The organism is Prosthecobacter sp., from assembly GCF_044222345.1.
GTDB lineage: Bacteria > Verrucomicrobiota > Verrucomicrobiia > Verrucomicrobiales > Verrucomicrobiaceae > Prosthecobacter.
Genome location: NZ_JBGANL010000012.1, coordinates 1 through 57,671 on the forward strand (window position 1 = coordinate 1; position 57,671 = coordinate 57,671).

General features: G+C 60.1%; 46 protein-coding genes (1 of these 46 running past the window's edge). 13 read left to right on the forward strand and 33 right to left on the reverse strand.

Annotation, left to right across the window (positions count from 1 at the left end; genetic code table 11):
• Window positions 1-144 precede the first annotated feature (144 nt).
• Window positions 145-2,241 (reverse strand): prolyl oligopeptidase family protein, encoded by a 2,097-nt coding sequence (locus ACILSL_RS08765; protein WP_395731631.1) that lies wholly within the window; start codon window positions 2,239-2,241, stop codon window positions 145-147.
• A gap of 101 nt (window positions 2,242-2,342) precedes the next feature.
• On the opposite strand from ACILSL_RS08765, the gene ACILSL_RS08770 reads away from it, so the two are divergent.
• Window positions 2,343-4,754 carry a helicase HerA domain-containing protein gene (locus tag ACILSL_RS08770; RefSeq protein ID WP_395731632.1) on the forward strand — a complete coding sequence of 804 codons (2,412 nt, stop codon included), beginning with the start codon at window positions 2,343-2,345 and terminating at the stop codon, window positions 4,752-4,754.
• A gap of 49 nt (window positions 4,755-4,803) precedes the next feature.
• On the opposite strand, the gene ACILSL_RS08775 is transcribed toward ACILSL_RS08770, so the two are convergent.
• The 6 genes from ACILSL_RS08775 to ACILSL_RS08800 all read right to left on the reverse strand — a co-directional run bounded on the left by ACILSL_RS08775 (window position 4,804) and on the right by ACILSL_RS08800 (window position 11,006).
• On the reverse strand, window positions 4,804-5,205 hold the full coding sequence (locus ACILSL_RS08775) for a hypothetical protein (protein ID WP_395731633.1): 402 nt from the start codon (window positions 5,203-5,205) through the stop codon (window positions 4,804-4,806).
• A gap of 26 nt (window positions 5,206-5,231) precedes the next feature.
• A complete protein-coding gene (locus ACILSL_RS08780; RefSeq protein WP_395731634.1) occupies window positions 5,232-6,395 on the reverse strand; it encodes a sulfite reductase flavoprotein subunit alpha in 1,164 nt (387 codons plus the stop codon).
• Window positions 6,396-6,441: 46 nt separating this feature from the next.
• Window positions 6,442-7,869 (reverse strand): two-component system sensor histidine kinase CreC, encoded by a 1,428-nt coding sequence (gene creC, locus ACILSL_RS08785; protein WP_395731635.1) that lies wholly within the window; start codon window positions 7,867-7,869, stop codon window positions 6,442-6,444.
• Window positions 7,866-8,564 carry a two-component system response regulator CreB gene (gene creB, locus ACILSL_RS08790; protein WP_395731636.1) on the reverse strand — a complete coding sequence of 233 codons (699 nt, stop codon included), beginning with the start codon at window positions 8,562-8,564 and terminating at the stop codon, window positions 7,866-7,868. Before creB ends, creC begins: the two co-directional genes overlap by 4 nt.
• A gap of 84 nt (window positions 8,565-8,648) precedes the next feature.
• Window positions 8,649-9,833, reverse strand: a complete 1,185-nt coding sequence (locus ACILSL_RS08795; protein WP_395731637.1) for an inner membrane CreD family protein — start codon at window positions 9,831-9,833, stop codon at window positions 8,649-8,651.
• Between the two features lie 30 nt (window positions 9,834-9,863).
• Window positions 9,864-11,006 (reverse strand): hypothetical protein, encoded by a 1,143-nt coding sequence (locus tag ACILSL_RS08800; protein WP_395731638.1) that lies wholly within the window; start codon window positions 11,004-11,006, stop codon window positions 9,864-9,866.
• 137 nt (window positions 11,007-11,143) lie between these two features.
• On the opposite strand from ACILSL_RS08800, the gene ACILSL_RS08805 reads away from it, so the two are divergent.
• On the forward strand, window positions 11,144-13,591 hold the full coding sequence (locus tag ACILSL_RS08805; protein WP_395731639.1) for a PVC-type heme-binding CxxCH protein: 2,448 nt from the start codon (window positions 11,144-11,146) through the stop codon (window positions 13,589-13,591).
• 41 nt (window positions 13,592-13,632) lie between these two features.
• Here the strand turns inward: ACILSL_RS08805 and ACILSL_RS08810 are convergent, their stop codons facing one another.
• The 3 genes from ACILSL_RS08810 to ACILSL_RS08820 all read right to left on the reverse strand — a co-directional run bounded on the left by ACILSL_RS08810 (window position 13,633) and on the right by ACILSL_RS08820 (window position 17,226).
• Window positions 13,633-14,853, reverse strand: coding sequence for an alpha/beta hydrolase (locus ACILSL_RS08810; RefSeq protein ID WP_395731640.1), 1,221 nt, complete (start codon window positions 14,851-14,853; stop codon window positions 13,633-13,635).
• 115 nt (window positions 14,854-14,968) lie between these two features.
• Window positions 14,969-15,577: a 3D domain-containing protein gene (locus tag ACILSL_RS08815; RefSeq protein WP_395731641.1), complete on the reverse strand. Its 609-nt coding sequence runs from the start codon at window positions 15,575-15,577 to the stop codon at window positions 14,969-14,971.
• Between the two features lie 290 nt (window positions 15,578-15,867).
• On the reverse strand, window positions 15,868-17,226 hold the full coding sequence (locus tag ACILSL_RS08820) for a replication-associated recombination protein A (protein ID WP_395731642.1): 1,359 nt from the start codon (window positions 17,224-17,226) through the stop codon (window positions 15,868-15,870).
• A 92-nt stretch (window positions 17,227-17,318) separates the two neighbouring features.
• Here ACILSL_RS08820 and ACILSL_RS08825 point away from each other — a divergent pair, with 92 nt between their 5' ends.
• Window positions 17,319-17,726, forward strand: coding sequence for an RrF2 family transcriptional regulator (locus tag ACILSL_RS08825; protein WP_395731643.1), 408 nt, complete (start codon window positions 17,319-17,321; stop codon window positions 17,724-17,726).
• Here ACILSL_RS08825 and ACILSL_RS08830 read toward each other — a convergent pair whose 3' ends face one another.
• Window positions 17,727-19,031: a YeiH family protein gene (locus ACILSL_RS08830; protein WP_395731644.1), complete on the reverse strand. Its 1,305-nt coding sequence runs from the start codon at window positions 19,029-19,031 to the stop codon at window positions 17,727-17,729.
• Between the two features lie 69 nt (window positions 19,032-19,100).
• Complete coding sequence (locus ACILSL_RS08835) at window positions 19,101-19,598, reverse strand: hypothetical protein (protein ID WP_395731645.1); 498 nt, start codon at window positions 19,596-19,598, stop codon at window positions 19,101-19,103.
• Window positions 19,599-19,732: 134 nt separating this feature from the next.
• On the opposite strand from ACILSL_RS08835, the gene ACILSL_RS08840 reads away from it, so the two are divergent.
• On the forward strand, window positions 19,733-21,814 hold the full coding sequence (locus tag ACILSL_RS08840) for an FAD-dependent oxidoreductase (protein ID WP_395731646.1): 2,082 nt from the start codon (window positions 19,733-19,735) through the stop codon (window positions 21,812-21,814).
• Window positions 21,815-21,892: 78 nt separating this feature from the next.
• Here ACILSL_RS08840 and ACILSL_RS08845 read toward each other — a convergent pair whose 3' ends face one another.
• Genes ACILSL_RS08845 through ACILSL_RS08855 form a run of 3 tightly spaced genes read right to left on the reverse strand, consistent with a single transcriptional unit; the run spans window position 21,893 to window position 25,222 of the window.
• Window positions 21,893-22,495, reverse strand: a complete 603-nt coding sequence (locus ACILSL_RS08845) for a flavin reductase family protein (RefSeq protein ID WP_395731647.1) — start codon at window positions 22,493-22,495, stop codon at window positions 21,893-21,895.
• 10 nt (window positions 22,496-22,505) lie between these two features.
• Complete coding sequence (locus ACILSL_RS08850; protein WP_395731648.1) at window positions 22,506-23,816, reverse strand: (Fe-S)-binding protein; 1,311 nt, start codon at window positions 23,814-23,816, stop codon at window positions 22,506-22,508.
• A gap of 2 nt (window positions 23,817-23,818) precedes the next feature.
• Window positions 23,819-25,222 (reverse strand): FAD-binding oxidoreductase, encoded by a 1,404-nt coding sequence (locus tag ACILSL_RS08855; protein ID WP_395731649.1) that lies wholly within the window; start codon window positions 25,220-25,222, stop codon window positions 23,819-23,821.
• A 53-nt stretch (window positions 25,223-25,275) separates the two neighbouring features.
• Between ACILSL_RS08855 and ACILSL_RS08860 the strand changes: the two genes are divergently transcribed.
• Window positions 25,276-26,220 (forward strand): type I phosphomannose isomerase catalytic subunit, encoded by a 945-nt coding sequence (locus ACILSL_RS08860; protein ID WP_395731650.1) that lies wholly within the window; start codon window positions 25,276-25,278, stop codon window positions 26,218-26,220.
• 20 nt (window positions 26,221-26,240) lie between these two features.
• Here ACILSL_RS08860 and ACILSL_RS08865 read toward each other — a convergent pair whose 3' ends face one another.
• The 3 genes from ACILSL_RS08865 to ACILSL_RS08875 all read right to left on the reverse strand — a co-directional run bounded on the left by ACILSL_RS08865 (window position 26,241) and on the right by ACILSL_RS08875 (window position 29,208).
• On the reverse strand, window positions 26,241-26,636 hold the full coding sequence (locus ACILSL_RS08865) for a hypothetical protein (protein ID WP_395731651.1): 396 nt from the start codon (window positions 26,634-26,636) through the stop codon (window positions 26,241-26,243).
• Entirely contained in the window at window positions 26,633-27,919 is a 1,287-nt protein-coding gene (hisD, locus tag ACILSL_RS08870) for a histidinol dehydrogenase (protein ID WP_395731652.1), read from the reverse strand. Before hisD ends, ACILSL_RS08865 begins: the two co-directional genes overlap by 4 nt.
• Before the next feature lie 332 nt (window positions 27,920-28,251).
• The gene (locus ACILSL_RS08875; protein ID WP_395731653.1) at window positions 28,252-29,208 is read right to left on the reverse strand and encodes a hypothetical protein; all 957 of its coding nucleotides are present in this window, start codon (window positions 29,206-29,208) and stop codon (window positions 28,252-28,254) included.
• Between the two features lie 126 nt (window positions 29,209-29,334).
• Here ACILSL_RS08875 and uvrA point away from each other — a divergent pair, with 126 nt between their 5' ends.
• Both uvrA and ACILSL_RS08885 read left to right on the forward strand, forming a co-directional pair.
• On the forward strand, window positions 29,335-32,244 hold the full coding sequence (gene uvrA / locus ACILSL_RS08880) for an excinuclease ABC subunit UvrA (RefSeq protein ID WP_395731654.1): 2,910 nt from the start codon (window positions 29,335-29,337) through the stop codon (window positions 32,242-32,244).
• Window positions 32,245-32,320: 76 nt separating this feature from the next.
• Window positions 32,321-32,761 (forward strand): hypothetical protein, encoded by a 441-nt coding sequence (locus tag ACILSL_RS08885; protein WP_395731655.1) that lies wholly within the window; start codon window positions 32,321-32,323, stop codon window positions 32,759-32,761.
• A 55-nt stretch (window positions 32,762-32,816) separates the two neighbouring features.
• On the opposite strand, the gene ACILSL_RS08890 is transcribed toward ACILSL_RS08885, so the two are convergent.
• A complete protein-coding gene (locus ACILSL_RS08890; RefSeq protein WP_395731656.1) occupies window positions 32,817-34,469 on the reverse strand; it encodes an alkaline phosphatase family protein in 1,653 nt (550 codons plus the stop codon).
• Between the two features lie 182 nt (window positions 34,470-34,651).
• On the opposite strand from ACILSL_RS08890, the gene ACILSL_RS08895 reads away from it, so the two are divergent.
• Window positions 34,652-35,404: an ABC transporter ATP-binding protein gene (locus ACILSL_RS08895; RefSeq protein ID WP_395731657.1), complete on the forward strand. Its 753-nt coding sequence runs from the start codon at window positions 34,652-34,654 to the stop codon at window positions 35,402-35,404.
• Between the two features lie 36 nt (window positions 35,405-35,440).
• Here ACILSL_RS08895 and ACILSL_RS08900 read toward each other — a convergent pair whose 3' ends face one another.
• From ACILSL_RS08900 to ACILSL_RS08910, 3 genes are all read right to left on the reverse strand, one after another.
• On the reverse strand, window positions 35,441-35,716 hold the full coding sequence (locus ACILSL_RS08900) for a VF530 family DNA-binding protein (RefSeq protein WP_395731658.1): 276 nt from the start codon (window positions 35,714-35,716) through the stop codon (window positions 35,441-35,443).
• A 20-nt stretch (window positions 35,717-35,736) separates the two neighbouring features.
• Window positions 35,737-36,480 (reverse strand): lysozyme inhibitor LprI family protein, encoded by a 744-nt coding sequence (locus ACILSL_RS08905; protein ID WP_395731659.1) that lies wholly within the window; start codon window positions 36,478-36,480, stop codon window positions 35,737-35,739.
• A gap of 210 nt (window positions 36,481-36,690) precedes the next feature.
• A complete protein-coding gene (locus ACILSL_RS08910; protein WP_395731660.1) occupies window positions 36,691-37,650 on the reverse strand; it encodes a hypothetical protein in 960 nt (319 codons plus the stop codon).
• Window positions 37,651-37,714: 64 nt separating this feature from the next.
• On the opposite strand from ACILSL_RS08910, the gene ACILSL_RS08915 reads away from it, so the two are divergent.
• Together ACILSL_RS08915 and ACILSL_RS08920 are read left to right on the forward strand one after the other, a co-directional pair.
• Window positions 37,715-41,701 (forward strand): PQQ-binding-like beta-propeller repeat protein, encoded by a 3,987-nt coding sequence (locus ACILSL_RS08915; RefSeq protein ID WP_395731661.1) that lies wholly within the window; start codon window positions 37,715-37,717, stop codon window positions 41,699-41,701.
• A 21-nt stretch (window positions 41,702-41,722) separates the two neighbouring features.
• Window positions 41,723-43,027: a M20 family metallopeptidase gene (locus tag ACILSL_RS08920; protein WP_395731662.1), complete on the forward strand. Its 1,305-nt coding sequence runs from the start codon at window positions 41,723-41,725 to the stop codon at window positions 43,025-43,027.
• A gap of 27 nt (window positions 43,028-43,054) precedes the next feature.
• Here the strand turns inward: ACILSL_RS08920 and polX are convergent, their stop codons facing one another.
• The 7 genes from polX to ACILSL_RS08955 all read right to left on the reverse strand — a co-directional run bounded on the left by polX (window position 43,055) and on the right by ACILSL_RS08955 (window position 49,661).
• Window positions 43,055-44,797 carry a DNA polymerase/3'-5' exonuclease PolX gene (gene polX, locus ACILSL_RS08925; RefSeq protein WP_395731663.1) on the reverse strand — a complete coding sequence of 581 codons (1,743 nt, stop codon included), beginning with the start codon at window positions 44,795-44,797 and terminating at the stop codon, window positions 43,055-43,057.
• A gap of 49 nt (window positions 44,798-44,846) precedes the next feature.
• On the reverse strand, window positions 44,847-45,041 hold the full coding sequence (locus ACILSL_RS08930; protein WP_395731664.1) for a hypothetical protein: 195 nt from the start codon (window positions 45,039-45,041) through the stop codon (window positions 44,847-44,849).
• Between the two features lie 8 nt (window positions 45,042-45,049).
• Window positions 45,050-46,075, reverse strand: a complete 1,026-nt coding sequence (locus tag ACILSL_RS08935; protein WP_395731665.1) for a fatty acid desaturase family protein — start codon at window positions 46,073-46,075, stop codon at window positions 45,050-45,052.
• Between the two features lie 85 nt (window positions 46,076-46,160).
• Window positions 46,161-46,853: a YdcF family protein gene (locus ACILSL_RS08940; protein WP_395731666.1), complete on the reverse strand. Its 693-nt coding sequence runs from the start codon at window positions 46,851-46,853 to the stop codon at window positions 46,161-46,163.
• An 80-nt stretch (window positions 46,854-46,933) separates the two neighbouring features.
• The gene (locus ACILSL_RS08945; RefSeq protein WP_395731667.1) at window positions 46,934-47,704 is read right to left on the reverse strand and encodes an ABC transporter permease; all 771 of its coding nucleotides are present in this window, start codon (window positions 47,702-47,704) and stop codon (window positions 46,934-46,936) included.
• The gene (locus ACILSL_RS08950; protein WP_395731668.1) at window positions 47,701-48,558 is read right to left on the reverse strand and encodes an ABC transporter permease; all 858 of its coding nucleotides are present in this window, start codon (window positions 48,556-48,558) and stop codon (window positions 47,701-47,703) included. Before ACILSL_RS08950 ends, ACILSL_RS08945 begins: the two co-directional genes overlap by 4 nt.
• Window positions 48,555-49,661 carry an ABC transporter ATP-binding protein gene (locus tag ACILSL_RS08955; RefSeq protein WP_395731669.1) on the reverse strand — a complete coding sequence of 369 codons (1,107 nt, stop codon included), beginning with the start codon at window positions 49,659-49,661 and terminating at the stop codon, window positions 48,555-48,557. Before ACILSL_RS08955 ends, ACILSL_RS08950 begins: the two co-directional genes overlap by 4 nt.
• Before the next feature lie 86 nt (window positions 49,662-49,747).
• Here ACILSL_RS08955 and ACILSL_RS08960 point away from each other — a divergent pair, with 86 nt between their 5' ends.
• A complete protein-coding gene (locus ACILSL_RS08960; protein ID WP_395731670.1) occupies window positions 49,748-50,974 on the forward strand; it encodes a serine/threonine protein kinase in 1,227 nt (408 codons plus the stop codon).
• Window positions 50,975-51,117: 143 nt separating this feature from the next.
• On the opposite strand, the gene ACILSL_RS08965 is transcribed toward ACILSL_RS08960, so the two are convergent.
• Window positions 51,118-52,362, reverse strand: coding sequence for a di-heme oxidoredictase family protein (locus tag ACILSL_RS08965; protein WP_395731671.1), 1,245 nt, complete (start codon window positions 52,360-52,362; stop codon window positions 51,118-51,120).
• Between the two features lie 105 nt (window positions 52,363-52,467).
• On the opposite strand from ACILSL_RS08965, the gene ACILSL_RS08970 reads away from it, so the two are divergent.
• The gene (locus ACILSL_RS08970) at window positions 52,468-52,827 is read left to right on the forward strand and encodes a DUF3147 family protein (RefSeq protein ID WP_395731672.1); all 360 of its coding nucleotides are present in this window, start codon (window positions 52,468-52,470) and stop codon (window positions 52,825-52,827) included.
• A gap of 44 nt (window positions 52,828-52,871) precedes the next feature.
• Window positions 52,872-53,978, forward strand: a complete 1,107-nt coding sequence (locus tag ACILSL_RS08975) for a Gfo/Idh/MocA family protein (protein WP_395731673.1) — start codon at window positions 52,872-52,874, stop codon at window positions 53,976-53,978.
• 67 nt (window positions 53,979-54,045) lie between these two features.
• On the opposite strand, the gene ACILSL_RS08980 is transcribed toward ACILSL_RS08975, so the two are convergent.
• The 3 genes from ACILSL_RS08980 to ACILSL_RS08990 form a co-directional block, all read right to left on the reverse strand.
• Window positions 54,046-54,612 carry a hypothetical protein gene (locus ACILSL_RS08980; protein WP_395731674.1) on the reverse strand — a complete coding sequence of 189 codons (567 nt, stop codon included), beginning with the start codon at window positions 54,610-54,612 and terminating at the stop codon, window positions 54,046-54,048.
• On the reverse strand, window positions 54,609-56,915 hold the full coding sequence (locus ACILSL_RS08985; protein WP_395731675.1) for a hypothetical protein: 2,307 nt from the start codon (window positions 56,913-56,915) through the stop codon (window positions 54,609-54,611). The genes ACILSL_RS08980 and ACILSL_RS08985 overlap by 4 nt, the downstream gene beginning before the upstream one ends.
• Before the next feature lie 97 nt (window positions 56,916-57,012).
• On the reverse strand, window positions 57,013-57,671 hold the end of the coding sequence (locus tag ACILSL_RS08990) for a hypothetical protein (protein ID WP_395731676.1). It continues 1,642 nt past the right edge of the window; the window shows 659 of its 2,301 coding nt (coding positions 1,643-2,301); its start codon lies beyond the right edge, outside the window; it ends in the stop codon at window positions 57,013-57,015.

Below are 57,671 nucleotides of genomic sequence, written 5' to 3' on the forward strand. Positions count from 1 at the left end.
GTGCCCGGATGCCTCGCTGCCAGTTATCTGACCACCTCGCTCCATCTCACAACTGCCTGAAAGCAAGGTGCATGGATCATTCCCCATCGCTCAATAGAACGGTGCGTGCCGAACAGTACTGGCAGGAGTGCCCATCGTACTTTTTCACATGCCCAGCATCTTCACCAGAAAGGCCCACTCGTCCGCAGTCCTCTCGATGGTCTTGCTCAGCGCCGTCCCGGCTCCATGCCCCGCACTGGTTTCGATGCGGATGAGGACCGGCGGACCGTCCTTGGCCTGGCATTCCTGCAGGCGTGAGCCGAACTTGAAGCTGTGCGCGGGGACGACACGATCGTCGTGGTCGCTGGTGAGCACAAGTGTGGCGGGGTAGCGGGCACCGGATTTCAGATTGTGATAAGGCGAGTATTTGAGCAGCGCTCCGAATTCCGCCGGGTTTTCCACGCTGCCGTAATCGCTTTTCCAGCCCCAGCCGATGGTGAATTTCTCGAAGCGGAGCATGTCCAGCACACCCACGGCGGGCAAAGCAGCAGCGTAGAGCTCAGGGCGTTGCGTCATGCACGCACCCACAAGAAGACCGCCGTTGCTGCCGCCCTGGATCGCGAGCCTGGCGCTGGTGGTGTATTTGTGCGCGATGAGCCATTCTGCTGCAGCGATGAAGTCGTCGAACACGTTTTGTTTGCCCAGTTTGATGCCGGCCTGATGCCACTGGCGGCCATACTCACCACCGCCGCGCAGGTTGGGCATGGCAAAGACGCCGCCCATCTCCAGCCACACGGCGCGTGAGATGGAGAAACCGGGAGTGAGGTTGATGTTGAAGCCACCGTAGCCGTAGAGCAGCGTGGGATTCGAGCCGTCGAGCTTCAGCCCCTTTTTGTGCACGATGAACATGGGCACCCGCGTGCCGTCCTTGCTGTGGTAAAAGACCTGCTGTGTCTCATAGGCGGAGCCGTCAAAGTCCACCTGCGGCTTCTTCCACAGACGGCTCTCTCCGGTTTTGAGATCCATGCGGTAGATGGCCCCGGGCTCGGTGAAGCCGGTGAAGCTGTAGAAGGTCTCCGTATCGTGCCGATGACCGCCAAAGCCACCCGCGCTGCCGATGCCTGGCAGCTTGACCTCTCGGATGAGTTTGCCATCGAGATCGAGACACTTTACCTCGGTTTTCGCATCGCGCAGGTATTCGCAGAACATGTAGCCACCTGCAGTGCTCACGCCTTCCAGCAGCACCTTTGGCACCTCGGGTACCACGATGCGCCAGTTGCCACGCTCCGGCTTGCGCACGTCGATGGCGATGACTTGGTAGCACGGCGCATTCAGGTCCGTGCGGAAGTAGAAGACGGGGCCGTCGTTGTCGATGAACTCATAGCGTGCGTCGTTGTCATCGAGCAGCTCCACCACCGGGCCACCTGCGATCTTCTGGTAAAAGACGCGGTTCTTGGGCTCCGTGCCCAGCCACACCTGGATGATGAGGTACTGCCCGTCCTCCGTTACGCCGCCACCGAAGCCCCATTTCGGCTCGTCCTTGCGTTCGTAGATGAGCTGATCTTCGCTCTGTGGTTTTCCCAGCGGGTGGAAGTAGAGCTTGTGAAATTCGTTCTTCGCCGTCAATGCCCCGCCGGTCTTAGGTTCATCGTAGCGGGAGTAGTAGAAGCCGCTGCCGTCCTTGCGCCAAGACAAGCCGCTAAACTTCACCCAGCGCACCACGTCATCGAGATCTCGTCCGCTGGCGATGTCGCGCACGCGGATCGTGTTCCAGTCGCTGCCGGCCTCGGAAACACCGTAGGCCATGAATTTGCCGTCCTCGCTAGGCGCGTAGTCAGAGAGGGAGGTGGTGCCGTCCTTTGACATCGCATTGGGGTCCAGCAGCACCTTCGCCTCCCCTCCTAGCGATTCGGCGGTCATGAGCACCGCCTGGTTTTGCAGGCCGGAGTTGTAGGTGTAAAACCAGCGCCCGCCCTGCTCAAAGGGCCGTCCCACGCGCTCATAGTTCCACAGCTTTTGCAGCCGTGCTTTGATCTCCTCACGGCGCGGCAGCTTTTCCAGATACCCAAAGGTCACCGCGTTCTGCGCCTTCACCCACGCCTTCGTCTCCTCCGAGTTGTCATCCTCGAGCCAGCGATAAGGGTCGGAAACCGTCACGCCATGATGAGCGTCCACCACGTCCTCCTTGCGTGTCTGGGGATAGGTCAAAACTTCGGCGGTGAGAGTGGCGGTGGTCATGAGGAGCAGATATGCGGCACGCATGGCGGCATCCTGCCAGTCATTTCAAACTTTGCATTTTCCAATTCTCATTTTGCAATCCTACCCGCCCCCGCCACGCTCATTACACACCCTTTCCAGCCATCATGCCCATCTCTCCTGACCAATACGAAAAGCTCGGCACTTTCTACCTCGGTCGTGAATACGATCTCGCGGCAAAGCAGGTCAAAGACGACCTCATTCTCTACGACTCCAAGGATCTGGTGACGCACGGCGTCGTCCTCGGCATGACGGGCAGCGGCAAGACCGGGCTGTGCCTGTCCCTGCTCGAAGAAGCGGCGATGGATGGCGTGCCTGTCATCGCGATTGATCCGAAAGGCGACATTGGCAATGCGCTGCTCACTTTTCCCAATCTCACGCCGGAGGAGTTTCGCCCGTGGATCAATGAGGACGAAGCGCGGCGCAAAGGACAGTCGCCTGAGGATTACGCAGCGGCACAATCGTCACTGTGGCAGAAGGGTCTCGGTGAGTGGGGCCAAAGCGCAGACCGCATCAAGAAACTGCGCGCGACGGTGGACATGGCGATCTACACACCGGGTAGCAATGCAGGACTGCCTGTGTCCATTCTCAGCTCGCTGAACTGCCCTCCCGCCGAGGTGATGGACGACGCCGAAGCTCTCGGCGATCGCATCGAAAGCACCGTGTCCTCCATGCTGGGCCTGCTGAACGTCAATGCTGACCCCATCCAATCGCCGGAGCACATCCTGCTGAGCAACATTGTCGCTTTTTGCTGGAAGAAGGGGCAAGACATCACACTGGAAAATCTGGTGCGCCAGATCCAGCAGCCGCCGATTCACAAGGTCGGGGTGGTGGATCTCGACAGCTTCATGCCTGAGGCCAAGCGCACCGCGCTGGCGATGAAACTGAACAACCTCCTCGCGTCTCCTGGCTTCAGCACCTGGCTCGAAGGCGAGGCTCTCGACATTCAGCGCATGTACTACACGCCTGAGGGCAAGCCGCGCATCACGATCTTCTGCATCGCGCATCTGAGCGATACAGAGCGCATGTTCTTCGTCTCGCTGCTGATGAACCAGCTTCTCGGCTGGATGCGCACGCAGCAGGGCACCACATCCCTGCGCGCCATTTTCTACATGGATGAGATCTACGGCTACCTGCCGCCGACGGCGACGCCGCCTTCGAAGAAGCCGCTCATGATTCTGCTCAAACAAGCTCGCGCGTTTGGCCTCGGCATTCTGCTGGCCACGCAGAACCCGGCAGACCTTGACTACAAGGCGCTGGCAAACATCGGCACCTGGTGGCTGGGCCGCCTGCAAACGGAGCGCGACAAGATGCGTGTGCTCGAAGGGCTCGAAGGAGCAGCCAACACGGCGGGAGGCAAGTTTGACCGCCAGCTCATGGAGCAGACGCTGGCAGGACTCGGCAACCGCGTCTTCCTCATGAACAACGTGCATGAAGACCATCCCGTGGTCTTCACCGTGCGCTGGCTGATGAGCTACCTCAGCGGACCGCTCTCCCGCCCGCAGATCAAGGCGCTCATGGACCCGTTGCGCCCCAAGGCTGGAGCCAAGGCAGCGACCGCAGCCGAGGATGATGGCTTTGCTCCGCCCGGAGCAAGCGGCGAGGCAGTCGCCGACCGTAACACCCTGCGCCCGAAGCTGCCCGAAGGAGCCACCGAGCTTTTTGAGCCCAGCGATGAAGACGGCGAGCGCATCACCTACACGCCCGCCATTTTACGCAGTGCGACGGTCATGTTTGATGATGCGAAGCGGAAGATCAGCGGACGCAGCATCATCACCCTAGTGAATGAAATCGACATCGAAAAGCAGAAGGTGCTGTGGGACAAGTTTGTCGATGTGCCGAAAGACGACGATCTCTCAAAATACGAAAGCGAGCCGAAGGAGAACGCCGCCTACGCTGATCTACCGGGCCCCGCGCTGAAAACAACGACCTACGCCAGCATCAAGAAAGACTTCGCAGACTGGGTGTTTGCCAACCACAACCTTGAACTCTTCTTCTCACCGTTGCTGGAGGTGTATTCGAATCCTGGGGAGAAGCAGGACGAGTTCAAGGTGCGCATCACGCAAACGACGCGCGAGCAACGTGACGCTGCGATTGAAGAACTGCGTGCAAAAACAGCCAAGACGATGAAATCGCTGCAAGACAAGGCGGAGAAAGCCGCCAGCAAGGTGGATGTGCAGCAGGCACAATCCAGCAGTGCGAAAATGAGCACCCTCGTGGAAATCGGCGGCAGCCTTCTGGGCATGTTCATGGGCCGCAAGACCAGCCTCGTCAAAGCCAGCACCGTCAACAGCGCCTCGCGTGTGTGGAAAGAAGGAGCGGATGTCAAAGCCGCCCAGAGCGAACTGGAGTCCCTCAAAGCCGAGATGGCGGAAATGGAAAAGCAGATCGCCGATGACACCCAGAAAATCCGCGATCAATACGATCCTGCCACTCTGGTGTTTGAGACGTTCAAACTGAGTCCGGTGAAGAAAAACATCCAGGTAACTGCGACGGGAATTTTGTGGCTGGCAAAGTAGGGATTTGAAACACCAGCCTTAATTCATTCGGCATGTTTTTTTTGCGGCATCAAACAGCACACGCCGCATCCAACAACAGACGCAACTCATCCTCGATATTCACAGATCTCAATCGATAAACAAAAGACGTCCCGAGGTGAAAATCGTAACCGAGTTGATCACTGACAATCATTTTAAACTCCTGAATGGAACCATCAAACATGACCTTACCGTCGCTGAAGATTTTGGCCCTATTTGCATCCCATTGAAGCTCGTGAACACCAGCAGACGCTTTCCAGCAGCGAACTAACAGCGACAGTCCACATAGCAACCACAGGCCGCCAATCCAATCATTCACTTGGCCAGACACCGCCCCCTTAAGTGTCCAGCACCCGAAGACGATGAAGAACAATCCGCCCACAATCGCATACTCCCTGTCCTTTCCACGGCGATTCAGGGACACGGTCTTCATGAGATGATCTAATTTGTGGCAACAGATCAATACACGTCCCGGCGATACCTCTTCGCCTCCTTCATCGCGTGCACATAGGCGGCGGCCTCCTCAGCCGTTTTGCCGCCTTCCTGCTCAATGATGGTGTGAAGCGCCTTGTCCACATCGCTGGCCATGCGTGAAGCATCGCCACAGACATAAAAGATTGCTCCCTGCTCCAGCCAGGCCCAGAACTCGGCGCTGTTTTCCAGCATTTTGTGCTGAACGTAGATCTTCTCAGCCTGATCGCGGCTCCAGGCGGTGCTGAACTTGGTCAGCGTGCCGTCGGCAAGATAGGACTCGAATTCATTCTTGTAGAAAAAGCAGGACTTGGAACTGACTTCGCCAAAGAAGAGCCAGGCCTTGCCCTTGGCGCTGGTAGCCTTGCGCTCTTCAAGGAAGGCACGGAAGGGCGCGATGCCGGTGCCTGGGCCGCACATGATGATTGGAGTCTCCTCCTGCGGCTCCGGCAGGCGGAAGCCTTTGCCGTGATTCACAAAACACGGAATGAGCGTTTCGTTTGGCGTCACGCGTTCAGCCAGAAAGGTAGAGCACACACCGCCACGCGCGCGGTTGTGGCTGGTGTAGCGCACCGTGGCGACGGTGAGATGCACTTCATCCGGATGCGCCTTCTGGCTGCTGCTGATGGAGTAGAGGCGGATATTCAGCTTCTTCTGCGTGGCCATGAACTCCTCGGGCGTGAACTTGGCGATGGGATTTTCAAGCAGCAGGTCGATCACAAATCGGCCCCAGAGGTATTCTTTGAGCGCTTCTTTCTTCTCCGGCACGCTGAGGTCAGCCAGCAAGGTGTCACCTTCCGTCTTTTCGATGATGGCCTTGATGAGCTTGTTGTCGATCTCGGTGATGAGCGCGCCTTCGACCAAGGCCTGGCGAATGGGAACTTCGGCGGCAGTCTTCGGGTGCCTGACGATTTCAGCGCCGGAGAAACCCAGTGCAGCGAGAGTATCATCCACCAGCGCCGGATCATTCGTGGGCTGCACAGCCAGCGAGTCCCCGGGCGTGTACTCCAAACCTGAACCGGCAAGGTCGATCTCATAATGCGCGGTGTGCTTGGGCGCATCGGGGCCGGAGAGATTGAACATCCGCTTCACCTTGGCGACGCAGGGGTTCTTGACGTTGTAAACGGGCTTGCCGGCTTCAGGAGTGCTCATGGGCGGAGCGTATAAAGGCAGGCCGGAGTTGTCAAACCTGCCCGCCTCAGGCCGGAAGAATCAACATCGCCTTCGCTCCAGCGATGCCTTCCCTGTTCGTCAGTTCCACGCTGCCACCATGCAGTTGCGCCACTTCTTTGACAAAACAGAGCCCGAGACCGGTGCTCTTTTTTCCGCTGTCCGGGCGGGGCAATGAATAGAATCGTTCGAAGACGCGGGTCCGGGCATAGTCCGGAATGCCGGGGCCGCAGTCTTCGATTTCGAGCACCACCTTTCCACCAAAACGATAACCGTGTGCAGTGATGGCGCTGCCTTTTGGAGCAAAGTCGATGGCGTTTTGCAGCAGATTGCCCACGGCGATTTCCAGCAGCCATGGATCTCCTTTCGCCACAAGCTCCCCGCTCATGTCACGCTCCAACCTCACATCCTTCGCCAGGGCGATGAGCGCCAGATGATCCCAGGCACGGTCCAGCACACCCGTAAGATCGACGGCCTCGTTCGTTTCGAGCTTCTTCTGCTTTTCGATGGCCGCGAGGTGCAGCAGGCGTTCGAGGAGATCGCGTAGCCTGCCCGCCTCCGTGTGGATGTTTTGCAAGAAGCGTACCCGCTTGGGCTCCGGCACATCTCCCTGCAAGATTTCACCAGCGCCGAGAATGGCGGCCACGGGACTCTTCAATTCATGCGTGAGGCTCTGCACGTAATGCTCCACGTATTCGCGGCCTTCGAGTGCATCGCGCATGTCTTCGAGTGCTTTGGCGAGAGTTTTCATCTGATGCCCCGGCATGCGCGGCGAGGTGGAGCGCTCCCCGCGGCTCACGGCCAGCGCATGCTGCGTGAGCACCTCCAGCGGGCGTGTGGCCCAGCGTGCCGCGAGATAGATGCCCAGCAGCATGAGCAGCACGGTGGTGATGATGGACCACTTCAGCCAGCGCTCCGTCTCCCACACAAAAGCCAGCACGCCACGCTGGGGCTTGGCCACGCTGAGCATGCCAATGGTTTTGCCTTCATGCAGGATGGGTGCACCCACATACATGACGATGGAAAGCGGATCGTATTCGCTCATGCGGGAGGAGCGCGCGCCGTACTGCCCCATGAGGGTGAGGTTCACATCACGGTGATTGGAGATCGTGCCTGGCTTCTCGATACCTGCGGAGTCAAAGATCACACGCCCCTGCGCATCGGTGACATAGACCTGCATGTCCACGTGGGTTTTGCTGAGGTTGTAGATCTGCGCCTTGAGCTGGCGCTGCTGGGCGGCATGCACCGCCTTCTCGACGGCCTGCGGTTTGAGCACGCCGTCATCCGCATCCGCGCCGACGACTTCGGCGAGGATGTTTGCCACATCGACCATTGGTTCCTCGATGGCCTCAAAGTACTGCCGCTCCACGCGGTGGATGAGCTGGGTAAAAAGCACAAACAAGCCCACCGTCGCCACCACGGCGAAGCCCAGCAGAAAACGTGCAGTGAGGCTCATGCGGCGGGCCAGGTTTCGAGCAGTGAGTAGCCCATGCCGCGATGCGTGACGATAGGATCGAGTCCCTCCCGCACGCCGCGCATGCGGGCGCGCAGCGTTTTGACATGCGTGTCCACCGTGCGCTCCATGGAGGCGTCCGGCTCTTCGGAGGCGTGATCCATGAGCTGCTCACGACTAAACACGCGCCCCGGATGAGCCGCGAAGGCTTTGAGCATGCGGAATTCGTAACGCGACAGATTCAAGGCGGTGCCGAAGTAAATGGCCTGGCAGCGCGTGTCGTCGATGACAAGCGGGATGGAGGTGTCCGAGCCGTGTACAGGCAGCGGAATGGCCGAAACACGTCGCAGGATGGCACGCACGCGGGCCACGAGTTCGCGCGGGCTGAAGGGTTTCACGACGTAGTCATCCCCGCCGATCTCCAGGCCCACCACGCGGTCCACTTCACTGGAGCGCGCGGTGAGAAAGAGAATCGGCAGCGACTGCGTCTTGCGGATCGTCTTGCAGACCTCAAAGCCGGTGATGTCGGGCAGGCCGACATCGAGAATGATGAGGCTGAAGTCCTGCGACTTCATCTGCTCCAGAGCAGCATGCCCGGTGGCGGCACTCGTCACAGCAAAGCCGTCGGCTTCGAGCGCATAGACAACGTTTTCGCAGATGGAGGGCTCGTCTTCGACGATGAGGATTTTGGCAGGCATTTCGGCTGGGGTGAATGTTTGAACCGCTGATGGGAGGCTGACAAGACGCTTGTTTGGAATCTATCAGCGGCTCGAATCTTGGAATCATGCGAGACGCGGTGAAACGGCGCCGAGCTTCTGGCTCCAGTCCACCCTGGCGGTCAGGGCCATCAAGACGCCCAGGGTGACAATGCCCCCCACAGTGAGTGTTAGCCCGGTGAGCCCCTTGAAGAAAAAGCTGTAGCTGAAGAGCACCATGTAGGCGGCCTGTGCGACGATGGCGACGCGGAACAGAAAATCTCCAGCGGCGGCGCGCAGATAGCCGCACACCAGCAGCAGTGAAGCCCCTGCGGCGATGACGAAGCTGAAATGCACGGGAACCACATCCAGCATGTAGGAAAACAGGAGGGGAAAGGCAAAGAAACCTGCGGCGAGGAAAAAATAATTCACCGGATGCAGCGCCACCCCACGTGAAGTGGCGGCAATAATGATCACGACAAAGAAAAGCAGCAGAGACAGCGGCGCATAGAAGGAGATCTGGGCGGCCACGGGGCCGGCGTTGAGCTCGCGCGGCATTTCCAGGCTGATGCCCGGCGCTGAAATGGCGTCTTCGTATTTCCAGACGAGTTCCATGCCTTTCTCAGTGGCTTTGCGATCAGTGGGTGAACTGATGGGGAAATTCACATCGGTAAAATTGGTGCTCATTGAGAGGGCGAAGTCACGAATGCGGCTGGCATCGGCAAAGACGTAACCCCAGGAATTCATGCCGCGGCATTCGTAGCTGACGCTGATTGAAATGCTTTCACCCGGAGCAAGCTGAACACTGTCCGAAATGACACCTTCCTGCGGTGCCGCCATGGAGCGGCGCATGGAAGCGCCTTCACCGAGAGTGAAACGAATTTTGTCGAGCAGTGTCTTTCCAGCGGGAAGATCGAATCCCACGTTCAGCGTCTGCGTGATGGCCGTGCTGTTGGTGAAAGAGTAGGCGCCCTCAAACTTCACACTGTAGGTGCGGTGCCAGAGCAGCCCCATTTTGACAGGTTGATAGACCAGCTGGACTTTGACATCGCTCTTTGACGGCTGGAGCACCACGGTGGAGCCGCTGGATGAAGTGTACCGTGCGCCAGGATGCTTTTGCATCAACTGAGGGCCCCAGCGTCCGCTGACATCGTCCCCTGTTTGATAGCCGACCTGGGCGGTGCGTTGTGTGATAACACCGCCCAGCAGCCACCAGGCGATGGTGGTGCAGACGAAGATGACGGCGATGGAGGCGAGATGGGTGAGTTTCATAGCAGTGATGAGATGAGGGTGACGTGGGGATCAGTTGGTGGTGCGCTTGCGGTAGGTGATTCGGGCCTGGGGTTGTTGATCACGACAAAGCGCCTTGCGCAGGTGGAGACCGGGTGCGGCGGGCTTGTCGGTGATGGGATCAACGTTGCCCGCGAAGCTGAGGTCGTAGGCGGCGGGGAGCTGGACGTTCCAGTCGATCTGCCTGGCAAAGAGCGGTGTCTGCGGCAGCGCGAGATCGAGTTCACCTTCGGCAAGTTGCAAGGGAGAGAGCACGGCGGTGAAGGAGATCTTCACTTCTGACTCTGCCCCGTCGGTGGCGGGATCATCGAGGGGAATCACCACGCGGTTCGCTTCTTCGAGCAAAGGACGCACGGCTTCGCCATTCACATGGCATTGGAGCAGCTTGGCGGACTCTGGAAGCTGCAGCATAAACCTGGCCGGATGATCGTGGCGCACAGTGACCGCGCCCTCTGTAAGCGCTGAACCATCGCGAACGACCTGCGTGGTGTAGGATGCCATGGAGACGATGGCGTCATCCGTGAGAGTGGCGACAGACGTCGGCGCGGACTTACGTGCATCTTCGAATGTGAAGGAGACATCGCCACCCGGCGCCGGAAGGGAAACGAGGCCCGCACTGCTGAGAGTTTGCGTAACCGCCCCGTGTTGAAGAAGCAGCATTTTGCCCTCGGGCAGTTCTTTGACTTCGAGCGATGCAATGGGTGATGCGGCAAGATGCAGCGTGGTCCCCTGCCCTGTTTTGGCAAGCGCGAAGGTCAGCTTCACATTTTGTGCGCCCACTTTGTCTGTAATGAGGCAGAGATGGTCGTCATTGACAATGAGGCGCGCATCCTTGGGCTCCACGGTGAGCACTCCCGCGGCAGCACCCGTCAGGGGGACCGCGTGCCACTCGCCATCGAAGTTCTCGACCTGCATCTCGGCGGTGATCGTGGCGGCCTGGGAGTCGAGATGGTACAGCGCGGAAAGCAGCGCCGCCGTGACCGGAGGCGGTGGCTTGACTGCGGGAGGTGGCGGCTCCTTTGGCAGCGTGGCAGCAACGAGACGCTTGAGTTCGCCGTAGGTGATGCGCACCTCGCTCTCATCAAGTGTGGCGTTGGTGACGGGTTGAGCCAGCAGAGCGCTGGCTCCCAGCAGAAGGAGAATGAGTGGTTTCATCGACGCCCAAAATCAAAAGGGGCGTGAAACCTTGATGAAACCAGAATGAAATGGACGTGAAAACACACAGCACAAAATTGCCTTCCTCCAAAGGAAAGCGGCTGGCAGCAGCGTTGGTTTATGCTCCATCCGCCGTCATGCCAAGACTCATCCTTTCCCTTCTGATCTGCAGCAGCATTCTCAATGCGGCCGAGGTGCCGCCGGCCCAGCGCGACTATCCGCTGCCCGACGCCGCCAAACTCCAGGATAATCAAGGCCGCGACAACGGCGTTCGGTTTGTGGATCTGAACGGCGACGGCCATGAGGACATCGTGCTTTCCAATGCGCGTGAGTATGGCGTGTTTCTCTTCGTGCCGAAGGAACGTGCCAAGAAGGGCCTGCAGTGGGATGAAGGCTGGTCGCAGGTGATGCGCGAAGGCAAGACGGGAGATGCGAACAGCCTGCCGCTGATCGTTCGCGCGGATGGCAGCGACACCGGCGTCTCCTTTCACGATGGTGCGATGTGGAGCGGAACCAAGCAGCGTATTCCCTTTACCGAACTGCTCAAGGTGCCCGGCCCCGCGCCGAAGTCGCCACAGGAGTCTCTGAAGGCACTGCACGTGAAGCCGGGATTTGAGGCGAGACTGGTGGCTGCCGAGCCATTGGTGCAGGATCCGGTGTTCATCGACTGGGATGCGAAAGGCCGCATGTGGGTCGTTGAAATGGGAGACTACCCCTTTGCCCCCGGTGAAAAAACGAAGGATGGCAGTGTGGGGCAGGAAAAAGTTTCTGACCTGCAAACGGGGCGTGTGAAAATCCTCGAAGACACGAATGGCGACGGTGTGTACGACAAGTCCACGCTGTTTCTTGACGGGCTGAAGCATCCCACGGGTCTCGCACATTGGAAGAACGGCGTCTTCATTGCCAACATCCCGGACATCTTCTACGCCGAGGACACGGATGGCGATGGGAAATGCGACAAGCGCGAGACTTGGTACACAGGTTTCACCGCCGGCAATCCGCAGCACTTGGTGAATGGTTTTTGCTGGGGGCTGGATGGCTGGTTCTACGGTGCCAATGGCGACAGCGGCGGCGACATCACCTGTGTGAAGACGGGCAAAAAAATCGCCCTCGGCACCAACGATTTTCGCTTTGATCCGCGCAGCGGCGAATTCGCTCTGGAAGGCGGACGCAGCCAATATGGGAAGTGGCGTGATGATTTTGGCAACTGGTTCGGCAACAACAACAGCACCATCGGCTGGCACTACTGGCTGCCGTTCCGTTATCTCGAACGCCATCCTGAGGTGGTGGTGAAGTCCATCCGCAGCGACATGAATGACGAAAAGCGCGTCTTCCCCGCGAGCCCGCCGGTGCGGCGCTTCAATCAGGGCAGCGCGGTCAACACGCTGACCTCCGGCTGCTCGCCAATCCCCTTTCGTGACAGCACCTTCGGCACCGACGGCGCGCAAGTGATGTTCATCTGCGAACCAGCCAACAATCTGGTGCATCGTGAAGTGCTGAACTACGACGGCGGCACCATCACCTGCAGACGCAACCCCGATGATGTGGGCAGCGAGTTCCTCGCCAGTGAGGACAACTGGTTCCGCCCCAGCATGGCACGCACAGGGCCGGATGGAGCGCTGTATGTGGTGGACATGTACCGGCTCGTGCTGGAGCACCCGGAGTGGATTCCGGCGGAGATCGCGCGTGGTCTGGAGCTGCGCGGCGGGGAGGATCGGGGAAGAATTTATCGGATCAGCAAAAGCGGAGCACCTCAAGGCAGGACGACAATGCACGATCCCATTGCAGCGATGGGTTCTGCCAATGGGTGGATGCGGGATACGGCGCAGCGGCTGCTCATTGAGCGAAATGAGACGTCTGCCATTCCTGCGCTGAAGCCTTTGCTAGGTGCTGCCCCGGCAGTGCGCATCCAGGCGGCGTTCACGCTGATGCAACTCGGCGGCATGAGTGCAGATGAAGTTTTTGCCTTGATCCATCCGCTGACGCCGCAGGTCCGTGCCGGAGCTTTGACGGCCACCGGCACGCAGTCAGATGCAGTCTTCAGTGAGCATGAAAAAGCGCTGCTCAAACAAGTGCCGCAGAAAGCGCCCAGCAAGGCGGTGATGCCGGTGATCACCAACCAGAATCCGAACAGGCAGAAGGTGGTGGCCAAGTATGTGACGGAGACAGCCAGCCTCAGTGGCGATGCAAAACGCGGAGCAGCGGTGTTTCAGAAGGTGTGCATGGTATGTCACAAGGTGCGTGAGCTGGGCGTGGAAGTGGGGCCAGACCTGACCACGGTGGCCACCAAGCCGCGTGAGCAGCTCATCGAGGCCATTTTTGACCCAAACCGTGCGGTGGAGCAACGCAACGCGGCCACGCAGGTGACGAAAAAGGACAAGAGCATGATCGTGGGCCAGCTGGCCTCTGAGACACCGGGCAACATCACGATTCGCCTGCCAGGTGGCGCGGACATCGTCGTGCTGCGCACGGAGATTCAGACCCTGAAAACGCTGACGTCTTCGATCATGCCTGAAGGCCTGGAAAGTGTGCTCACCGCCCAGGATGTGGTGGATGTGCTGGCTTACATCGGCAGCAAGCCGTGAAATAACACCGTGCGATCACCGCCCCATATGGTGATCGGAATTTATTTCACATCACGCCAGAGCCAGCGCAGGGCTTCGGGCAGCATGGGCGCCATGCCTTTGCTGCCGTGAAAGCATTGGGTCCAGTCGATGCGAAAATCGTAGTTCACATACTTCAGTGCGGCAGCCATCTGCTTGTTGGCGATGGGCCAGTTGCCAAATTTGTTGTCGAGATCGTTTTCGCCATCAAGCAGGTAGATGCGGATGGGTTTGCGCTCCGAGGCGCGGATCAGCGAGGGATAAACATCCCCCCCTTTCAGATCCACGAAGGAGCCCACCCAGGAAAGGACTTTGCGGAATTTGTCAGGCCGCTCCCAGGCGACGGTGAAGGAGCAGATGCCGCCGGAGGAACCTCCTGCGATGGCCCAGGCTTCAGGCTGCGGCCGAAACTTGGTTTGATAGCGCTTCTCGACCTCGGGCAGGATTTCGTCGATCAAAAAACTCGCATAGGCAGGGCCAAGCGAATCGTACTCAAAACCGCGATTGGCAGCCTTCTCACCGGGCTTTTGCTTTATCATGCGCCCCGGATCAATGAAGACGCCAACCGTGCGTGGCATCTCTTTTTTATGGATGAGGTTGTCAAAGACCACTGAGGCGCGCATGGAGCCGTTGGGATCGACATGGCGTGAGCCATCCTGCCAGACCATGAGGCAGGTTTCCTCGCCGGGCTTGAAGCCTGCGGGCAGGTAGACCGTCACCGTGCGAACGGTGTCTGGAAAGACCTCGCTGGTGTTCCATTCAAACTTCTCCAGCCTGCCCTGCGGCACCTCTTTGTGAGGCAGGCTGTCAGCAGTGTACTCGAAATATTCGACGTGCACCGTGCCTGCGAGGTGGGGCATGCCGTCGGACTCCACGCGGTAGCCGGTTTCGGTGAAATTGGGCATTTCGGTGACGAGCACCTGCAGGCCGTCCTCCCCCAGCGCTGTCATCTCGCCGATCAGAGTGCCGTCCTGCTGCACGACTCGTGCGGGTTTCGGATCAATGATGGCCCAGGCAACGGTGGTCGCTTCGATTTTTGCCGCCGCCCTGCCCTGTGTCAGATTTTGCCGGCCAAAGAGACGCACGACCTGATCATGCAGCATCTGTTGTGTCTCGGCAGTCGATGTTTTTCCCAAGGCGGCCGCGATCTGCCGCGGTGTGATCGAAGGCAGCGCACCCGGTTTGTTTTGAGCAAAACTGAAAGTGACTGCGAAGAGGAACAACGAAAGAAGGGCGAAACGCATGTGTGAGGTTTCTAACGCCACATCGTGCGGTGGAATATCGCCGATTTCCCTGGATGCAGTGTTAGCAATCGAGGAGAGGCGAAAAATGAGGCTCTCAGGAGTCCCCGGTTCTTGTTTATAAAGATGCCGTGAAAGGTGACTTTGCATGCGGCAAAGCAGCCGTGCGCAGGCGCGCCTCAATGCCTTCCATCATGGCGCGCACGTGGCGCCATTTGGTGCGGTCGCGCATGAAGTCCATGCTCTTTTCATACGATCCCCACTGAATCACTTCAATATCCACATGGCGCACGCCCCAGTTGTCCATCATGGAACGGTTCGGTTTATACAAATCGATGGTGCCTGTGCCGACGAGGGCGCTGCCGTAATCATCCACCACATAGGTGACGCCGGGCTGGCCGGCGATACGGAAGAGTGTGCCGACAGGAAAACGCGACCAGTCTGCGGCAGCACTGCGAACGCTGCCAAATCTCAAATTGGTGCCGATCGCATTCTTCACCCCATAGATGATGTGATCGCTTTCATCGTGCGTGTAGGCGGTGGTGCGCACTCGCATCTGAGAATTGCGATACAAATTTGAGGCAGCCAGCAGCGGCGGTTTCGGGTCATCCAGCACAAAGGTGTAGCGCTTGATCGCGCTGGGACGGAACGGGACATTGGTGGCCAAGGCCTTGCGCACTTCGTATTTGACCCCGGTTTGCAAGGGAGCGGACGATTTGTGCCGCATTTCTCTCCATGTTGAGAGCAGGGATTGCCTAGGCAGAGCACAGCTAGAAATCATGGCCATCAAGACACTACATAGGCCAGCGGTCATCAAATGTGAGTTGTACATGGCTGGATAGTTTTGGAATTACGAAAAACGTACCGTAATTTTCATATACCTTCAATATAAAAAGAATATTTTCCATATGTTTAACATTCAACAAATGTTAATTTGCGTAACTCTTGGATAGTTACACTCCTCGCCTTCAAGCCGTCCGAGCTATGTGGTTTTGCCTCCGCCGTCTCTTTGCCCTTTTATTCTGCCTGCTCTTCCCAGAGCTTTCGCCAGTGGTCGAGGCGCTCTTTGATGCGAGCTTCCAATCCATTGGCTGTGGGATCGTAGTACTGGCGGCCCCCTTCCAGGCAGCGCTGGGGCACGAAACCACCCTCGTAATTGTGCGGATAGAGATATCCTTCGCCGTGGCCAAACTCTTTGGCGGCTTTTTTGTGATGGGCATCCCGCAGATGCTTCGGCACCGGCAGGGTGCGGCCGTTTTTCACATCCTCCAAAGCGGCATCAATGGCGGTGTAGGAGCGGTTGCTCTTCGGTGCGGTGGCATTGTAAATGGTGGCATGCGCCAGGATGATGCGTGCCTCCGGCATGCCGATGAATTCGACGGCCTGCTGAGCTGCCACCGCAACGCGAAGAGCGTTACTATCAGCCATGCCAATGTCTTCACTGGCAGCGATGACAATGCGCCGGGCGATGAAGCGGATGTCCTCCCCGGCGTAGAGCATTTTGGCCAGCCAGTAGAGCGCCGCGTCAGGATCTGAGGCTCGCATGCTTTTGATGAAGGCGCTGATGGTGTCGTAGTGCGCATCCCCGTCCCCATCATACACCACGGTCTTTTGCTGCACGGATTCCTCCGCAGCGGCCAGCGTGATGACGATCTCTCCTGCCTCATCTGGCTGCGTGGAGAGCACAGCAAGCTCCAGCGCATTGAGGCAGCGTCGCGCATCCCCATCCGCTACGGTGGCGAGGTGCAGGCGCGCGTCCGGCTCAATCCGGGCATGCATGCCGCCGAGGCCGCGCTCCGTATCACTCAGCGCACGCTCCATCAGCGCTTCGAGGTCAGCAATGCCCAGCGGCTCCAGCGTAAAAACCTGGGAGCGGCTGACCAGCGGGCTGTTCACATAGAAAAACGGATTGTGCGTCGTGGCACCGATGAAGCGCAGCGTACCGCGCTCCAGATGCGGCAGCAGCACATCCTGCTGCGCTTTATTGAAGCGGTGGATCTCATCCACAAAGAGGATGGTCGTCTTGTTGTAGAGCCGGATGTGATGCCCGGCATTCTCCGCCTCTTTGCGGATGTCAGCCACGCTGCTCTCCACGCCGCTGAGCGTGACGAAGCGTGATTTCGTCTCCTGGGAGATGATGTGCGCCAGCGTGGTCTTGCCCACGCCAGGCGGCCCGTAGAGGATGATCGAAGAAAAACGGTCCGCCTGCACGGCACGGCGCAGCAGCTTGCCCTCGGCTAGGATGTGCTGCTGGCCGGCATACTCCTCGAGCGTGCGCGGCCGCATGCGGGAGGCCAGCGGCGCGCCTGCATGGTGCACCGCTGCACCCGCACGGGGCGGTTCAGGGGGCGGAGAGGCAAAAAAGTCGTCGCTCATGCAGTGGAAGGGACGATGAATGACGCGGAAACGCTCCGGCAGCAAATCGCAGTTTGCACCAGCGGTCGTTTGATGTTCGATAAAGCCCCCTGATGAAGCTCTCCAAAAAAGCCGAATATGCCCTCCGCGCCCTCGTGGCGATGGGGCGTGAGCGCGAGGGCACAAATTTCTCCATCCAGGATCTCGCTAGCAAGGAGCACATCCCGCTGAAGTTTCTGGAGCAGATCCTTCTGGCCCTCAAAAACGGGGGCCTTCTGCGCAGCAAGCGCGGCGTGGGCGGCGGCTACCAGCTCGTCACCCATCCGGCGCGAATCACGATTGGAGAGGTGGTGACGCTGTTTGACGGCCCGTTTGATCCCGTTCCGGGAGCGGATCAGGATGCGCTGGGGCAGGTCTTCAGCGGCCTGCGTGATCAGGTGGCGCAGTGGTTTGCGGAGCACACCGTGGCGCAGATCATCGCCAAGGAACGCTCCCGCGAGACGGTTTCGTTTGATATTTGATCACTTGCCAAACAGCCACATGGCCAGGATCAGCGTCCAGGCGATGTTGAAGATCTGTCCACCAAGAAAGGCGAGCGCAGGCTTGCCGCCGCCAAGATTGAAGAGTTCACCCAAACGCGTCTCCAGCCCGATGCAGACAAACGCTGCGGCGAACCACAATTCACGCAGGCCTTTGAGGGGCTTGCTGGCGGCTTCTGCCACGGCGGCAGGCACAAAGTACGAAAACACAACGGAGGCGATGACGAAGCCAATCACAAACTTGGGAAACCGCTCCCAGATGATACGGATGGAGGGCTTCTCTCGTTTCGACGCGCCGTCTTTTCCACCACGCAGCGTCCACCAGATGGACAAAATAAATGCGGCCACGCCGATGAGCACGTTTTGGGAGAGCTTGACGATGACGCCCACCTTGGTGGCGTCTTTGCCCACCTGTTCGGTCGCAGCCGCCACCGAGCCGCTGGTGTCCAGCGTCCCACCGATCCAGGCACCGCCCACGGCCTCGGACAGGCCCATGGACTTGACCGCCCAGGGCATCATGATCATCATCGGCACCGCGCAGAGCAGGACAATGGACGTGACATAGGAGAGCTTTTTGCGGTCCCCCTGAATGGCGCCGCAGGCGGCAATGGCGGCGGACACCCCGCAGATGGAAACGGCGGTGGAGAGCATGACGCCGAACTCATCGTCCACCTTGAGCTTCCTGGAGATGAAGTAGCACACATACCACACCACCGGAATCACCAGCGCAGCCTGCACCAGACCGGGGAGACCCGCTTTCATCATCTCCGGCAGCAGGATCGTCGCACCGAGGAGCACAATGCCCACTTTGATGAAGAACTCCGTGCGCACGGCCTCGCGCAGCCACTCGGGCACAGGCAGCGTGTGACTCCAGAGCAGGCCCAAACCAAGCGCGAACACCACATATTCGAGCCCCCAGGCCTTGATGCCCGCATAGGCCGCGATCCACTGCGACAGCCAGCCCAGAACAAACACCACCACGGCACCGCACAAAAAAGACCCAATTTTTTTGCCTAGTGAAGCAGCCAGCGCAAGCGCCGAGATACCGAGGAACAAGGCCAGCAAGACACCGCTGACGGCGAAGTTGTCCGCAGAGAAGGCCTTTCCCGCATCTGCCACTCCGCTCCAGCCCAAAGCAGGCATTTTGGGGCTCCACCCTTTTGCCACCGCGATCAAGATGGGCAGTGCAGCCAGAACGGCGAGCCAGTCTTCATTTTGCCACCAGCGTGCGGTGGAAGGTCCTGGAGTGGGATAAGCAGAGTCGGAGGCTGCGGAGTTGGCGGTCATAGGTGAATGGGTAAAAAAAATCGCGACGGGAAAACCGCCGCGATTCAAACGCCCGCCGGGGGAAAGATTTTACTGCCAGTTGCCAAAGGCATAAGGATTGTTCCCGGGCAGCCGGCCATAACCATTGCCGGGGTAATAACTGGACGGCTGACCGTAGCCGTAGTTTGGCTGCTGGCCATAACCATAGCCATTCTGTGGCGGGCAGCTCTGCTGGCCATAAGGCTGGTTGTAATTCGGCTGGCCGTAGCCCTGCTGTGGATATTGACGCTGGCCATTGCTCAGCATGCTGCCAGCAAGGGCACCGAGGACGCCGCCAATGGCAGCTCCTTCCAGGCCCCGATGGCGCTGATTGCCGATGATGCCACCCGCGCCAGCACCGATGAGAGCGCCTGCGACGGTGCCACCTGCCGAGGAGCGGCCATAGCCGCCGCCACCGCCATAGCCTTGATTGTATCCACCGTAGCCACCACCGCCGTAGCCATAACCGTAGGGATCAGCACAGGAGGTCAGGGAGAATGTCAGCAGCAGGGTTCCAAAGGTCAGCGTGCGAACGAGGGAAGTCTTCATGAGGTGGTGATGTGAATCTTATCCTGCACTCTGACGCTCCCTTTAAAGAACTATTCGATTATATTTTCGCTACATCTCGGAATGCATCCTGAGAGTTGCAAAAACATCCCGCCTGCGGCTGGGTGCCGCTTACCATGAAGCTCCTCCCAGCCCTCCTCATTGTTACGCTCGCCGCCGTTTCCCCGCTCGCGGCGGCAGATTCGTATGACATCGTCGTCTATGGCGGCTCCTCCGGAGGAATCACGGCGGCCATCCAGGCGGCGCGCATGGGCAAAACCGCCGTCCTCATCGAACCCACAAAGTTTCTCGGCGGCCTGACCACCGGCGGACTTGGTGCCACGGACATCGGCAACAAGAAGGCCATCGGCGGCATGTCGCGTGAGTTTTACGCCAACGTCTTCAAATATTACAATGACCCGGCCAAATGGCAGCACCAGACCCGTGAGGAATACTTTGCCAAAAAGCAGCACGGCAACACCGGCAGCGAAGACACCATGTGGACTTTCGAGCCGCATGTCGCCACGGAGATCTACGACGCCATGCTCGCCACCGTGAAAGACAAGGTGACCGTGGTGTTCAGCGAACGCCTGGACCTGAAAAAGGGCGTGGTCAAAGAGGGCGCTCGCATCACGAAAATCATCATGGAAAGCGGGCGCACTTTTGACGGGAAAATGTTCATCGACGCCACCTATGAGGGCGATCTGATGGCGAAGGCCGGAGTGAGCTATGCCGTGGGCCGCGAGCCGAATGCACAGTTTGGCGAGACGATCAACGGCGTGCAGAAGGTGAAAACCATCCACCATCAGTTCATCAAGAACGTCGATCCCTATGTGAAGCCCGGCGATCCGAAGAGCGGCGTGCTGCCCGGCATTGATCCCGGCGACATTGGCGAGGAAGAAAGCGGCGACCGCAAGCTGCAGGCCTACAACTTCCGCATGTGCACCACCGACGTGCCGGAAAACCGCCTCGACTGGGAGAAGCCCGCCAACTATGACGAGAAGTGGTTCGAACTGGCCCTGCGCAATGTCGAAGCCGGTGACGAACGCATCTCCTGGGCTCCCACCTGGATGCCCAACCGCAAGACCGACACGAACAACAACTTCGCTATCAGCACCGACTTCATCGGCCAGAATTTTGATTACCCAGACGCCGACTACGAAACCCGCGCGAAGATTTGGAAAGCCCACGAAGACTGGCAAAAGGGCCTCATGTGGACCTATGCACACCACCCCCGTGTGCCGGAAAAGATGCGAGCCGCCTTCCAGAAACTGGGTCTGGCCAAGGATGAATTCAAAGACAACGGCAACTGGCCCCGCCAGCTCTACGTGCGTGAGGCACGCCGCATGATCGGCGGCTACGTGATGAGCGAAAAGAACTGCAAGCGCCGCGAGATCGTGGAAGACAGCGTGGGCATGGGCGCCTACAACATGGACTCGCACAACGTGCAGCGTTACATCACCAAGGAAGGCTTTGTTCGCAATGAGGGCGATATCCAGATCGGCACCCGCCCCTACCCCATCAGCTACCGCAGCATCACTCCCAAGGCCGAAGAGTGCACGAACCTGCTCGTACCCGTGTGCCTGAGCGCCACGCACATCGCCTACGGCAGCATCCGCATGGAGCCCGTCTTCATGGTCATGGGCCAGAGCTCCGCCACCGCCGCTGTCATTGCCATCGAATCCGGCAGAGACCTGCAGCAGATCGACCTCGCCAAGCTCAAGGAAAAGCTCCTCGCCGACGGCCAGATGCTCGACTTCGAATCACCACCGATGCCAGAGCATGTCTCGATCAGCAAGGAGAAGCTCGGTGGCATTGTCGTCGATGACAGCGAGGCCGAACTCACCGGCTTCACGTCCGAAGGCCACACCACACCGGGCTTTGTCGGAGAAGGCTATCGCCACGATGGCGACACCGCCAAAGGCGAGCAGAAAGCCCGCTTCACCCCCGACCTGCCTGCCGCAGGCCAGTATCGCGTCGCCATCACCTACACCGCCCTGGCCAATCGCGCTGAAAACGTTCCTGTCATCATCCACCACGCCGAGGGCGAGGCCACGGTGGTGGTGAATCAGAAGAAAAAAGCCCCCGAGAAAGATGTGCTGCTCCCCCTGGGCACCTACCGCTTTGAAAAAGGCAAAGCCGGCTGGCTCGAAATCCGCAATGAAGGCACGAAGGGCCACGTCATCATTGATGCGGCTCAGTGGATTCTTAAAAAGTAGTACCGAGCTTTAGCTCGTTCTGGGAAGAACTCTGCGTTTTCCAGAGCGAGCTGAGGCTCTTAACTACTTTGGGGAAACTCACTTCGGCCGCTTCATCTCAAACATGTCCTGCGTCCGGCAGTACCAGTTGGGACTCTGCATACGTCCGATGGGGTGATAATTCCCCGGTTTCACCAGCCACGTTTCAGGATCAAGGATGCCATCGCGCACATGCACGCGCAGCACTTCACCGATGATCAGGCGGTTGTCCCCAATCTCGATGATGCTGTGGCTGCGGCATTCAAAACTGGCGGGGGCTTCGGCAATGCGTGGTGGTTTGACCACGCTGCTCGGCACCGCTGTGAGTCCGGCATGCAGCAATTCATTCTCACCGGGAGGCAGCGTGGCCGCACAGAGATTCATTTTCTCAGCGAGCGCTTCATCGACGAGATTGACGACGAACTCATGTGTCAGACGAATGTTGCGTGCGGTGTCCTTCGGCACCCCGGCAGAGCGGTCGCCGGGGCAGAAGCCAACGATGGGCGGAGAATCCCCCAGGACGTTGAAGAAGCTGAAGGGGGCGGCATTGACGCGGCCTTCGGGATCGACGGTGGTGGTGAGGGCAATCGGACGCGGGGTGACGAGTCCGGCGAGGATCATGTAGGCGTCTTCACGCAGGGGGCCAGTGAGGTCGAGTTCCATGGAAAGAGAGTCAAGACGAGGACTCAGCACGATACGCCTGCGCCAGCAAAGTTACCGGCTGCGTGACTTCGTGGCACGGATGACTGCCACAAGCGCGCAGCCCATTGGCGATTTGAAGATGACATCCAGGATTGCTGGTGGCCACGACGGGGGCACCCGCCTGCCGCAGGTTCACGACTTTGCGGTCCAGAAGCTTCTGGCTCTGCTCGGGCTGGGTGATGTTGTAGATGCCCGCGCTGCCGCAGCACCAGTTCGACTCTGGCAGCTCCTTGAACACAAGCCCCGGAATGCTGTTCAAAATCTGCCGTGGCTGTGACACGACTTTCTGGCCGTGGCAGAGGTGGCAGCTTTCGTGGTAGGTGACTTCCGCCACACCGGCACCTGCGGCGGGCTTGCGGAAACTGATCTGCACCAGCCATTCGTGGATGTCCTTCACCTTCTTGTCCCACTGCTGCGCTTTTTCCGCATAGAAAGGATCATCATGCAGCAGATGACCGTAGGTCTTCAAATGGGAACCGCAGCCGCCGGCGTTGGTGATGATGGCATCGAGCTCGTCTAGATCAAAGCTGTCGATCTGCCTGCGGGCGAGTTCACGTGCGAGTTCGAGCTCGCCATTATGCGCATGCAACGAGCCGCAGCAGCTCTGCGAGCGCGGCGTGATGACTTCGCAGCCGTTTGCCAGCAGGACATCCGCAGTGTCACGGTTGATATTCGAAAACGCCAGATCCTGAATGCAACCCGTGAGCAAACCCACACGGTAGCGTTTGCCCTGCTGCGGCACTTCCTCCGGCCAGATCAGATCATCGGAGAACTCCGCAGCAATCTTCGGCGTCTGTGGCTCCAGCTTTGCCAAGGAAGGAGGCATGAGGCCAAAAAAATGCACCTTCCGCATCAGGCGATCGAATCCGGTGCTTTGATACACGCGGAGCACGCGCCCGATGAAACGCAGCAGCCAAGGGCGCATGAAGATGACATTGAGCGAGAGCCAGCGCCAGAAGCCGCGCTGCATGCCGTCATTCACCTGCGCCTGCTCGACTTCGGCACGCGCGGTTTCAAATAGCTCGGCGTAGTTCACGCCTGCCGGGCATGCGGTCTGACAGGCGAGGCAGCCAAGGCAGTAGTACATCTCGTCGGAGAGCGCCCGGGAGACTTCGAGCTCGCCGTCCGCCACCGAACGCATGAGGGAGATGCGGCCACGCGGGCTGTTGCGCTCCAGCTTGGTCTCCATGTAGGTGGGACAGGTGGGCAGGCACATGCCGCAGTGCATGCATTGCTGCAGCACGGAGTAGTCGAGGGATTTGAGAAGATTGGCAGATGGCATGATCAGTTCCTCGGATCAAAAATCTTCCCGGGGTTCAGCAGGCCCTGGGGATCGAGGGCTTGTTTGATGCTGCGCATGAGTTCGAAGCTGCCTTCTCCGAGCTGACGTCTGAGGAAGGCTTTTTTGGCGAGGCCGACGCCGTGCTCACCGGTGACGGTGCCGCCGAGGCGGATGGTTTCCTCAACGATTTCTTCCAGCGCGATCTCAATGCGGTGCATCTCCTCGTGATCGCGTTCATTGGTGAGAAAGGTGGGATGCAGGTTGCCATCCCCAAGGTGGCCGAAAGTGCCGATCTGCAGCTTGTGCTTCTTCGCCACGCTGTCGATGAAGGCGACCATGGTGGCGAGTTCGCTGCGCGGCACGGTCACGTCTTCAAGGATCGTGGTCGGGCGCACGCGGGCGAGCGCGGAGAAGGCATTGCGACGCGCGGCGGCGAGCTTCGCGCCTTCGGCTTCATCCGCAGCGGCGCGTACGTCGTGGGCACCGTTGGCTTTGGCGAGCGCCATCATCTGCGCGGCCTCTTCTTCCACGACGACAGGATGGCCGTCGGTCTCCATCAGCACCAGAGCCTCCACATCGGTGGGCAGGCCGATCTTGGCGTAGTCTTCGACGCAATGCACGGTGACGCGGTCAAGGAACTCCAGCGTGCAGGGAATGATCTTGGCGGCAATGATGGCGGAGATGGTCTTGGCGGCGGCGTCCATCGAATCATACAGCGCCAGCATCGTTTTGCGTGCCTTGGGGCGCGGCAGCACTTTCAGGATGACCTCAGTGATGATTCCCAGCGTGCCCTCACTGCCGATGAAGAGGTCCTTCATGGAGTAACCCGCCACGTCTTTGACGCACTTGTTGCCGAGGAAGGTCAGCGTGCCGTCTGGCAGCACGACTTCGATGCCCATGACATAGTCGCGCGTGACGCCGTATTTGAGGCCGCGCAGACCACCCGAGTTTTCGGCCACGTTGCCACCGATCGTTGAGATTTTCATCGAGCCGGGGTCAGGCGGATAGAAGAGACCAACCTTCGCGGCGGCATCGTCGATTTCCTTGGTGATGACACCACTCTGCGCACGCAGCGTGAGGTTTTTCTCATCGACTTCGATAAGCTTGTCCATCTTCACCAGACAGATCACGAGGCAGCCTGACAGCGGCACACTGCCACCACTCAATCCGGTGCCGGAGCCACGGGTGACCACGGGGATGTTGTTTCTGCGGGCGAGCTTGACGCACTCGGAGACTTCCACGGCGGTCAGCGGAAAAACGACAGCGCCGGGACGCTGCTTGAGGGCGGCGGTGCCATCAAAACTGTAGGGCACAATGTCCTCGGCTGAGGTGAGCACTCTGTCAGGAGGTAATATTTCCCTGAGAGACTGGATAAAGCTGGTGTCGATTTGGTTCACGGAGGTCATTCTGGCGAGTTCGTGCTAGAGCGTCAACGCAGGCTGTGGTTGATTATCATCACATGAAGTTCAATCACCCCATTCGTTTCACACCCATTTACCAAAGCCGCGTCTGGGGGGGGCGCCGCATGGAGACCCTCCTGGGGGCCACCCTGCCGGATGCAACCACTCCCTTTGGTGAAGCTTGGACGGTGTGCGACCGCCCCGAGGCCCCGAGTGTGACGGCGGATGGCGTGACTCTGCATGAACTGTGGACGAACCACCGCGAGGCGGTATTTGGCAAAGCGCTGCTGAAATCCACCAGCCCCACCTTCCCGCTGCTCATGAAGATTCTCGATGCCTGCGATGATCTCTCGATCCAGGTGCATCCGCCCGCGAGCATGGCCGAGGAATTGAAAGGCGAGCCGAAAACGGAGATGTGGTACATCGCACATGCGGATCCAGGAGCAAAAATTTACGCCGGTCTGAAGCCGGGAGTGACTCGCGCAGATTTCGAAACCGCGCTGCAAAACGGAACGGTGGCCGATGTGGTGCATGCGATCGAGGCTCGCACGGGCGACTGCCTCTTCATTCCGAGCGGCCGCATCCATGCCATCGGCGCAGGATTGCTGATCTATGAAATCCAGCAGAACAGCGACACGACGTATCGCGTCTTCGACTGGAACCGCGTGGGACTGGATGGCAAACCGCGCGCGCTGCATGTGCAGGAGTCCATGCAGAGCATCGACTTCACGGACTGCGAGCCCTGCGCCCAGCAGGTCCAGCCCAACGGCACGCTTGTTGATTGCGAGTATTTCAACGTCAAAGTGCTCAGTGGATCCAAGCAGGCAGGTGTCCCAGGTGAAAGCCTCACCATCGCCGTCGTCAGTGGCAGGATCACCATCGACGGCACGACTCTCAAAGCAGGAGATTTCGCCCTCGTTCCCGCCACCCTCTCCTCCTCCTCACGTCTGGTGAAACCCGCAGATGCGGAAAGTCAGTGGCTGGAGATCCGCGTGCCAGTGTGAGTTAGTCCGAACAGCCCACCCTACTGTTTGGCCGCAGGCGCTTCGGCTTTCTTGACCTCAGGCACGGCCTCCACGGCAGGCTTGGCGGGGACAGAGGCTGAAGCTGGCTTTTTGATCTCAGTCGCAGACTGCTCGGCGGGCTTGGTCGCAGCAGGCACGGCAGCTTTCTTCGTTTCTGCCGCAGGCTTTTCCACCTTCTCGCTTTTTTTGATCTCGGGATCTTTGGGCGTGCTGGGCACAGCAATGAACTTCGCCTTCTCCGGATCCATCTTCGGCAGTTTGCCCTGCGGCACAGGCGGCAGTTTTTTCTCCGGAGCGGGCTTCGGAGCGGCCGCAGCAGCCTTGGGCTCAGGTTGAGGAGCCTCCTTGCCACAGGCTACGAGCAGCAGAGCGATCAGGCACAAGCGATGGTTCATGAGGCACGAATGGACACCGAACGGGCGTGCGCATCAAGCCCCTCAACGGCGCTGATCGCACTGACGATGGGTTCGGACTTGGCACAGCTTTCACGATCCAGACGAATGATGCTGGTGCGGCGCTGGAACATGTCTGCCGTGATACCCGGGAAGGATTTGCCGGAGCCGCCGGTGGGCAGCGTGTGGCTGGGACCCGCCAGGAAATCGCCGACAGCAACGGGTGAATGATTGCCCAGGAAGATGGCACCCGCCGTCCGAATGAGCGGCAGGATGGCGTCTTCACGTGTGGTGATGAGCGTCAGATGCTCAGGGGCAAAGTCGTTCGCGAGACGCGCGCCGTCCTCCAAACTGGGGACGAGCATGAGGAAGACCCCTTTCTCCAGCACCGGAGTCAGCTGGGCCTGACGGCTGAGCGTTTGAGACTGCTCCCCGACCTGCGCGACGACGGCATCCAGCAGTGCGGCATCGTCCGTGAGGAAACCCGCCATGCTGTCCTTGCCATGTTCAGCCTGCGCGAGGATGTCCGCAGCGATGAAGGCAGGATTGCCAGACTTGTCAGCGAGGATGAGTACTTCGCTGGGACCAGGCAGCAGATCAATGGAGACGACGCCGAAACTCTGGCGCTTGGCCTCGACCACGTAGCTGTTGCCTGGGCCGAAGATTTTGACGACGGGACGGATCGTGGCGGTACCAAAAGCCAACGCGGCGATGGCCTGTGACCCGCCTATTTTGTAGACCTCCGTGGCACCCGCGAGCTTCAACGCAGCAAGCAACCCCGGATTCACCGTGCCATCGCGCCCGCAGGGGGTGCAGACGACAATCTCCGGCACGCCAGCCGCAGCGGCAATGGCAACGGTCATAATGGAGGTGGAAACCAGCGGCGCGGTGCCGCCCGGTACGTAGCAGCCCACGCGCTCGAAAGGGTGGAAGACTTCGCCCACCGTGGCTCCCTGCTCGTTGGTGAATTCCCAGCCCTGGCGCATGCTGCGCCGGGCGAAGGCCGACACATTGCGGTGGGCGGATTCAAGGGCGCGCTTGAAGGTGGGATCGGCAGCCTCCCAGGCGGCATCCAGTTCTGCCTGCGGAACGCGCATTTGCTCAGCAGTGAGCTTGGCACCATCAAATTTTTCCGTGAGCTCCAGCACGGCAGCATCACCGCGCTCGCGCACAGCCTTGATGACACCTGCGACGACTTCTCGCACGGCATCGCTGGCCTCAGCACGGCGGTTGAGGGCGGCGGCAGCGGTGGGATAGTCGGGATCGGTGTGGCGAATGATCTTCATCGGGTAAGTTTACGTGCCAAGAGAGGAGGCAGAGTCAAGGATTCAAGAGGGCAAGCGGGAAGCTGGCGCCGACAACATGCACGACATCCGACCACCTCAAGGCAGCACTTAGGAAGAAATAAGCGGCTTCGGTCAGTCCCTATCAGCTCCCGCGTCAAAGTCGTCTAGATCATCACTGGTGCCAGCGTCATCCCAGAGCTTGTGCGGGTCATTGCTGCGGTTTGCCCGCGAAGTCCTATGCCGCTTCTCGTAAAGATACGATGCAAGAGCAATGCCCGCCATGAGCCCGATGATGACAAGAAAAATCACCATCGGATCTTTCCTCCACAGGTTTACGGCACCACTTCACCGGAGCCGGTGTACACCCACTTCTCCACCCGGCCGTTTTTGATGCGGGCCTGGGCTTCGGTCTCGAACTTGCCAAACATGGTCTGCGTTTCGTACTTCACGTTCACAGTCCAGTATTCAGTGCCGTCGATTTTTTCCTGAGCAGGATCGCTCCAAGACTTGATGTTGTCGGGCTTGATTTCGGTGACTTCGCCGGCCTTCATGCTGGCAAGGAGCAGCGGGTAGGTGCCGTCGGCAGCTTTCGTGGGCTTGTCATTGCTGCTGCTGCCGCCACCTGCAGGGGCGGCAGGGGCGTTTTTAGCGCGCTCGGCGGCGGCCAGTCGGTATTCGTGGGCTTTGCGGGCGTTCTCGGTCTGGACCACCTTCACCTGCTCATAGGCGGCGGTGAATACTTCCTTGAAGTCGGTTTCATCCATGGCGACGAGGCCGCGCATGGGAGAACCTGCGGAGGCTCCCACCACGAGGTTGCCCCCCTCCTGGCCCATGACAAAGATTTTCGTGCCAGCTTTGAAGGTGGTGGCCGCAGTGGCTTTGCCCATCTGCATCTTCAGTTCCAGATCTTTCTTCATGGTCACCTGCTTGGGCGTGTTGAAGAAGCCTTTCGGCACCGCAGCCCAGTTCTGGGTCAGCTCATCCACAGGCGGGAACACGGGGGCGACGAAGGCATTCGGGTCCACCGGCGGCGGCTCGGGGACTTTCGGCATCTCAGGCTTCGGTTCCTCGGGCTTCATCTCCGGCTTCGGCGCAGGCGCCTCCATGACGATCTTGGGCTCTTTTTTGACCGGCTTTGGCACGGGGGCGACGACGATCTCCTTCTTGGGCTCCTCCTTTATGGGGACGTGCTTGGTGAACTTCATGGCATCGGCAAAAGGCGGATACACATACTCGTAGGAGACGTAACCGACGGCGATGGCCAGGGCGATGACAATAAGAGGTTTCATGACAGTGGGAGAGTCTAGGAGAGAGGCCGGAAATAATCAACCGCCCTCATGCACCATTCTGGAAACGGGCGAGCCGGGGTTTTCTTGGGCTTGATCTCCCCTGCCCCACGCGGCTTGTGTAGCCCCATGCTTAAAGACGTGATCCGCGTGCGAGGTGCACGCCAGCACAATCTCCAAAACATCGACGTGGACATCCCGCGGCACCAGCTCGTGGTCCTGACCGGCGTCAGCGGCAGCGGAAAGTCGTCGCTGGCATTCGATACGCTCTTTGCCGAGGGCCAGCGCCGCTACGTGCAGAGCCTGTCCGCCTACGCCCGGCAATTCCTCGGCCAGATGCAGAAGCCGGACGTGGATTTCATCGAGGGCCTGTCCCCGGCCGTGGCCATCGAACAGGTACATTCGAACCCGAATCCGCGCAGCACCATCGCCACGGTCACGGAAATCTACGACTACCTCCGCGTCCTCTACGCCGTGGCCGGCCAGCCCTACGACCCCAGCACCGGCGAAAAGCTCCACCGCAGCACCCCGCCGGAGATCGCGGACAAAGTGCTGGCTTTGGGCGAGGGCACCCGCGTCATGGTTCTCTCCCCCCAGCCACCGGCCAGCGGAGCAGAAACGCGCACCCTGTTTGAAAAACTCAAGCGCCAGGGCTTCGTGCGCGTGCGGCTGAACGGCACCGTGGTGGAGCTGGAGGATTCCCTCCAACTGGACGAGGCAGAAACCCAGCAGGTGCAGATCGTCATCGACCGCCTCGTCGTGCGTGCTGACTCCCGCCAGCGCCTCATGGAGGCCATCGAAAGCTCCCTGCACTGGAACGACCGCGAGGTGCAGTTCCTCGTGAATCTCGACGGCAGCGAAGAAATACTCAGCTACACCACCGCCTTCGCCAATCCGCGCACCGGCTTCGTGATCGAGCGCCTCACGCCGCAGCATTTCTCCTTCAACACCCACCTCGGTGCCTGCCCTGTCTGCGAAGGCACCGGCACGACGCCCACGCCAGATCCCACGCTGCTGGTACCGGATGAATCCAAATCGCTGAACGATGGCGCGATCAAAGCCTGGTGGGCACGCCACCCGAAGGTGAAGCAGATTTTCAATCAGGGCGTGGAAGCACTGGCCAAGCACTACGGCGCAGCCATGGACGTGCCCTTTCAGGACCTCCCGCAGGACTTCAAGCACGCTCTTTTCCACGGCACCGGCGCAGCCCCCATCAGCACCGGCTGGCAAAAAACCGGCAACAAACGCAGCGTCGCCAAACCCTTCGAGGGTCTGCTGCCTGAAATCGCCCGCATGTATCAAAACGCCGAGAGCGACGTCCTCCGCGCCGCCCTCACGCGCCTCATGAATCCGCAGGCGTGTGCAGCCTGCGGGGGCATGCGCTTGAAACCAGAATCGCTGGCGGTCAAACTCAGTGCGCAGTCCCAAGAGTTAAACATCCACGACTTCACCGCCCTGCAGACCCGCGACGCCTTGCAGTGGATGCGTGAGCTGGAAGTCACCGAGCAGCAGAAGGTCTATGTCGGCGAGTTGCAGCGCGAGATCGTGAAGCGCATCGAGTTTCTTGAGCAGGTCGGCCTCGGCTACCTTGCTCTGAACCGCGAGAGCGGCACGCTCTCCGGCGGCGAGATGCAGCGCATCCGCCTCGCCTCGCAGATCGGTGCCGGACTGGCGGGTGTACTTTACGTGCTGGACGAGCCCAGCATTGGCCTGCATCCGCGTGACAACGAGCGTCTCATCCAGACCTTGTTACGCCTGCGCGATCTCGGCAACACCGTCCTCGTGGTGGAGCACGACGAGGCCACCATGCGCGCCGCAGATTACATCATCGAGCTCGGCCCCGGAGCCGGAAAGCTCGGCGGCAAAATCACCGCTCATGGCACGCCCGCAGAGATCGCCGCGAATCCGTATTCCATCACTGGCGGCTACTTGAGCGGCAGAACTCGCATCGAGGCGAAAGCCCTGCCTCAAACCCTGCTAACAGAATCCCTGGGACCGCGCTCCAAGCACTCCCTCACCATCCACGGCGCTACCGAGCACAACCTCCGCAACGTCAACGCCGCCTTTCCACTCGGCAGCTTCACCTGCGTCACCGGCCCCTCTGGCAGCGGCAAATCGACCCTCGTCGACGACATCCTCATGCGCGCGCTACGCCGCCATTTTTACGATGCCAAGGACATCCCCGGCACGCACGAAAAAATCACCGGCCTGGAGCAGCTCGACAAAGTCGTCGTCATCGATCAGTCGCCCATCGGCCGCAGTCCGCGCTCCAATCCCGCCACCTACACCGGCGCCTTCGGCCCCATCCGCGAGCTCTTCGCACAACTGCCGCTCGCCCGCATGCGCGGCTACGATGCCGGACGCTTCAGCTTCAACACCCCCGGTGGCCGCTGTGAAAAATGCGAAGGTGATGGCGTCATCAAGATCGACATGCACTTCCTCGCCGATGTCTATGTCACCTGCGAATCCTGCAAGGGCCGCCGCTATGGCGCTGAGACGCTCGAAGTCACCTTCAAAGGCAAGAACATCGCCGATGTGCTGGACATGACCGTCAGTGAAGCCGTGCGATTCTTTGACCGCAGCACCAGCATCGGCCCCAAACTGCGCACACTGGAAGAAACCGGCCTCGGCTACATCCGCCTCGGCCAGAGCGGTGCGTCCCTCTCCGGCGGTGAAGCGCAGCGCATCAAGCTCAGCGCCGAACTCGCCAAACGCAGCACCGGCCGCACCCTCTACGTCCTCGACGAACCCACCACCGGCCTGCACAGCGCGGACATCCAGACGCTGCTCGGCGTCCTCCTCCGCCTGCGCGATGCCGGCAACACCCTCATCGTCATCGAACACCACATTGATGTCATCCGCTGCGCCGACTGGATCATCGACCTCGGCCCCGGCGGCGGCAGCGAAGGCGGCTATATTTTAGCCTCCGGGACTCCCAAGCAGGTGGCCGCAAATGAGAAGAGCGTGACAGGGAAGTTTCTGGGAAACAAGGAGGCAGGGGCTCCTGACCCTTTTCTGGTGCAGGCGAGTGACGCATAACACGAACTCGACAGATTTGTTTTCAGACCAACAATAATGCAGTCCGCTCATCGTCCATGGATGCTCTTTGATGAACATGAACCTCGTAGATCCAATCATCGCCGCGGCGCCAAAGGAATACTATGCGCAGGGCGCACTCGGCTCTATTTATATCGGCTTGTTTCTCTACTTCATTGCAACGGTAAGCATTGGCTTGTTCGCCGTCTTCATGATGCGACGACGCACCCAGCCGCAACGATCCTTTTCGCTGGAATTAGTGCTGACAGTCATCCCGATCTTCTGCGCCACGGCCTATCTCGTTCTCGGCATCTTTCGCATCTTGGAAGTCAGCAGCCGCGTTCAGGTCAGCCATGCGATGTTAAAAAACGAAATGTACTATGATCTTCGGCCCCTTGCCATGGCGCTGGTCGCATCCAGCTTGATGCTGTTGATTATCCTTTTGGTGAGAACAGTCATTATACGCAAAGAGAACCAATGCGAGGAGGAGCTCGGTGACCAAGGTGACGGGATCTCCTGACCCCGTTTCTCGTACTTGGATAAATCCAGAACAGGCTCGCACTTCACCTTGGCCCTCACTTCAGCACTCTCACCGCTGGCTTCCCCATGCACACCGGCGGCTCCTGAATTCCAAGCCCCGCTGAAAGCGTCGGCGCGAGATCCGTGATGCTGAACTCATCCGCATAGCGTCCCGCTTTGAAGGGCGCACCGTAGAAGATGATCGGAATGTGAGTGTCATAGGAAAAGGGCGAGCCATGCGTTGTCCCCGTTGCCGCCTTCCCCGTGCCCGCAATCAGCCAGGGCTTGAGGATGAGCACGACGTCGCCGCTGCGCTCGGCATTGAAGCCGTTGGCGATGCGCTGGCCGATCACGCCGGGGGCACGGCCTTCGAGCAACTGGTCGCGGCCATAGACGGCATGGAACACGCCGGTGCTCAGCGCCCATTCGCGAATGAAGGCGGTAAGGGTCTCGGGCGCGAGCTTCTTCTCCTCCAGGACTGCGTGATCATAGTAGAGATTGCCGTCCGTCAGGCGTGGCTTGAGGCTGCCTTTGCCAGAGAGGAAATAACGGCCTGGCCCGAAGCGTTCCGCCACCTTGGCCTGCAGTTCGCCGAGCATCTCGGCAACAGGCGGGCGCGCCCCATCCAGCCCATCTTCCTTCGCATTTTCAGGGGTCGGTGCCACGCCATGATCGGCCGTCAGCACCATCACTACATTGGCCAGCCCGACCTTCTTGTCGAGGTAGGCAAAGAGTTCCTTCAACTGCCGGTCCAGCCGCAGCGTGATGTCCTGCACCTCCTGCGAATAGGGCCCAAACTTGTGCCCGCAGTAGTCGATGGATGAAAACGAAACGCAGAGCAGATCAGGATTGGTCCCCTGCCCCAGTTTCTCCCCTTCGATGGCCGCTTTCGCAAACTCAGCCAGAAGCTGATTGCCAAAGGGAGTGGAAAGGATCGGCTCATAGCCTTCCGACTCTTCCTTGATCACCTTGTGAGGGAAGGTGCTGGTCTTTTCACCGGCCAGGTGGCTCTCTCCGGCGGCGGCATCCGGCATGGGATATTGCTTTTCATCCAGCAGGCGGTCCCAGGTCTGCCCGACAAAGGCATCCGGCCGCTTGCTGTCGTTGAAGGCCTTCACCCAGGCCGGCAGCTCATTTTGATAATAGCTGCTGGTGATGAAATTGCCCGAGGCCGATTCAAACCAATAGGCTCCCGTGGGCTTCTTCCCCGCTGGCAGGATGGCTCCGCGATCCTTCACCGACATGCTGACCACCTTGGAACCCCAGTGCAGCCGCATTTGATCCGCCACGGTGGCACCGATGAAATTGCGCGGCGACATCTTCCCCGCCTTCGCGTCCGGCTGGGTGCCCACGCCCGTCACACTGGAATCTTCCACGCAGTACATCATGGCGCCGCTGCGCTTGTCAAACCAGTCATTGCCGATCACGCCATGCATCATCGGCGAGCTGCCGCTGAAGAAACTGGCATGCCCTGGCGCGGTGACCGTGGGATAGTAATTGTACTGGGCGAAGGTCATGAAGGCCCCCTTGTCCGTGAGTTCGCGGAATCCCCCTTCGACAAACTTGGAATGAAAGCGGTCCAGATAGTCATAGCGCAGCTGATCCACGAGAATCGCGACAACAAGCTTCGGAGCCTTGGGCGGCGCAGCCTGGGCACCTGCGGAGCAGGCGGCGAGGGCGAGGAGAGAGATCAGTGTGCGATACTTCATAAGTGGAATGGGAGCGCAGTAAACAACCGGAAAGCAGCGAAAGTTTCAACCACTTCAAAGCCCAAGTGAATGGCGCTTCTCTTCCTGCTTGCGCAGCCCCCTGCCTCCTGGGCCCTGGATGCAGTCCTGACTTGAACTGAGAGGCAACCGCAGGCATCGGGACTGCGTAGGAATCCAAACGAATGAACAATGGTGAATCCAGCCGGCTCGCGGCGCATGTGAAGGGCATTTCCAAAAGCTTTGGCGATGGAGGCTCACGGCTGCAGGTGCTGAAGGAGATTGATCTGGACGTGCGGCGCGGGGACATCACCATGCTGGTGGGGCCGTCGGGCTGTGGCAAGACGACCCTGATCAGCATCATCGCCGGCACCCTGAAGGCGGATGCGGGTGAACTGACTGTGTTTGGCCATGATCTGCGCAAGATGTCCACTGCGGCGATCACGCGCTTTCGCTCCAAACACATCGGCTTCATCTTCCAGTCCTTCAATCTCATCCCGACGCTGACCTGCGCGGAAAACGTGAGCGTGCCGCTGCTGATTCAAGGCGTCGGAGCTTCCAAGGCAGAAAAACGGGCGAAGGAAGTTTTGGATCAGGTGGGGCTGGCTGACCGCTTCAAGCACCGCCCCTCACAGCTTTCCGGCGGGCAGCAGCAGCGCGTGGCCATCGCCCGTGCGCTGGTGCATGAGCCGCAGCTCATCATCTGCGATGAGCCCACCGCCGCACTGGACGCAAAGAACGGCCATGTGGTCATGGAACTCTTCGAACACGTGGCGCGCGGCAAAGATCGCGCCGTTTTGATCGTGACACACGACAACCGCATCTTTCACCATGCCAACCGCATCGCCAACATGGACGACGGCCGCGTGGTGGAAATCCACGATGTGGATGCCAGCCATCCGCCGCCAGAGCATTTAAAGCAGGTGGAGCGGCTGTGAAAAAGCAGTCCAGTTGCGCCGCAACTGGAATCCTTATCACTCCGGTTGCGGTGCAACCGGGCTGCTTTCATCGCTTTCCGGCTTCGGCTGCATGTCCGGCAATGAATCGAGATACAATGCCTCCACCTTTTCACGCGCCCACGGCGTGCGGCGTAGGAAGGTGAGGCTGGACTTGATGCTGGGCTGCCAGTTGAAGCAGTTGATCGGGATCATGCGGCCAAGCATCTCCCAGCCATAGTGTTCGACAAGCTGCGTGACCATCATCTGAAGCGTGATGCCATGAAGCGGATTTTTGGGACCGGCGGCGTGCATGGTGGATTCGTGGTTGAGGTTTATTCTTCGGGCACTTCGCCTGATTTCGCGGCTTTGACAATCTTCGCCTGCGCCTTCGCGTCCAGTGCTTTCACTTTGACATAGCCGCCATCAAAATAGGCGCGCGCACCGTGATAGTAGCCGGTATTCGCACCGATGACTTCGAGCTTTTTGTCGCGAAGGATGAAACTGAGATTCGTCTCATCAGTCTTGTCCTTGTCTCGGCCCTTGTCGCTGAACCAGCCGATGGTTGAATTCCATGCCGCAATGCCCGAAAGCCCGCCCACATGTGAGGTGGGGCCGCGCACGCACTGAATCACAAAGTGAAGATGCCCCTCGCGCTCCACGACCTCCATGCTGCCGCCATAGCTGTCCGTCCAGTAGCCGGTCAGCGCTTCGTCTTTCCACTCGTGAATCAAACCTTTGAGCCATTCAGAGCGCATGTCCTCAAGACCTGCGGCGGCCTCCAGATACGCAGGCGAATCAAGCGCCAGATCGCCCTGCGCATCCACACCGGTGTACATAGGAGATCGTGCGAGGTAATCGCGATACTCCACCCAGGCGCGCTGGTCCTCTTTGAGCTTGTTGAAATCGGTCTCCGGAAGCGCCTGCCTGGCGGCAGCCCACGCTGCATTCAGGGCGTGATCAGCTTTGTCGAACGCCGCTCTCGCCTCATTTGCGCTCATCGGTTTGTCCTGCGCGCTGCCAGCGCTGAGGCAAACCGTCAGCAGCAGAAGGGTGAAGAATGAAATCGCGTTTCGCATTCGGCATCAGATTAGCTCCGGGCACCCGCATGTCCACGGTTTGCCACGGGTTATTTCGAGGAGTTTACCATCAGCATGCAGCGGCTTTCACATCTGTGTTCATGTCTTACCAATAAGCATTTAGTCTCCAGCCTCCGCCGTCTCTAGCCACGCCAGCAGAGATCGACTGGCCTGGGCAGGAATGGGAGTTCAAGAAGCTGGGCCTCGATCTTAACGCGACGAACCCTTGAGCCGCCAGAGCACGAGGATCAGCGCGAACAGTCCAAGGCCCAATCCCCAATATAGCCGCGAGCGGTCTGGCTCAGGTTGGGGTGCAGACGGTTGCCCTTCAATCTTCACTGTCTGCGGCAGCAGATCGGCGATCTGACTTAACTCCGGCAGCTGCTGTCCAGGCTGCGCCTGCGCCTTCACCATCTGCTTCCAATCCACCGCCATGACAAGGTCCACGCCGGGATTCTGCTCCTTCACCTGGCAGGAGCATGAGCCGATGAGAAACTGCGCCGCACGATCCACCGTTTCCACCTTGATGCCCTTGCCCACCAGCGCATAAAGCACCCGGCCCTGGCCAAAAATCGGAAACGCGATCGGCTCATTGAGGCTGCGCAGATCTGGCTCACTCGCCAGCAGCATTGCGATGAAGGCGCTCTCAGCAGCATCATTGCGTTTCACTCTCAGCGTCGAAAAGGCGAGCCGCAGTCCGTCACCCGGAATCGAGACGAGCCCGTTCTTGACGTCCTGCTGGTCCAGTTTCGGCAGTTCCATCACGCTGCTGAGGTATTCGAGACGTTCGTCGAGAAATTGGGCCGCCGCCGCATCCTTCACCTTGTCGCCGCACTCCAGCAGTACCCACACGGCGCTTTCCCCATTGGCAAGCCGCTCGGCAATCTGCTGACGCGCCGGCGAATCCACCAGCAGCCTGGCGTTCGCTTCCGAATAATCCGCCGACCAGATGACTTCATCGTTCCTCATCGTGAGCGGCTGGCGCAGTTCGATTCGTTGCGCAGCGCCCACCGTGGCCTTGAAGTTGCCATCCAGTTTCACGCCATGCGGCAGGGTGACACGATAAGGATCTGCCGCCCAATGCTCCAGAGCATAGCGAAACACCGGCACAGAACACGCAAAAGCGGTGGTCGCTGATAAAACGAGAATGGAGACAAGGCGGCGCAGCATGAGGGACTGCACAATACGCAACAGTTTGGATGAATTCGCATCCCATGCGCGTTTTAATTCGATCATGCGACCGCTCCTGTTCCTCCTTGCTCTTTCAACTGCCAGCGCCGACTGGCCGACCTACCTGCACGACGCCTCACGCGTTGGAGCAACTCCCGAAGACATCCGGCTCCCTTTGCAATCCGCATGGACCTTTGAATCGGCCGCCCCGCCGCAGATGGCCTGGGCTGGTGAGGATGGCCGCGTCTTTGAAAGTCACGTGACGCTGAACCGCATCCGCTTTGACGAGGTGTTTCAGGTCGCCATCAGCGCGGGTAAAATCTTTTTCGGCTCCTCCGTGGATGGTCGCGTGATCTGCCGCGATCTCGCCACCGGCAGGGACTTGTGGTCGTTCTTCACCAATGGCCCCGTGCGTCTGGCACCTGCCATCGCGGCGGGAAAAGTCTATGTCGGCTCCGATGACGGCTACGCCTACTGTCTCGACGCCCAGACCGGCAAGCTCGTGTGGAAGCTCCGCGCCGGACCGCATGACGAGCGCATCCTGGCCCGTGGCCGCATGATCTCGCGCTGGCCGGTGCGCACAGGCTTGCTGGTGGATGGCGGCATCGCCTATTTCGGCGCGGGCGTGTTTCCGCATGAGAAAGTTTTCATCTACGCCGTCGAGGCGGCCACGGGCAAGATCATCTGGAAAAACGACGCGATCAGCGAGAAGGACGCAGGCCGCAACGACCTCTCCCCCCAGGGCTACCTCCTCGCGACGAAGGACATCCTTTTCGTCCCATCCGGCAGATCGCTCGCGGTGTCGTTTGATCGCAAAACAGGCGAGCTCATCGCCAAGCCTGAGCCCGGCTGGCGTGGCGATGCAGGCGGCCCCATCGGCGGCACGCAGGCCTTTCTGGCCGATGATCAAATCTATGCCGTGGGTGAGCACCACATCCTCGCTCTGGATCAGGAGAAACAAAAATCCGGCTACGCTTGGTTTGCAGGCACTCAGATGACTCTCGCTGGCGACATGGGCTACATGGCCAACGGCACCAAAATCATTGCGGTGGACCGCACCAAGCATGCCGAAGGCACCCGCATCCGTCACGGCCATGAAGTCGCCATTTCCAAGCTCAGCGCCGATTTGAAAAAACATCCCGCAGTCGCCGCTGCGAAAAAATTCCAGGCAGCCGAATCCGCCGCCCGCAAGGTGAAGGACGATCCCGCCGCCTTTGCCAAGGCCCAGGCTGAGCTTGCAGACATCGCTGCGAAGTACGAACCGCTGCGCATCGGCTACAAGGCGAAGCAGGACGAGATCGCGAAGCACAAGGCCGACCTGGCCGCCTCCACGGATGCCGGCGTCAAATGGTCGCTCGATACGCCTCATCAGTCCGCGCTGATCATTGCGGGCAAAACCGTCATCGCCGGCGGCAAGGGCGAAGTGATCGCGATTGACGCCGAAACCGGCAAGCAGGCATGGAAAGCAGCCGTGGATGGCGAGGCGCGTGGTCTGGCTGCCTCAGACGGTCATCTCGTCGTCAGCACCACCACGGGCCGCGTGTATGTCTTTGGCGCGAAAACAGCGGAGGTGATCGCGGAGAAGAAAGCGAATGATTTCCCCACCGACAAAGCGCATGCAGATGCGGCGCAGGCGATTCTGAAACAAACCGGTGTCACCAAGGGCTTCTGCATCGTGCTGGGGAATAATCAGGGAAAGCTCGCCTATGAACTCGCCAAACGCAGCGACCTGATTGTCTTCGGCGTCGATGCCGATGAGAAAAAAGTCGCCGCAGCGCGACGGGAACTGCTCGCCACGGGCCTCTACGGCACACGCATCACGGTGGATCATCTCGATCTCGCGGTGATGCCGTATTCCAGCTACTGCGCAAACTTGATTGTGAGCGACAGCGCAGAACCGGTGGGTGTCCCGGCCGATGTCGCACGGCATTTGAAGCCCATTGGCGGCAAATTCTGCTTCAAGGCGACCCCGCAGACGGCCGATTGGCTCGCGGCGACGAAACTGACCGATGAGAAAGCCACCATCTCGAACAGCGACGGCTGGAGCGTGCTTACTCGCGCCGCCCTGCCCGGCGCCAGCTCCTGGTCTCACCAGTATGGCAATGCGGCAAACACTTCGAGCACCGACGACCGCCGCATCAAAGGTGGCCTGAGCGTGCTCTGGTATGGCGATCCCGGTCCGGGCAAAGTGGTCAATCGTCACGATGGAGCCGTGGGCCCGCTGTCAGTGAACGGACGCCTGTTTGTACAGGGCGAGGACAGCGTGATGGCCTATGACGCCTACAACGGCCAGCTTCTCTGGGAGACCAAGAATCCAGGTGCCATGCGTATCGGTGTGTACAACGCCCGCGAGCCCGGCAACATGGCCGCGAGCGACGACTACCTCTTCATGCTCATGGAGGATGAGTGCATCCAGTTTGATGCGGCCACGGGCAAGATCGTGCGCACCTTGAAAATCCCCGGCGCAGGCACCAAGAAAGACCTGCAGTGGGGCTACATCGCCTATCAGGACGGCCTGCTTTATGGCACCGAAACCGAGCGCGTCGAAAAAGCGGCCGAAGTGGCACGCCGTGGCAAGAGCGGCTCGATTTCAACCGACCGCATCTTTGCCTTCGATGTAAAAACCGGCACGCTGAAATGGACGCATCAGGGCAAGCACATCTCCCACGTCAGCATCGCCATCGGTGACGGGCGTCTGTTTTTCATCGACGCCTCGCTCACACCCGAGCAGCGCGCCCTCATGCTGGCAGAGGACAAGACCGCTCTTGCCAAGCTCACCGGCAAAGAGCGCGAACTGGCCGAGGACCGCGTGAAAAACAACGACCTGCGCATGGCGGTGGCGCTCGATGCCGCCACCGGCAAACAGCAATGGGCCAAGCCGGTCGATGTGACGGATTGCAGCGAGATCGGCATCGGCGGCGGCGCCCTGACCCTCATGTATCACAACGGCCACCTCGTGCTCGGCGGCGCCAACGCCAACGGCCACTACTGGGAGCAGTTCTTGAGCGGTGAATTCAAACGCCGCCGCCTCGTCGTGCTGGATGCGAACAAGGGCGACAAAGTCTGGGCCAAGGACGCAAACTACCGCCACCGCCCGGTGGTGATCGACAACGAAATCATCGCCGAACCTTGGAGCTACGATCTTTACACCGGGACGCAGAAGACGCGCAAACATCCCCTCACCGGCGAAGAGTCCGCATGGATGTTTGCCCGCCCCGGCCACCACTGCGGCGCGATCTCAGCCACGCCCAACATGATGTTCTTCCGCTCCAAGTTCACCGCATTCTATGATCGCGACAGCGACAGCGGCACGGAGCACTTTGCCGGACATCGTCTCGGCTGCTGGATCAACACCATTCCCGCCAACGGTCTCGTCATGATCCCGGAGGCCAGCGCAGGCTGCGTCTGCCTGTTCTCCATCGCCAGCACCGTGGTGTTTGAACCACGGGAAGACCGCATGAACTGGGGCGTCTACAGCGCCGATGGCCCCTCCCTGCCTGTGCAGCACATGGCTTTGAATTTGGGAGCCCCCGGGGACCGCCGTGATGCCCACGGCAAGCTCTGGCTCGGCTATCCACGCCCCAGCAGCCGCGCAGGCATCGACCTGCCGCTGGACTTCAAACCGCAATACGTCAGCAAAACGGGCGGCGCGTATGCCTTCAACTCCGAAATCCCGTCCATCTCAGGCCATGACACCCCCTGGATCTTCACCAGCGGCCTGCGCGAGTTGACCAAGCTCGACATCCCGCTGCTCGCCAAAGGTCAGGCGCCCGCGACCTACACCGTGAAACTCATGTTTGCAGCGCTGCCAGACGATAAACCCGGCCAGCGCGTCTTCGACGTCAAGCTCGGCGGCAAAGTCGTGCTCAAAGCCTTTGACCCCGCCACCCGCAAGGGCGCCACCGTGGAGCAGTTTGAAAACATTCTCGTGACTGACAACCTCGTGCTGGAGCTTGTTCCCACATCTCCCACCAACGCCCCAGTCCTCAATGGCATCGAGATCCTGCGCACCAACGCCAAGGAAATCACCGCAGGCGTGGCGGAGCGGTGAGACGTTCATTTTCCCGCCCCCATGAAGTACGTCATCCTTCCTCTCATCGCCTGCGCGTCGTCCTTTGCCGCAGACACCCGTGACGCCCTCTTCCAAAAGAGCATCACGGAGATGTTTCCAAAGCTCGTGGAAATCCGCCGGGACATCCACATGCATCCCGAACTTTCAAACGAGGAGGAACGGACGGCAAAGCTGGTGGCGGACCGTTTGAAGGAACTCGGATTCACCGACATCAAAACCGGCGTGGCAAAGCATGGCGTGGTGGCGCTTCTCAAAGGCACACAAGACGGCCCTTGCGTCGCCGTGCGCGCGGACATGGATGCCCTGCCCATTAAGGAACTGCGCAGCGTGCCCTACCGCTCACAAAACCCGGGCGTCATGCACGCCTGCGGCCATGATGTGCACGTGACCTGCGCGCTCGGCGTGGCTGAGCTCCTTTCCAAGCATCGCGATCAAATCAAAGGCAGCGTGAAGTTCCTCTTTCAACCCGCCGAAGAAGCGATGCCCGCCACCTTCAAAGGTGACTGGGGTGCCAAGCTGATGGTGGCCGAAGGCGCGATGGAAAATCCCAGACCGGCGGCGGTCTTCGGCCTGCATACCACGGCGGTCGTACAACCTGCGACAGTCACCGATGACGGAGTACATTACCTCAAAGCCGGGCAGGTCGGCTACACACCCGGCCTCGACAATGCGAACAGCGATCGCTTCCACATCACCATTCATGGCAAGATGGCGCACGGTTCCGCGCCACACAAAGGCGTCGATGCCATCGCCGTGGCGGCAGAGGCCATCATGGCTTTGCAGATGATCAAGAGCCGCCAGACCAACACCCGCCAGCCGCTCGTCATCAGCATCGGCACCATCACCGGTGGCGACCGCGAAAACATCGTCGCGGAGAAAGTCGAGCTCGGCGGCACCGTGCGCACCTACGATGCCGCATTTCGCGACGGCATCATCGAGCAGATGGAGCGCATCCTCAAAGGCATCACCTCCGCCCACGGCGCCACCTACGAGATGGACTACCGCAAAACCTACCCAAGCATTCGTAACGACCGCAAGCTCATCGAGGCCACGCTGCCAGCCTTCAAACGAATCGTCGGTGAGCAGAACGTCATTGAACTCATCCCAGGCATGGGCGGCGAAGACTTCAGCTACTTCGCGCAGGTGGTTCCCGGCTTCTACTTCCGCCTCGGCGTCGCGAATGAAGAGAAAGGCATGACCTACGGTGGCCACACGCCGATGTACGACTGCGATGAGGAAAGCCTCAAAACCGGCGTGGCCGTCATGGCGGCGGCAGTATGTGATTTTCTGGATGCAAACAAATGACCAGTGCGGCGACAATGGAAAGCGCACTCATCCGCGCTTCGCCCGCAGCACTTTCTCCACCTCACCCAGCGGCAGGCAGTTGATGACATCGTTGCGCGTGAGCCAGCCTTTGCGCGCGGCTTTGATGCCGTAGATCACCGCCTGCAATCCGTGCGTGCTGTGCGCATCGGGATTGATGCTGCACTTCACACCTTTCTCCTTCGCCAGCTTCCACCAGCGCCAGTCCATGTCGAGACGCCAGGCGCTGGCGTTGAGTTCAATGATCGTGCCGGTTTCCGCAGCGGCATCGATCACCGCGGCCACATTGACATGGTAGGCAGGGCGCTGCAGCAGCAGCCGGCCGGTGAGATGCCCGAGCATCGTCACATGTGGATTTTCGATGGCCCGGATGATGCGCTTCGTCATCTCGGCCTCGGGCAGATTGAAGACGTTGTGCACGGAAGCGACGACGTAGTCGAGCTGGCCCATGATCTCGTCGCTGAAGTCGAGGCTGCCATCCTTGAGGATGTCCACCTCACTGCCGGCAAAGATGCGAAAGCCCTCTTCGGCCATCTCCTCATTCAGCGCCTTGATTTCCTCGATCTGCTTCAGCAGTCGTTTTTCATCCAGCCCGTTTGCCTGAAAGGACGACTTGCTGTGATCGGCGATGCCGAGGTACTGCAGGCCGAGCTCATGTGCGGCATCCGCCATCTCGCGCAAAGTCGCGCCGCCATCGCTCGCAGTGGTGTGGTTGTGGAAGACACCACGCAGATTCTCCAGCAGGACAAGGCGCGGCAGACCGCCATGCTCCGCCGCGTCGATCTCGCCCGTGTTCTCACGCAGCTCAGGCTCGATAAAGTCGAGACCCAGTGCGCGGTAGAGCTCCGCCTCATCATGAACCGGTGGTATGACCGGCGCATCCGCATGATCCGGTACCGGAGTGAAGGCATACTCATTGAGCGACCACCCACGCGCAAGCGCACGCTGGCGGATCGCCACATTGTGCTCCTTGCTGCCGGTGAAGTAGACGAGCGCAAAGGGGAACTCCTTGCTCGACACGGCACGCAGATCGCACTGCACCCCGTGGGTGACATGCACGCTGGCTTTCGTCGGCCCTTTGGCGATGACATCCACCACCAGCGGCAGTTGCACAAAATCATCGATGACCAGCTCCGGCTTCCGTGTTGCCACGAGGAAATCAAGATCATGCACCGTCTCCTTGCCTCGGCGGAAACTGCCGCACACCTCCGCGTGCGAGACGTTCGGATGCTGACGCAGCGCCTCCAGAATCTCCAGCACCAGCGGCTGCACCAGATCCATGCGAAACTCAGACGCATGCTGCTCACGGAAGGCGATGCTCTCGAGAATCTTCTCCACCGTCTTGCCGCCAAAGCCGGAGAGCTTCGCCGCCTCGCCGCTCTCGCAGGCGCGCTTCAGATCGGCGATGGATGAGACTCCAAGCTCCGCATGCAGCGCGGCCACCTTCTTCGGCCCGAGTCCCTGCACATCAAACAATTCAAAGAGCGTGTCCGGAAATTCAGCCTTCAGCTTCTCATAGAACTCCAGCCTCCCCGTTGTCGCCATTTCATGCAGCTTGTCCCGCAGCGCCTCGCCCAGGCCCTTGATGCCCGCGAGCTGGTTCTCAGCCGCCAGTTTCATGATGTCGCCGCTGTAGCTTTCCACGATCTCCGCACCCGTGCGGTAGGCTCGTACTTTAAAGCTGTTTTCCCCTTTGAGTTCGAGCAGCAGGGCGATGCGTTCAAAGATGGTGGCGGCGTCTTCGCGTGTCATGCCCACATCATGGCGTGAGTTGCTGTGAGGTGAAGCGCGAAAATGGCCATTAAGCCTCTTTGCTGCCGTTCATCGGTTTTTCCAAGGTCTTCAGCCGCCGCAAAGCGTCCGGCATCTTCGAAACGGCGATCCACCGGCGCGTCTCCTGCTTGCCCAATGCCGGAGGATAACCCAGCACCCTGCCGCCCGCCGCGGCATCGCGCACCACACCTGATTTGGCATGAAGTCCGCGCTCTCCCGGCACAGAGCCTGTTATCTCGTGGCAGGCAGCGGCACCATCCGCTGCAGTTCCGTGTCCCAGACTTTGAGCCGCAGACAGCGCATGATATCTCGCGGGCTCAGGCTTGTCACCTTCGGCTTCTGCAGTTCAGGCATGGCCTTCAGCACTTCAGGCAGGCGGTAGAATGGAATGCGTGCGTTCAGGTGATGGATGTGATGGTAGCCGATGTTGGCCGAAAACCACGCCATCAGCTTGCTGGTCTTCATGTAGCTGGAAGAATCCAGCGCGGCACGCTCATACGTCCAGCCCGCCTTGTCGTAAAAAGCCACGTCCGGAAAATTGTGCTGGGCATAGAAGAGGTAGGACCCGATGGCATACGTGATGAAATGCGGAATCACCTGAACCAGCAGCCACATCTGCCAGCCAAAAAAATAGACCAGCGCTGCGGCGATACCTCCGTGGACCAGCAGTGCCACCAGACAGTCCAGATGCTGCCGGGGCTTCATCACAAACGGACGCAGGCACATGCCGTGCAGGAACACAAAGATGTATCCAAAGAGGATCGTCAGCGGATGACGCATGAAGAGATAGATCAACCTCGCCGATTTGGACGCCTTCAAATAATGCTCCTTCGTCATGATCGGGAAGGACCCGATATGCGACCCCTTGATCTTGGAGTTGTGATTGTGATGATGATTGTGGGAGCTGCGCCAGATGCTGCTGGGACTCAGGGCGAGAATGCCAAAGCCACGCATCATCCATTCCGCGAGCTTGGAATTCGGCAGGATCGCGTTGTGCTGCTGATCATGATAGATGACAAACAAACGCAGCAGCAGCAGCCCTGAAAGCACGCTGAGCGCCAGCTTCGCCCCAAGGTAGGGGATCCAAAGCGTGCCGGCAATCACCGCCAGCCAGAGCGCGCTCGTGGAAAGGAGGTACCACCAGCTTTTGACGGGGTCGTCCACGGTGAAAGGCTTGGTGGCCAGGATAAGCTCGGTGCCCGTCCTGTTTCTGCCGCCAAGAGTGATGGTATCCGCTAACGCCAGGCCACTAGTCATGTGGATTCTACATGACCATCACTATGGCTCAAAAGCAAGCCTTCTTTCCTACGCCTGAGCAGAATGCAGGCCAAAATAAAGCACTTCAAACCCAGCCCATGATGCGATAGGCCCACCAGCCAATCATTTCATGCATCCAGACCTCAAAATGGCACAGGTTGGTGGCATTCGGGACATGCAGCCATTTCACTCGGTGCTCACGCATGGCCTCGCTGTTGTAGTTGCAGGGCACAGCCACAACCGAGGTGCCGGCAGCCTCAAAAACGGCTCTGGCGCGGGTCATGTGGTAGGCGGAGGTCACCAGCGCCACCTTCTGCCACCCATGTTTGACCGCCAACGCAGACACTTTGACGGCCTCATCGTGTGTATCCAGACAATTGCCCAGACTTTGCACCGGAACCGGTGAGAGCTGCCACTCTGCCAGCCAGAGTTTGACAGCATCCGCCTCAGACTCAATGCCGGAAGCCGTGTTCAAACTACCACCACCCACGACCAGCAGCTTGGCTTTCCCTTTCTTCGCAAGCATCAAGCCGGTAAACAATCGGTCGGACCCTCCCTTGAAATGAATGCCTGCCGGTTCGTTGTTCGAAGGCTCCACGCCGCCACCTAGGACGATGACCGCGTCACACACTGGCAAGGCCGCCAGATCCACAGGAGGCCACTCGGATTCCAAGCCAGCCAGCAATGAATGCGACAAGGCTGTGGCGGATGTGAGTGTCAGCAGCAGCCACGCGGTGCACGGCAGAATCATCGCCCTCCATCGGCGGCGACGGATCATGACCACATTCCATGCAGAAAGCATGAGCCAGATGAGTCCAGTAGGTTCTAGGAAATCGGCCAGGGATCTGAGGAGGGAGGTCATAAGCGGCGTTGGAGGCGGGAACTGCACAAGGCGACCAGGAAGGTGCTCGCAATGAGCAGCGTGCTGAGGGCGTTGATCATGGGCAGGCTGCGGCTGGTTTTCATCATGCTGGCGACGCGCAATGGCAGCGTGGTGGTGCCGGGCCCGGAGACAAAGAAGGTGATGACATAATCGTCAATCGAAAGCGTGAAGGCCAGCAGCCCGCCGGCCAGCACCCCCGGCAGGAGAAGCGGCAGCAGCACTTTTCGCACGGCCTTGGCCTGGGTAGCCCCCAGATCACGGGCGGCATCCAGCAGGGTGAAATCAAAATCCTGCAGTCGCCCCAGCACCACCATCGTCACAAAACTCAGGCAGAAGGTGACGTGCGCAATCCAGATGGTAAGCAGCCCGGTCTCAATCCCCGTGAGAACAAACAAGGCCAGCAGTGACATGCCCATGAGAATGTCCGGCATCACCAGCGGCAGCGTGATCAGCATGTGGTGCACGTTTTGCAGCCAGGAGCGGAACCGATGCAGCGCATAGGCCGCCAGCGTGCCCAGCACCATCGCCGCCAGCGAGGCGGAGACGGCGATCTTGAGCGTGATCCAGAGCGATTCCCACACCTCTCCCGCAGCCCACAGCTTCTCATACCAGTTCCAGGTGAAGCCCTCCCACTCACCGCCAAAACGCGAAGCATTGAACGAATTCACCACGAGAACCCCCAGCGGGGCGAACAAAAACAGGATCACTCCACACGTGATCACCGCAGGCAGCCAGGAGCGCTTCATTCCGCCTCCTTTCGGCCAAACTGCTGCCAGAGCACGATGACGACCATGGGCACCAGCACGGCCAGCATCAGCCCGCCAGCCAGCGCGCTGGCATGCGGCAGATTGCGGTCTGAAAACACGCGCTGGGCGATCTTGCTGCCGAGCATTTCATCCGTGGTGCCGCCCACCATCTGCGGAATGACGTACTGCCCCAGGCAGCAGACAAACACCATGACCGCCGCAGAGATGATGCCCCGGCGCACACCGGGGACGAACACCTTGGAAAACGCACGCCAGGGCCCGGCCCCAAGATCACGCGCGGCATCCAGCAGGCCAAAATCAAACTTCTCCGCTGCAGCATAGAGCGGCAGGATGGCAAACGGCAGCTGCGTGTAAATGAGCACCAGCAGCACCGTTCCCGCATGGTTCAGCAGCACGGCGTTTTCTGGAATGAGATGCAGCCCGATGAGCAGCTTGGTCAGCGGTCCTTCGGGATGCAGCAGGGATTTCCACGCAAAGATGCGGATCAGGAAATTTGACAGAAACGGAATGACGACAAGCAGCAACAGCACCTGCCGCATGCGCTGCCCGGCACGCGCCATCTGGAAAGCCACCGGCAGTGCCAGCGCCAGACAGACCAGAGTCGTCGCTCCGCTGAGCCAGCACGTGCGCCACAGGATGGGCAGGTAGGCGGGATCTTGTAATTCACGCAGTGTGGCCAGCGTCCAGCCCGGCCCGACACCTCCCTGCAAATCTGCCGGCCGAAAAGCGGTGAAAATGACAAGAATGGCAGGGATCACAAAAAACACGGCAAGCCAGGTGAGGGAGGGCAATGAAATCAGCCACTGCCTGGCAGAACGGGATTCGAGGCTCATGCCTCCCCCTCCAGCCGTACAACGCGGCCTTCATCCGGATGAAAACTCATCCACACTTCCGCACCGCGTGCGGGATCCACCTCCCCGCCGCTGAAGCGGCTGCGCTGCAGCTGGGCCAGGATGCTGTGTTCTCCAGCACAAATGCGGTAGCGGGTGTGTGAGCCGAAGTACGCGATGTCCTCCACCACCCCGCGGAAGGCGTTCACCCGCTCACCACTGGGCGGGCGGGTCAGCGTGAGGCTGATTTTTTCCGGCCTCACCATGAGACGCAGCGTTTGGTTCACCGTGACCGCGCCATGGCTGATCACCAGCGGACTGCCCAGTCCCTCCACCTGCACGCGCACATGGCCTTCGTCCTGCACTTCGACCACGACCCCCGTGAAAAAATTGGCGTCGCCAATGAATGAGGCCACAAAGCTGCTGCGCGGTGTTTCATACAGGCTCTCCGGTGAGTCCACCTGCTCCACCCTGCCAGCATTCATCACAGCGATGCGATCGCTCAGGCTCATCGCCTCACCCTGATCATGGGTCACATAGATGAAGGTGGTGCCGATCTGCTCGTGGATCGTGTTCAGCTCCATGAGCATGTGCTGGCGGAGTTTGAGATCCAGCGCGGCCAGCGGCTCGTCCAGCAGCAGCACCTGGGGGCGGTTCACCAATGCTCGTGCAATGGCCACCCGCTGCCGTTGCCCGCCACTGAGCTGCGCGGGGCGCTTGCGTGCATGCTCGCTGAGGCGCACGAGTTCGAGCATGCGCTCCACACCGCCGCGAATCTCCTCGCGCGGACGGCGGCTCATCCGCAGCCCGAAGGCAATATTCTCCCAGACGCTCAGATGCGGAAAGAGCGCGTAGTTTTGAAACACCGTGTTCACCGGGCGCACTTCCGGGGGCAGCGCGGTGATGTCCCTCCCCCCCACTAAAATCCGCCCGCGCTCAGGCCGTTCAAACCCCGCAATCATCCTCAGCAGCGTGGTTTTGCCGCAGCCGCTGGGCCCGAGAAGTGAAAACGATTCCCCCTGCGCCACGGTCAACGAAACATCATCCACGGCACGCTGGGAGCCGAAGGTTTTGGAAACGTGATCAATAACGAGAAAATCTTCCATGCAGGGATGGGACGGCACTTTAGCGTGAAAAGAATGGATGTGGCAAGAAGCTTGCGGGATTCGCTGGAACGGGCCAGCTTTACCCGATGTCATCCCGTTTTGAAATTCTGCGTCCTCTGGAAGAGGATACCGCAAGCAAGCTCTTGCTCGTCCGCGACAACAAGCGCGGCGATGAACTGCGGCTGAGGCGCTTCAAAACCACCAAACCAGAGGAAATCGAGGGCCTGCAGGAATTGTTCCGCCAGCTTGCCCCGCTGCAAAACCCGCATCTGGACCGGCTGATCGATTTCGGTTCCGACAAAGACGGCTTCTACACCATTGTGGCCGGGGCGCTGCCGGGAGAAACGCTGACCGAAGTGCTGGAACGCGGCCCTCTCACCGAGAAGGAGTTTGAATCCGTGGCACGACAGCTCCTGGACGCGGTTTCAGCCCTTCATGAAGACGCCATCGTCCACGGCAGCCTGCGCCCTGATTATGTACGCATCTCCGGCAAATCCGCCGCTGACTGGCAGGTGACACTGCACGGCTTTGGCCAGGGCTTCGCGGCTCGGAATGACAGCAAGGAGGAGCAAATCCGCGCCTACCGCTGCACCGCCCCCGAACAATGGCAGGATGGCACCACCCGCCGCCGCACCGACGTCTACGCTCTTGGCTGCATCCTGTATGAAGCGCTCACCGCAAGACCTCCTTTTGACGGCCGCGTTCTGAAGGAACTGCGGCTGAAGCACCTCGGCCATGATCTGGCACCTCTGCAAAAACTCGCCTCCCATGTGCCGGGCTGGATGTGCGCCTGGGTGATGCACCTGATGGCGGCCGACCCTGAGCAACGTCCGCGCAAGGCGGGCGCAGCGAAGGAATTGTTCGAGCGCCGTGAAGCGCCCAACCTGCCGGAACTTCCATCCACTCGTGCGGAACTCGCAGAGAACGCCCCGCCACCGCCGCCCGTCAATCTTATCCAGCCGCAGGTTTCTGCTCCCGTCGTCCTGCCCAATCCTCAGCAAGGAGCGCGCAATGCGACGTCCAGCACGATCCCTATTTCCCCGGGAATGCACGTGGCCGCCAACAGGCCCCAACGCCCCGCAGCACCCCTGATGCCCGCACAGCGCAAAATCTCCGCGCCTATGCCGCGCCAGCCGGCGGCTCCAGCAGCTCAGTCAACGCCCCTGGCAGACGCACTGGCCAAAATCAAAAGCAACAAGCCCGTCGTCATCGCCGCCGCGGCGATCGTGCTCCTGCTGGCCATCTTCGTTCTGCCGCGCTGCGGCCAGAAGACCGCACCGACAAAACCCGGCGCGACGCAGAAAAAGCATTGAGCTGAACTTATGACATCAAGTTTGAGGTGAATGCAGGGCACTCCGCTCGGCTTTGCGTCTTTTTGCGGCCGGTCAGCGACAACGAATGAAGCAGGCACTGCCGCCTGCTTCACGCCTTCCACCCATCACACGGACACACTCCATCAAATGGACATGAGGAAATCGATGAGCTGCTGCACCTGCTGCTTGTTGAGTTTCAGATAACGGTCCTTGGAAGCCTTCGCTTCGCCGTCGTGGGCTTTGATCGCTTCGTCGATGGTCGCAGCACGGCCATCATGCAGATAGGGCGCGCTGGCACGCAGGCCCCAGAGCGGCGCGGTCTTCATCTCACGCACGTCTGCTGCGCCCTGGGCAATGCCGTCTCCGAGCGTTCCCATGTCATGCAGCAGCAGGTCGGAGAAAAGCCACACCTCCTGCCGGTTCAGCGCAGTCACTTTGTTCGGCCCGGTGATCATCAGCGGCACATGGCAGACGGCGCATCCGGTGTTTTGAAACACGCTGCGTCCGGCAGCAGCGGAATGGGTGGGCGGCAGGCGTGGCGGTGCGCCAAGGAAGCGCATGAAGTCGGCCACGCGGTCGATGTCTCCCCTGCCCGTGGCCGGATTGACAACATCTTCGGGATCCACCACCGTGTCATACTGCGCCAGCAGCTGAGCGTTGCCGTTCGGAGCATTTTCCACCGGAAACAGGCGGCTGGTGATGCCCATTTCATTCAAGTAGACATCCCCCGCAAAACTCAGCAGCGTGGCCTGCTGGGCTTTCCACCCAAAGCGCCCGATGAGAGTCTTCCCCGTGGCAGCATCCGCCACTTTGGACACCTTTCCCAGCACACCATCAAACGGCATGCGCCTCACATTTTGCAGGATTTGATCATCGGGGATGGCCTCGATGAGACCAAGGCCAAAGAGCGGGGTGGAATTGCGTTGCGCCACCACATTGGCCTCCGGCGGCACCACCTCATGCAGCACCGAATTGATCTCCATCTCCTGCTGCAGGGAACCCCCGAGTGAGACGAGCGGATTGAACACGCCGCCATCCACACGGCCAAAACGTGTCACATTGATGGCGCTGCCGCCACCGGTCACAGGCGCGCTGTGGCATGTCACACACGATGAGCGGTTGAAGATGGGCCCCAGGCCGCCAGCCTCGGTTTCCGCATCTTCGAAATCATCTTTGCCATCAAGGAAGGTCGCCACCTGCGCCTTGGTGAGCCCCGGCAGCGGATCACCAACCTGCGGCGGGTTCATGCCGTTCGGTGGCGCTCCTGGAGGATGGGGCGGCTGCTGCGGGCGGTGGGACGGATGCTTGGGCGGCTGCGCCATGACATGCAGCGCTAAAGGACATGCCAGGGCAAGTGCGAGATATGAGGTGATGCGGATCGCTTTCATGACAAGATTGGGTTGGCTGCTGTCACGCTTGTGCGTGATCTCGTTGACCGGAGAAATCCCGCGCACCGAAAATCGTTACTCACATTCTCTCATCCCCATCATCCCATGACTCTGAAGCTCCTCTTCAAATACCTGCTCAGCGCCGGCATCATCACCCTGGTGAGCGAGATGGTGAAACGCAGCGACAAACTCGGCGCCCTGCTGGCGGCGCTGCCGTTTGTCAGCGTCATCACACTCTTCTGGGTTCACTACGAAAGCACCCCGGAAACGCGGGACCAGAAGACAGCAGACCACATGTACTACATCTTCTGGTATGTGCTACCTACGCTGCCGATGTTTCTGCTCTTCCCGGTGTTTCAGCGCTGGTGGGGCTTCCACGGCGCGCTTGGCGGCAGCGCGGTGCTCACGCTGCTGCTGTTTGCGCTGCTGCGCGCCATCACCGCACGCTTTGGTTTGATGCTGTGAGCCTGCCGCTTGACTGAACGTCCGGGCGCATGCTTGATCCGGTCATGACCGATAAGAACCACTGTCGCTGGGGCATCCTGGGTGCCGCTTTCATCGCCCGTAAAAACTGGCAGGCCATTCGTGACGCCGGCAACGCCACGCTCATCGCGGTGGCCAGTCGTGACCTCTCACGCGCACAGGCCTTCATTGCGGAATGCCAGGGCAGCGCACCGCATCCGGCCGTGCCGGAGGCGATGGATGACTACGCGGCTCTCCTGGCACGCACGGACATTGACGCCGTGTACATCCCGCTGCCCACAGGACTGCGCAAAGAATGGGTGATCCGCGCCGCGCAGGCCGGCAAGCATGTGCTGGTGGAAAAACCGGTGGGCGTGACCGCGGTGGATGTGGCGGAGATCATCGCTGCGTGCGATCATCACGGCGTGCAGTTCATGGACGGTGTGATGTTCATGCACGGACGACGCTTGAAGCGCCTGCGCGAGGTCGTGGACCACGACGTCGGCAAGGTGCGCAACATCGCCACGCAGTTCAGCTTCATGAGCGATGAGGAATTCCAGCGCAGCAACATCCGCGCACATGGCAGGCTCGAGCCACTGGGCTGCCTGGGAGATCTGGGCTGGTACTGCCTGCGCTTCACACTCTGGGCCATGAACTACGCCACGCCCGTGCAGGTGACGGGCCGCATCCACGCGGAAACGCAGCAGACCGCCGATTCACCAGCGGTACCGCTGGAATTCTCCGGCACACTGAGCTTTGCAGATGGAGCCAATGCCTCCTTCTACTGCTCCTTCACCACAACCAATGCGCAGTGGGCCATCGTCAGCGGTGACAAAGGGCTGCTGCAGGTCTCGGACTTTGTGCTGCCCTTCTCCGGCCCGCAAACGAAGTACAGCCTCACCCGCTCCGACTTCGCACTCGATCGCTGCCAGGCCCACATGCACGAAGGGCGGCAGATCGAAGCCCTCGATGAACCCAGCAGCAACGCTCCCGGCTCGCAGGAGGCTGGGCTGTTTCACACCTTTTCCCAGCTCGTGATCGATGGCGAAATCAATGCGCACTGGCCCAAGATCAGCCTGCTCACACAACGCGTGCTGGATGCATGCCTGGTTTCAGCCAAAGAGGGCTCGCGCGTGATCTCTCTGAACGACTGATCAAAGATCAATCACGGTCCCTTCACTTGGTGACATCAGAGGGCAGTCTCAGTCAACCAGCTCTCCATCACTGCTTCGCGCGCTTCAGGCAAGTCGGCTCAGACCAGCTCCAAAACTGCGGCTCCAGCAGTTTCTCATAGTTCGCGGCAGTGGAGTCGAGGTGGCTGTGGGCACCGTCCTTGTCAGCCTTGACGCTGCCTTTGAGCTGACCGGATCTGATGGCTGCAGCCACGGCATCGTGATTGATCCCCCACGTATAGAGCACCCCGCTTTCGGCCGTGCGCATGAGAAACAGGGAGGCAGCGCCGGGCTTTTTGGCATCGCGCTCCTGCGCGACGGCAAAGCTGAGCTTGATCTTGGATTCAGCGGTGGCGCGGCGGATGCGGAACTCGATAGGTTTGGCGTCCTTTTTGCCAGGCTCGGTCAGCACCAGGAGGCCTTGCGCAGCGTTGGCAACGGTGAACTGCACCGCGTCGTCATCACCCTCATCCACCGGCGTCCAGGTGCCATCCCAGTCCGCGACTTTGAGAACGGCAGGCTTGAGACCGAAGTCATCGTTGACCGTGGTCTCCGGGCAGGCCGTGAGTACGCAGGCAAGCAGGGCCGCTGCAAGGCCACGAAAAAGTGTTTTCATCTCGGTGGAGGTGCAGGTGGACTGCCCGCAGGGAGCTGGTCACGCAGTTGGTTGGTCGCCCCTGGCGGTAAAGAGAGCGAGACACCGCTGCCGCGTGGCACACGGCTCTCCGGTGGCGCACTGACCTCCACCGGAGGCGTGGGCACAGGGATCGCCTTGGGCACATCAGGCTCAACAGCCGTAGCTTTGGGCGCAGCTGCAGGTACGGGTACAGGTTTGGCGGCTGCGGCAGCGGTTGAAGGCTGGCTCGGGGCTGTGGCCTCCACCGGGGCTGGCGTGTGCTTTTTCTGCCAGAGCGCGGAGCCGGAAAGATGCGCACACATCGCACCGATGACCATGGAGCCGCTGAGAAACACGGCGGCCTTCAGCCAGATGGGCACGTCCTCACGCACGATGAGATGCGCAGGCAGCGTGGGGGGCGCACTGGCGGCGGCAAGAGCCCAGTCGGGCGCCTCGGGCGGGGAGGGTTCGCCGCCATTGCGAAAGAGCAGCTCGGCAAAGCCGATGGTGGGCTCGTCTCCGCCCCTGGCCGCACCACCGGAGGTGAGCGCAACCGGGGATGTGCGGGATGAATCGATTCCCAATGGGGCTGAGACCTCACGCTTCAATGGCGCTTTGGAAACGGTAACTGTTTGGAGACGTGGCTTCAAGCCAGGGCTCACCGCAGGTTCTGTGCCGCCTGCTCGCACGGGTTCGCCGGGTTTGGCCAGGTCATAATGTTGAATGATTCGTGCGTAGCGGGCCAGGAAGTCACTGCGCTGTGCCGGCTTGGCCTCCGCCACCTTGGCGATCTCATCGTCCAGCAGGCGCGCCACGGTTTCGCGCTCGCGCGCACCGCCCATGGGTTCGGCTTGAATGCCGAGGGGCGGCTCAAAACCGAGGAGAAATTTGCACAAGGCCGCGAGCCACCCACCATGCCATGCGGTGGTGCTGTTACCTTCGCGTGCAGGTGGCAGGAGCACCGCAGGATCGGTGCCGCGCCCGGACATGGACGCGAGCGTGGGATGCGCACGCACGATGATGTTGAAAGCGGGCCACTCGTTGAGCTTGGAGACGAGCAGCTTGGTGCTGCGCGAATCTTCGCGGGCAAATCCGGTGAGCAGAAAGATGTCCTCCAGCCGCAGTTTGGTGGCGGGCAGCGTTGATTTGTCCAGCTGCGTGAGTGCGGTGTCCAGACCAGCAAGCACAAGGTAGGCCTCCTGCACTTCCAGGCAGTGGCGCTCCCGCATGAGCTCCGCGAGACTGATCCCCTCGGCATTTTCTTCCGCGAGGCAGGTGATGTCCTCGGACTCATTGACGAGCGCGAGAGTGATGAGGCTGGAATTGTCGCGCTGTTTGGTGATCTTGAAGGCAGCGTCATCCGCCTCCTTCACGCGGGCATGGGAGATGCGCGCCGGCGGCACCTGTTCGATGAGCACGGATCGTCCCGTCTTCGTCAGCGTCCCGCGCATGCTGTAGGGATTGGCCATGTCGAGGCGCTGGCTCTGAATGCGCACTAGATTGACCAGGCCGCGTGCCACGTCCTGATAGCCGGCCAGCAGCGGGGCCAGCAGTGCGCGTGGTTTCTGCGCCGTGGGGATTTCCCCGGACAGCTGCGCTGGCGCAAGCTTTTGCAAACTGGTGCGCAGCTCGCGCATGGCGGCGATCACACCCACGCCCGCGCTGGAAAGGCAGGCCCCCAGAAGTTCGGCAAAATCCGCCACCGCGAGGGCGTGGTCCGGCAGCGTGCCTCCCTGCTCCACGAGGAAGGTGCGGAGAAATTTGGCCTGCTTTTCAAAGCTGGTCTTCAGCGCTCGCTTTTTTTCGGCATCGGACTCGATCACATGATAATCCGCCGCCAGCACCTGCACGGCCTGCTGCGCGGTCTGCACAATACGCAGTCCATCGAGCGGAGATTCAGAGAGAAACTCGCCGCGTTCACACAGCGCCACCGCAGTCTCCATCGCACGGGTGGCGATCATGATGGCGAGCCAGCCGGGAATGTCCTGCAGCCGTGCGAGGTAGGGTCTCAGAGCCTCCCCGTCCACATTGCTGGTGATGTAAAAAGGATTCCCCTCGTCTTCGCCAAACTCAATCAACCGCGCCAGCGCGGGGTGTCCGCGCTTTTGCAGCAGCTTGCAGGACTCCTCAAAGGCAGCACGGCTCTGCAAGGGCTCCAGCAGCACATGGCAGTGCACGTATTCCAGTCGGTCCAGGTCAAACGCCAGCACCGCCACCTGCTCGGAATTACGAACCAGCTCGACGTTGTTGCCGTCGGCGTCCTGAACGATTTGATAATGTCTGAATAGACTCGGCTCCGGCATGGGGGCGCTGTGTGGGGGAAGTATGCCCGACTATCCTGCCATGAAGCAGATGTTCAAGCCAGCGTTTCCTCTGGAGATGCGTGATTTCGTCGCATCCTCACGACGGCGGCTTCCATGCCGCAATCGCATCGGGAGACCGGGACTTCATCCCTAGGCGCTGCGTGATGAACTCATCCGGCAGCAGGATTTCGGTGGTCGAGCCGTCATTAAGCGAGCCCAAAAAGTGTGTCTCCGTGCGTTCGGCTGATTCAGCCAGCCAGGCAAAAGCGCGGTGGTAGTGACTTAGAAAGGTTTCCACATATGGGGCAATGAATTCGGAGGCCCGTGAAGCCATTTGCAGGCTGATGTCTCGCATGCTCGCCGCATCCATCAGAATCATCGAAACCCCTGGTATCTCAGGCAGCGGCCCAGGCATGAGATGCTGGTTCAGCGTGACGGTCTTGCCATCATCCGTGAAGGGAAACGGTGCTCCATCCATGGTGGCCGAGATCTGCCGCAGGAGATTGAGCATCCTCGGCACCACGGACTGCAGCGCAGTGAGGAATGCGCCGGGATCATCCGCATGGGCAGATTTCGCGTTGAGCGTCTGAAAGGCAAAGAAGGTGGTGAGAAGCTCACGAAACGACGGCAGTGCACCGCTCATGGCTTCATAGATTGTGACCCAGGCCGGGAGGTCACGGCGGCGCACGCGCAGCCATTCGTTGAGCTCTGCGGGATCACTCCACCACAGCATGCCTAGCGCAGCGGCAAAGCGGC

Coding starts and splice junctions, on each gene's coding strand:
- ACILSL_RS08940 (WP_395731666.1), bottom strand. CDS start 46,853: ATGATCCGTCGCCGCCGATGGAGGGCGATGATTCTGCCGTGCACCGCG.
- ACILSL_RS08900 (WP_395731658.1), bottom strand. CDS start 35,716: ATGCACGCCGCCGGTCCCAAAAATCCGCTTCATGGCATCACGCTTCAG.
- ACILSL_RS08795 (WP_395731637.1), bottom strand. CDS start 9,833: ATGAAACTCACCCATCTCGCCTCCATCGCCGTCATCTTCGTCTGCACC.
- ACILSL_RS08980 (WP_395731674.1), bottom strand. CDS start 54,612: ATGAAAACACTTTTTCGTGGCCTTGCAGCGGCCCTGCTTGCCTGCGTA.
- ACILSL_RS08960 (WP_395731670.1), top strand. CDS start 49,748: ATGTCATCCCGTTTTGAAATTCTGCGTCCTCTGGAAGAGGATACCGCA.
- ACILSL_RS08855 (WP_395731649.1), bottom strand. CDS start 25,222: ATGACCTCCGTGAACCAAATCGACACCAGCTTTATCCAGTCTCTCAGG.
- ACILSL_RS08775 (WP_395731633.1), bottom strand. CDS start 5,205: ATGAAGACCGTGTCCCTGAATCGCCGTGGAAAGGACAGGGAGTATGCG.
- ACILSL_RS08850 (WP_395731648.1), bottom strand. CDS start 23,816: ATGCCATCTGCCAATCTTCTCAAATCCCTCGACTACTCCGTGCTGCAG.
- ACILSL_RS08950 (WP_395731668.1), bottom strand. CDS start 48,558: ATGAGCCTCGAATCCCGTTCTGCCAGGCAGTGGCTGATTTCATTGCCC.
- ACILSL_RS08910 (WP_395731660.1), bottom strand. CDS start 37,650: ATGCTGCGCCGCCTTGTCTCCATTCTCGTTTTATCAGCGACCACCGCT.
- hisD (WP_395731652.1), bottom strand. CDS start 27,919: ATGAAGATCATTCGCCACACCGATCCCGACTATCCCACCGCTGCCGCC.
- ACILSL_RS08800 (WP_395731638.1), bottom strand. CDS start 11,006: ATGAAACCACTCATTCTCCTTCTGCTGGGAGCCAGCGCTCTGCTGGCT.
- ACILSL_RS08805 (WP_395731639.1), top strand. CDS start 11,144: ATGCCAAGACTCATCCTTTCCCTTCTGATCTGCAGCAGCATTCTCAAT.
- ACILSL_RS08845 (WP_395731647.1), bottom strand. CDS start 22,495: ATGGAACTCGACCTCACTGGCCCCCTGCGTGAAGACGCCTACATGATC.
- ACILSL_RS08840 (WP_395731646.1), top strand. CDS start 19,733: ATGAAGCTCCTCCCAGCCCTCCTCATTGTTACGCTCGCCGCCGTTTCC.
- ACILSL_RS08890 (WP_395731656.1), bottom strand. CDS start 34,469: ATGAAGTATCGCACACTGATCTCTCTCCTCGCCCTCGCCGCCTGCTCC.
- ACILSL_RS08765 (WP_395731631.1), bottom strand. CDS start 2,241: ATGCGTGCCGCATATCTGCTCCTCATGACCACCGCCACTCTCACCGCC.
- ACILSL_RS08945 (WP_395731667.1), bottom strand. CDS start 47,704: ATGAAGCGCTCCTGGCTGCCTGCGGTGATCACGTGTGGAGTGATCCTG.
- ACILSL_RS08985 (WP_395731675.1), bottom strand. CDS start 56,915: ATGCCGGAGCCGAGTCTATTCAGACATTATCAAATCGTTCAGGACGCC.
- ACILSL_RS08780 (WP_395731634.1), bottom strand. CDS start 6,395: ATGAGCACTCCTGAAGCCGGCAAGCCCGTTTACAACGTCAAGAACCCC.
- creB (WP_395731636.1), bottom strand. CDS start 8,564: ATGCCTGCCAAAATCCTCATCGTCGAAGACGAGCCCTCCATCTGCGAA.
- ACILSL_RS08860 (WP_395731650.1), top strand. CDS start 25,276: ATGAAGTTCAATCACCCCATTCGTTTCACACCCATTTACCAAAGCCGC.
- ACILSL_RS08965 (WP_395731671.1), bottom strand. CDS start 52,362: ATGAAAGCGATCCGCATCACCTCATATCTCGCACTTGCCCTGGCATGT.
- creC (WP_395731635.1), bottom strand. CDS start 7,869: ATGAGCCTCACTGCACGTTTTCTGCTGGGCTTCGCCGTGGTGGCGACG.
- ACILSL_RS08865 (WP_395731651.1), bottom strand. CDS start 26,636: ATGAACCATCGCTTGTGCCTGATCGCTCTGCTGCTCGTAGCCTGTGGC.
- ACILSL_RS08885 (WP_395731655.1), top strand. CDS start 32,321: ATGAACCTCGTAGATCCAATCATCGCCGCGGCGCCAAAGGAATACTAT.
- ACILSL_RS08830 (WP_395731644.1), bottom strand. CDS start 19,031: ATGACCGCCAACTCCGCAGCCTCCGACTCTGCTTATCCCACTCCAGGA.
- uvrA (WP_395731654.1), top strand. CDS start 29,335: ATGCTTAAAGACGTGATCCGCGTGCGAGGTGCACGCCAGCACAATCTC.
- ACILSL_RS08895 (WP_395731657.1), top strand. CDS start 34,652: ATGAACAATGGTGAATCCAGCCGGCTCGCGGCGCATGTGAAGGGCATT.
- ACILSL_RS08770 (WP_395731632.1), top strand. CDS start 2,343: ATGCCCATCTCTCCTGACCAATACGAAAAGCTCGGCACTTTCTACCTC.
- ACILSL_RS08955 (WP_395731669.1), bottom strand. CDS start 49,661: ATGGAAGATTTTCTCGTTATTGATCACGTTTCCAAAACCTTCGGCTCC.
- ACILSL_RS08935 (WP_395731665.1), bottom strand. CDS start 46,075: ATGACTAGTGGCCTGGCGTTAGCGGATACCATCACTCTTGGCGGCAGA.
- ACILSL_RS08920 (WP_395731662.1), top strand. CDS start 41,723: ATGAAGTACGTCATCCTTCCTCTCATCGCCTGCGCGTCGTCCTTTGCC.
- ACILSL_RS08810 (WP_395731640.1), bottom strand. CDS start 14,853: ATGCGTTTCGCCCTTCTTTCGTTGTTCCTCTTCGCAGTCACTTTCAGT.
- ACILSL_RS08875 (WP_395731653.1), bottom strand. CDS start 29,208: ATGAAACCTCTTATTGTCATCGCCCTGGCCATCGCCGTCGGTTACGTC.
- ACILSL_RS08815 (WP_395731641.1), bottom strand. CDS start 15,577: ATGCGGCACAAATCGTCCGCTCCCTTGCAAACCGGGGTCAAATACGAA.
- ACILSL_RS08905 (WP_395731659.1), bottom strand. CDS start 36,480: ATGCGAAACGCGATTTCATTCTTCACCCTTCTGCTGCTGACGGTTTGC.
- ACILSL_RS08975 (WP_395731673.1), top strand. CDS start 52,872: ATGACCGATAAGAACCACTGTCGCTGGGGCATCCTGGGTGCCGCTTTC.
- ACILSL_RS08970 (WP_395731672.1), top strand. CDS start 52,468: ATGACTCTGAAGCTCCTCTTCAAATACCTGCTCAGCGCCGGCATCATC.
- ACILSL_RS08820 (WP_395731642.1), bottom strand. CDS start 17,226: ATGAGCGACGACTTTTTTGCCTCTCCGCCCCCTGAACCGCCCCGTGCG.
- ACILSL_RS08915 (WP_395731661.1), top strand. CDS start 37,715: ATGCGACCGCTCCTGTTCCTCCTTGCTCTTTCAACTGCCAGCGCCGAC.
- polX (WP_395731663.1), bottom strand. CDS start 44,797: ATGACACGCGAAGACGCCGCCACCATCTTTGAACGCATCGCCCTGCTG.
- ACILSL_RS08835 (WP_395731645.1), bottom strand. CDS start 19,598: ATGAAGACTTCCCTCGTTCGCACGCTGACCTTTGGAACCCTGCTGCTG.
- ACILSL_RS08825 (WP_395731643.1), top strand. CDS start 17,319: ATGAAGCTCTCCAAAAAAGCCGAATATGCCCTCCGCGCCCTCGTGGCG.